Source organism: Cupriavidus sp. USMAA2-4, from assembly GCF_001854305.1.
GTDB classification, from domain to species: Bacteria; Pseudomonadota; Gammaproteobacteria; order Burkholderiales; family Burkholderiaceae; genus Cupriavidus; species Cupriavidus malaysiensis.
This window is the reverse complement of record NZ_CP017748.1, coordinates 3042014-3098124: the sequence shown is the minus strand read 5'-3', so window position 1 is coordinate 3098124 and position 56111 is coordinate 3042014. Positions and strand designations below refer to the sequence as shown.

Annotated in this window: 51 protein-coding genes and 1 tRNA gene (1 of these 52 cut by a window edge); 15 read left to right on the top strand and 37 right to left on the bottom strand. The window is 68.3% G+C overall.

Annotation, left to right across the window (positions count from 1 at the left end):
* Positions 1 to 116 precede the first annotated feature (116 nt).
* Positions 117 to 1313, top strand: a complete 1197-nt coding sequence (locus tag BKK79_RS13695; protein WP_071037879.1) for a ribonucleotide-diphosphate reductase subunit beta — start codon at positions 117 to 119, stop codon at positions 1311 to 1313.
* 99 nt (positions 1314 to 1412) lie between these two features.
* Here the strand turns inward: BKK79_RS13695 and BKK79_RS13690 are convergent, their stop codons facing one another.
* Positions 1413 to 2243 carry an AraC family transcriptional regulator gene (locus tag BKK79_RS13690; RefSeq protein ID WP_071037878.1) on the bottom strand — a complete coding sequence of 277 codons (831 nt, stop codon included), beginning with the start codon at positions 2241 to 2243 and terminating at the stop codon, positions 1413 to 1415.
* An 86-nt stretch (positions 2244 to 2329) separates the two neighbouring features.
* Here BKK79_RS13690 and BKK79_RS13685 point away from each other — a divergent pair, with 86 nt between their 5' ends.
* Complete coding sequence (locus tag BKK79_RS13685; RefSeq protein ID WP_071037877.1) at positions 2330 to 2956, top strand: glutathione S-transferase family protein; 627 nt, start codon at positions 2330 to 2332, stop codon at positions 2954 to 2956.
* Positions 2957 to 3012: 56 nt separating this feature from the next.
* Here the strand turns inward: BKK79_RS13685 and BKK79_RS13680 are convergent, their stop codons facing one another.
* The 7 genes from BKK79_RS13680 to BKK79_RS13650 form a co-directional block, all read right to left on the bottom strand.
* Positions 3013 to 3342 (bottom strand): DUF190 domain-containing protein, encoded by a 330-nt coding sequence (locus tag BKK79_RS13680; protein ID WP_071015521.1) that lies wholly within the window; start codon positions 3340 to 3342, stop codon positions 3013 to 3015.
* Positions 3343 to 3571: 229 nt separating this feature from the next.
* Positions 3572 to 6502 (bottom strand): ribonucleoside-diphosphate reductase subunit alpha, encoded by a 2931-nt coding sequence (locus BKK79_RS13675; RefSeq protein WP_071015523.1) that lies wholly within the window; start codon positions 6500 to 6502, stop codon positions 3572 to 3574.
* A 452-nt stretch (positions 6503 to 6954) separates the two neighbouring features.
* Entirely contained in the window at positions 6955 to 7578 is a 624-nt protein-coding gene (gene ampD / locus BKK79_RS13670; RefSeq protein WP_071015525.1) for a 1,6-anhydro-N-acetylmuramyl-L-alanine amidase AmpD, read from the bottom strand.
* Positions 7571 to 9244 carry a sigma-54-dependent transcriptional regulator gene (locus BKK79_RS13665; protein ID WP_071037876.1) on the bottom strand — a complete coding sequence of 558 codons (1674 nt, stop codon included), beginning with the start codon at positions 9242 to 9244 and terminating at the stop codon, positions 7571 to 7573. The genes ampD and BKK79_RS13665 overlap by 8 nt, the downstream gene beginning before the upstream one ends.
* Positions 9245 to 9309: 65 nt before the next feature.
* On the bottom strand, positions 9310 to 11373 hold the full coding sequence (locus BKK79_RS13660; protein WP_071015529.1) for a sensor histidine kinase: 2064 nt from the start codon (positions 11371 to 11373) through the stop codon (positions 9310 to 9312).
* Positions 11370 to 11630 carry a PP0621 family protein gene (locus BKK79_RS13655; protein ID WP_071015531.1) on the bottom strand — a complete coding sequence of 87 codons (261 nt, stop codon included), beginning with the start codon at positions 11628 to 11630 and terminating at the stop codon, positions 11370 to 11372. Before BKK79_RS13655 ends, BKK79_RS13660 begins: the two co-directional genes overlap by 4 nt.
* 8 nt (positions 11631 to 11638) lie before the next feature.
* Positions 11639 to 12544, bottom strand: coding sequence for a cytochrome C assembly family protein (locus BKK79_RS13650; protein ID WP_071015533.1), 906 nt, complete (start codon positions 12542 to 12544; stop codon positions 11639 to 11641).
* Between the two features lie 82 nt (positions 12545 to 12626).
* Between BKK79_RS13650 and ffh the strand changes: the two genes are divergently transcribed.
* A complete protein-coding gene (gene ffh, locus BKK79_RS13645) occupies positions 12627 to 14015 on the top strand; it encodes a signal recognition particle protein (protein ID WP_071015535.1) in 1389 nt (462 codons plus the stop codon).
* Between the two features lie 78 nt (positions 14016 to 14093).
* Positions 14094 to 14636, top strand: a complete 543-nt coding sequence (locus BKK79_RS13640) for a hypoxanthine-guanine phosphoribosyltransferase (protein ID WP_071015537.1) — start codon at positions 14094 to 14096, stop codon at positions 14634 to 14636.
* Here BKK79_RS13640 and BKK79_RS13635 read toward each other — a convergent pair.
* The 8 genes from BKK79_RS13635 to BKK79_RS13600 all read right to left on the bottom strand — a co-directional run bounded on the left by BKK79_RS13635 (position 14620) and on the right by BKK79_RS13600 (position 21744).
* Positions 14620 to 15240: a LysE family translocator gene (locus BKK79_RS13635; RefSeq protein WP_071015540.1), complete on the bottom strand. Its 621-nt coding sequence runs from the start codon at positions 15238 to 15240 to the stop codon at positions 14620 to 14622. The genes BKK79_RS13640 and BKK79_RS13635 overlap by 17 nt on opposite strands.
* A gap of 135 nt (positions 15241 to 15375) precedes the next feature.
* Positions 15376 to 16041, bottom strand: a complete 666-nt coding sequence (locus BKK79_RS13630; RefSeq protein WP_071015542.1) for a LysE family translocator — start codon at positions 16039 to 16041, stop codon at positions 15376 to 15378.
* Between the two features lie 91 nt (positions 16042 to 16132).
* Positions 16133 to 16486, bottom strand: a complete 354-nt coding sequence (locus tag BKK79_RS13625) for a VOC family protein (RefSeq protein ID WP_071015544.1) — start codon at positions 16484 to 16486, stop codon at positions 16133 to 16135.
* Between the two features lie 159 nt (positions 16487 to 16645).
* Positions 16646 to 17476: a DUF6597 domain-containing transcriptional factor gene (locus BKK79_RS13620; protein ID WP_084084711.1), complete on the bottom strand. Its 831-nt coding sequence runs from the start codon at positions 17474 to 17476 to the stop codon at positions 16646 to 16648.
* Positions 17473 to 18363 (bottom strand): helix-turn-helix transcriptional regulator, encoded by an 891-nt coding sequence (locus tag BKK79_RS13615; protein ID WP_071037875.1) that lies wholly within the window; start codon positions 18361 to 18363, stop codon positions 17473 to 17475. Before BKK79_RS13615 ends, BKK79_RS13620 begins: the two co-directional genes overlap by 4 nt.
* Entirely contained in the window at positions 18360 to 19244 is an 885-nt protein-coding gene (locus BKK79_RS13610; protein ID WP_071015548.1) for a 2OG-Fe(II) oxygenase, read from the bottom strand. Before BKK79_RS13610 ends, BKK79_RS13615 begins: the two co-directional genes overlap by 4 nt.
* Positions 19241 to 19954 (bottom strand): lytic transglycosylase domain-containing protein, encoded by a 714-nt coding sequence (locus tag BKK79_RS13605; RefSeq protein WP_071016591.1) that lies wholly within the window; start codon positions 19952 to 19954, stop codon positions 19241 to 19243. The genes BKK79_RS13610 and BKK79_RS13605 overlap by 4 nt, the downstream gene beginning before the upstream one ends.
* A 68-nt stretch (positions 19955 to 20022) precedes the next feature.
* Positions 20023 to 21744 (bottom strand): proline--tRNA ligase, encoded by a 1722-nt coding sequence (locus tag BKK79_RS13600; RefSeq protein WP_071037874.1) that lies wholly within the window; start codon positions 21742 to 21744, stop codon positions 20023 to 20025.
* A 176-nt stretch (positions 21745 to 21920) separates the two neighbouring features.
* Between BKK79_RS13600 and BKK79_RS13595 the strand changes: the two genes are divergently transcribed.
* Positions 21921 to 22547 carry an RNA pyrophosphohydrolase gene (locus BKK79_RS13595; protein ID WP_071015552.1) on the top strand — a complete coding sequence of 209 codons (627 nt, stop codon included), beginning with the start codon at positions 21921 to 21923 and terminating at the stop codon, positions 22545 to 22547.
* Complete coding sequence (locus tag BKK79_RS13590) at positions 22540 to 23169, top strand: CNP1-like family protein (protein ID WP_071015554.1); 630 nt, start codon at positions 22540 to 22542, stop codon at positions 23167 to 23169. The genes BKK79_RS13595 and BKK79_RS13590 overlap by 8 nt, the downstream gene beginning before the upstream one ends.
* Positions 23170 to 23272: 103 nt before the next feature.
* On the opposite strand, the gene proB is transcribed toward BKK79_RS13590, so the two are convergent.
* The 4 genes from proB to rplU all read right to left on the bottom strand — a co-directional run bounded on the left by proB (position 23273) and on the right by rplU (position 26387).
* Positions 23273 to 24391, bottom strand: a complete 1119-nt coding sequence (proB, locus tag BKK79_RS13585) for a glutamate 5-kinase (RefSeq protein ID WP_071015556.1) — start codon at positions 24389 to 24391, stop codon at positions 23273 to 23275.
* 120 nt (positions 24392 to 24511) lie between these two features.
* Entirely contained in the window at positions 24512 to 25612 is a 1101-nt protein-coding gene (gene obgE, locus BKK79_RS13580) for a GTPase ObgE (RefSeq protein ID WP_071015558.1), read from the bottom strand.
* A gap of 142 nt (positions 25613 to 25754) precedes the next feature.
* The gene (gene rpmA / locus BKK79_RS13575) at positions 25755 to 26015 is read right to left on the bottom strand and encodes a 50S ribosomal protein L27 (RefSeq protein ID WP_071015560.1); all 261 of its coding nucleotides are present in this window, start codon (positions 26013 to 26015) and stop codon (positions 25755 to 25757) included.
* A gap of 60 nt (positions 26016 to 26075) precedes the next feature.
* Positions 26076 to 26387: a 50S ribosomal protein L21 gene (gene rplU, locus BKK79_RS13570; protein ID WP_006576525.1), complete on the bottom strand. Its 312-nt coding sequence runs from the start codon at positions 26385 to 26387 to the stop codon at positions 26076 to 26078.
* A 644-nt stretch (positions 26388 to 27031) separates the two neighbouring features.
* On the opposite strand from rplU, the gene ispB reads away from it, so the two are divergent.
* The 8 genes from ispB (at position 27032) to BKK79_RS13530 (ending at position 34187) form a co-directional block, all read left to right on the top strand.
* Entirely contained in the window at positions 27032 to 27961 is a 930-nt protein-coding gene (gene ispB / locus BKK79_RS13565) for an octaprenyl diphosphate synthase (RefSeq protein WP_071015561.1), read from the top strand.
* An 18-nt stretch (positions 27962 to 27979) separates the two neighbouring features.
* A tRNA-Pro gene (locus tag BKK79_RS13560) sits at positions 27980 to 28056 on the top strand.
* Positions 28057 to 28330: 274 nt separating this feature from the next.
* Positions 28331 to 30067, top strand: coding sequence for a type IV-A pilus assembly ATPase PilB (gene pilB / locus BKK79_RS13555; protein ID WP_071015563.1), 1737 nt, complete (start codon positions 28331 to 28333; stop codon positions 30065 to 30067).
* Positions 30068 to 30095: 28 nt separating this feature from the next.
* Positions 30096 to 31361, top strand: a complete 1266-nt coding sequence (locus tag BKK79_RS13550; protein ID WP_071037873.1) for a type II secretion system F family protein — start codon at positions 30096 to 30098, stop codon at positions 31359 to 31361.
* A gap of 3 nt (positions 31362 to 31364) precedes the next feature.
* Positions 31365 to 32258, top strand: coding sequence for a prepilin peptidase (locus BKK79_RS13545; RefSeq protein ID WP_071037872.1), 894 nt, complete (start codon positions 31365 to 31367; stop codon positions 32256 to 32258).
* Positions 32259 to 32312: 54 nt separating this feature from the next.
* The gene (gene coaE, locus BKK79_RS13540) at positions 32313 to 32945 is read left to right on the top strand and encodes a dephospho-CoA kinase (RefSeq protein WP_071015570.1); all 633 of its coding nucleotides are present in this window, start codon (positions 32313 to 32315) and stop codon (positions 32943 to 32945) included.
* A 207-nt stretch (positions 32946 to 33152) separates the two neighbouring features.
* Complete coding sequence (gene zapD, locus BKK79_RS13535; protein ID WP_071016592.1) at positions 33153 to 33911, top strand: cell division protein ZapD; 759 nt, start codon at positions 33153 to 33155, stop codon at positions 33909 to 33911.
* A gap of 84 nt (positions 33912 to 33995) precedes the next feature.
* On the top strand, positions 33996 to 34187 hold the full coding sequence (locus BKK79_RS13530; RefSeq protein WP_071015571.1) for a DNA gyrase inhibitor YacG: 192 nt from the start codon (positions 33996 to 33998) through the stop codon (positions 34185 to 34187).
* 40 nt (positions 34188 to 34227) lie between these two features.
* On the opposite strand, the gene BKK79_RS13525 is transcribed toward BKK79_RS13530, so the two are convergent.
* From BKK79_RS13525 to secA, 4 genes are all read right to left on the bottom strand, one after another.
* Positions 34228 to 34656, bottom strand: a complete 429-nt coding sequence (locus BKK79_RS13525; protein ID WP_071015573.1) for an NUDIX domain-containing protein — start codon at positions 34654 to 34656, stop codon at positions 34228 to 34230.
* Positions 34656 to 35546 carry an ATP-binding protein gene (locus tag BKK79_RS13520; protein ID WP_071015574.1) on the bottom strand — a complete coding sequence of 297 codons (891 nt, stop codon included), beginning with the start codon at positions 35544 to 35546 and terminating at the stop codon, positions 34656 to 34658. The genes BKK79_RS13525 and BKK79_RS13520 overlap by 1 nt, the downstream gene beginning before the upstream one ends.
* A gap of 36 nt (positions 35547 to 35582) precedes the next feature.
* Positions 35583 to 36809, bottom strand: a complete 1227-nt coding sequence (gene argJ, locus BKK79_RS13515) for a bifunctional glutamate N-acetyltransferase/amino-acid acetyltransferase ArgJ (protein WP_071037871.1) — start codon at positions 36807 to 36809, stop codon at positions 35583 to 35585.
* 177 nt (positions 36810 to 36986) lie between these two features.
* Positions 36987 to 39761: a preprotein translocase subunit SecA gene (secA, locus tag BKK79_RS13510; RefSeq protein ID WP_071015578.1), complete on the bottom strand. Its 2775-nt coding sequence runs from the start codon at positions 39759 to 39761 to the stop codon at positions 36987 to 36989.
* Between the two features lie 494 nt (positions 39762 to 40255).
* On the opposite strand from secA, the gene BKK79_RS13505 reads away from it, so the two are divergent.
* A complete protein-coding gene (locus BKK79_RS13505) occupies positions 40256 to 40759 on the top strand; it encodes a DciA family protein (protein ID WP_071015580.1) in 504 nt (167 codons plus the stop codon).
* Between the two features lie 124 nt (positions 40760 to 40883).
* Here the strand turns inward: BKK79_RS13505 and lpxC are convergent, their stop codons facing one another.
* The 13 genes from lpxC to BKK79_RS13440 form a co-directional block, all read right to left on the bottom strand.
* Entirely contained in the window at positions 40884 to 41801 is a 918-nt protein-coding gene (lpxC, locus tag BKK79_RS13500; protein ID WP_071037870.1) for a UDP-3-O-acyl-N-acetylglucosamine deacetylase, read from the bottom strand.
* Between the two features lie 161 nt (positions 41802 to 41962).
* A complete protein-coding gene (locus BKK79_RS13495; protein ID WP_071015583.1) occupies positions 41963 to 42469 on the bottom strand; it encodes a peroxiredoxin in 507 nt (168 codons plus the stop codon).
* A gap of 473 nt (positions 42470 to 42942) precedes the next feature.
* A complete protein-coding gene (ftsZ, locus tag BKK79_RS13490; protein ID WP_071037869.1) occupies positions 42943 to 44130 on the bottom strand; it encodes a cell division protein FtsZ in 1188 nt (395 codons plus the stop codon).
* A gap of 136 nt (positions 44131 to 44266) precedes the next feature.
* On the bottom strand, positions 44267 to 45499 hold the full coding sequence (gene ftsA / locus BKK79_RS13485) for a cell division protein FtsA (protein ID WP_071015587.1): 1233 nt from the start codon (positions 45497 to 45499) through the stop codon (positions 44267 to 44269).
* A complete protein-coding gene (locus tag BKK79_RS13480; RefSeq protein WP_071015588.1) occupies positions 45496 to 46383 on the bottom strand; it encodes a cell division protein FtsQ/DivIB in 888 nt (295 codons plus the stop codon). Before BKK79_RS13480 ends, ftsA begins: the two co-directional genes overlap by 4 nt.
* A gap of 132 nt (positions 46384 to 46515) precedes the next feature.
* Positions 46516 to 47499 (bottom strand): D-alanine--D-alanine ligase, encoded by a 984-nt coding sequence (locus BKK79_RS13475; RefSeq protein WP_071015590.1) that lies wholly within the window; start codon positions 47497 to 47499, stop codon positions 46516 to 46518.
* Positions 47496 to 48917 carry a UDP-N-acetylmuramate--L-alanine ligase gene (murC, locus tag BKK79_RS13470; protein WP_071037868.1) on the bottom strand — a complete coding sequence of 474 codons (1422 nt, stop codon included), beginning with the start codon at positions 48915 to 48917 and terminating at the stop codon, positions 47496 to 47498. The genes BKK79_RS13475 and murC overlap by 4 nt, the downstream gene beginning before the upstream one ends.
* A gap of 12 nt (positions 48918 to 48929) precedes the next feature.
* Entirely contained in the window at positions 48930 to 50000 is a 1071-nt protein-coding gene (gene murG, locus BKK79_RS13465) for an undecaprenyldiphospho-muramoylpentapeptide beta-N-acetylglucosaminyltransferase (RefSeq protein ID WP_071037867.1), read from the bottom strand.
* 109 nt (positions 50001 to 50109) lie between these two features.
* The gene (gene ftsW / locus BKK79_RS13460) at positions 50110 to 51351 is read right to left on the bottom strand and encodes a putative lipid II flippase FtsW (RefSeq protein ID WP_071015596.1); all 1242 of its coding nucleotides are present in this window, start codon (positions 51349 to 51351) and stop codon (positions 50110 to 50112) included.
* A complete protein-coding gene (gene murD / locus BKK79_RS13455) occupies positions 51348 to 52856 on the bottom strand; it encodes a UDP-N-acetylmuramoyl-L-alanine--D-glutamate ligase (protein ID WP_071015597.1) in 1509 nt (502 codons plus the stop codon). The genes ftsW and murD overlap by 4 nt, the downstream gene beginning before the upstream one ends.
* Positions 52857 to 52913: 57 nt before the next feature.
* The gene (gene mraY / locus BKK79_RS13450) at positions 52914 to 54083 is read right to left on the bottom strand and encodes a phospho-N-acetylmuramoyl-pentapeptide-transferase (RefSeq protein ID WP_071015599.1); all 1170 of its coding nucleotides are present in this window, start codon (positions 54081 to 54083) and stop codon (positions 52914 to 52916) included.
* Between the two features lie 45 nt (positions 54084 to 54128).
* Positions 54129 to 55556 carry a UDP-N-acetylmuramoyl-tripeptide--D-alanyl-D-alanine ligase gene (locus BKK79_RS13445; protein WP_232346217.1) on the bottom strand — a complete coding sequence of 476 codons (1428 nt, stop codon included), beginning with the start codon at positions 55554 to 55556 and terminating at the stop codon, positions 54129 to 54131.
* Positions 55553 to 56111, bottom strand: partial view of a UDP-N-acetylmuramoyl-L-alanyl-D-glutamate--2,6-diaminopimelate ligase gene (locus BKK79_RS13440; RefSeq protein ID WP_071037866.1) — the 3' end only. It continues 995 nt past the right edge of the window; the window shows 559 of its 1554 coding nt (coding positions 996-1554); its start codon lies off the right edge, out of view — the gene reads right to left on this strand; the stop codon is at positions 55553 to 55555. The genes BKK79_RS13445 and BKK79_RS13440 overlap by 4 nt, the downstream gene beginning before the upstream one ends.

Here is a 56111-nt window from a genome sequence, read left to right as displayed (position 1 = left end):
CTAGCACGCCGCACGGACCGCACCGCTGGCACAGGCCGGCGGATAACCGCAGCGACGGCCGCGCCAAGGCGCGCGACACCGTCCGCAACCGAAAAGCATCCACGGAGAGAATCGCCATGCTGAGCTGGGACGATGACGTTCAAGCCACCCCGCAGGCTGCCCCGCAGCCTGCCCCGCAACCCGCGCTGGAAGCGGCGCCGTCTAGCGCCGACCAGCTCGGCACGCTGCCGCCGGCCGCCACGCAGCCGGGTGGCATCCTGGGCGACAACCCGAACGCCGCCGCCGCGCAGAGCAAGCGCCGCGTCAATGCCGCCGACAAGCGCGTCATCAACGGTTCCACCGACGTCAACCAGCTGGTGCCCTTCAAGTACAAGTGGGCCTGGGAAAAGTACCTGGCCGGCTGCGCCAACCACTGGATGCCGCAGGAAATCAACATGTCGCGCGACATCGCGCTGTGGAAGGACCCCAACGGCCTGACCGAGGACGAGCGCCGCATCATCAAGCGCAACCTGGGCTTCTTCGTCACCGCCGACTCGCTGGCCGCCAACAACATCGTGCTGGGCACCTACCGCCAGATCACCGCGCCGGAATGCCGCCAGTACCTGCTGCGCCAGGCCTTCGAGGAGGCCATCCACACCCACGCCTACCAGTACATCGTGGAGTCGCTGGGCCTGGACGAGGCCGAGGTCTTCAACGCCTATCACGAGGTGGCGTCGATCCGCGACAAGGACGAGTTCCTGATCCCCTTCATCGACACGCTGACCGACCCGTCCTTCAAGACCGGCACGCCCGAGAACGACCAGAAGCTGCTGAAGTCGCTGATCGTGTTCGCCTGCATCATGGAAGGCCTGTTCTTCTACGTGGGCTTCACGCAGATCCTGGCGATGGGCCGCCAGAACAAGATGACCGGCGCCGCCGAGCAGTACCAGTACATCCTGCGCGACGAATCGCTGCACTGCAACTTCGGCATCGACCTGATCAACCAGATCAAGCTCGAGAATCCGCACCTGTGGACCGCCGAGTTCAAGGCCGAGATCACCGAGCTGTTCAAGAAGGCCGTCGACCTGGAATACCGCTACGCCGAGGACACCATGCCGCGCGGCGTGCTGGGCCTGAACGCGCCGATGTTCAAGGGCTACCTGCGCTTCATCTGCAACCGCCGCTGCCAGCAGATCGGCCTCGAAGCGCTCTTCCCGAACGAGGAGAACCCGTTCCCCTGGATGAGCGAGATGATCGACCTGAAGAAGGAGCGCAACTTCTTCGAAACGCGCGTGATCGAGTACCAGACCGGCGGCGCGCTGTCCTGGGACTGATCGGCACGGGTCCGGCGCCGCGCCGGACCGGAAGCCCGAACGAGGCGACGCCGTTGGCGTCGCCTTTTTTCTTGTGCCCGCACCGGCCGCTGCCGCCGTTCAGGCTCCCGCCTCCTGGCGGCGATAGGCGTGCGGCGGCTGGCCCACCAGACGCTGAAAATCGCGCGTGAAGTGCGCCTGGTCGTAGTAGCCGAGACTCTGCGCCAGTTGTGCCAGGTCGACCGCTTCGCCGCCCGCCAGCCGGTCGGCGGCTTCATGCAGCCGGTAGCGCCGGACCACCCACTTCGGGCTCACGCCCAGATAGTCGGCAAAGCACTGCTGCAGGGCCCGCACGCTCATGCCGGCCCGCTCCGCCAGCGCTTCCACCCGGGTCAGCAGCCCATCCCCGGCGGCCTGCGCCAGGATGGCCTGCAGTCTCTCCACGCGCGCATCCGGCGGCGGCAGGCGGGGCTGCAGGAAGTCCGCCGCGGCAGCGACCATGGCGGCATCGTCTCCGGCTTCGAGCACCGCGCGCTCGAAGCCGGCAGCCGCCTCGTCATCGAGACCGGCGAATACCGCCGGCAACGGCAGCACGCGGTCGGTGACGGTGTGCACGGGCCGGCCCAGCACGGCGCGGAAGGCGCCGGGACGGAATCGCAGGCCCAGCGCGCGGCCCCGGCCAGCCAAGGTGTAGTCGAAGGCGCCGCGCACCACGCCGAAGAGCGCAGTGCGGCCGGCGTCGAACACGAGATTGACGCAGGGATAGGGCAAGGTTCGCTGCGTGTAGGCAGGCTGGCCGCGCAGATCCCACTCCACCAGCCAGGCATGGTCGAGAAAGGCTGCCAGGCCGGCCGGCGGCTGGTAGCGCGCCAGGCGGAATTTTCGGCTGGCCGACGTTGGCGCGACAACGCCCTTGGGCCGTTCGGTCACGGGCCGCAGCGGCGTGCTCATGCGCATTTTTCCAAGACCGGAAGGACGCGCACGCCTATAAAAACAATCCGGAGTTCTTCCCTCACCTCGTTCCTGCGGAGTCCGCGATGTCTACGAATCGTCATATTACGCTGTTCCACGCCCCTAACAGCCGCTCGGCCGGCGCGCGCATCCTGGTCGAGGAACTCCAGGCCGAGCACACGCTGCAGGTACTCGACCTGAAGGCCATGCAGCAACGCGAACCGGCCTACCTGGCGCTCAACCCGATGGGCAAGGTGCCCGCGCTGCGCCACGGCGACAGCATCGTCACCGAGCAGGCCGCGATCTTCCTGTACCTTGCCGAACTCTACGCGGAGCGGGGCCTGTCGCCCGCGCCGGGGGATCCGCTGCGCGGCGCCTACCTGCGCTGGATGGTGTTCTACGGCTCCTGTTTCGAACCGGCCATGGTCGATCGCGCGATGCAGCGCGAAGCGGGCCCGGCCAGCATGTCGCCCTACGGCAGCTATGAGGCCGTGGTCGGCGCGATCGAACAGCAATTGCAGCCAGGTCCCTGGCTGCTCGGCGAACGCTTCACTGCGGCGGACGTGTTGTGGGGCAGCGCGCTCGGCAGGATCTGCGCTTTCAAGCTGATGCCGCGCTCGCCGGCGGTTGGCGCCTACCTGGAGCGCTTCCAGGCGCGGCCGGCCGTGCAGCGGGCGCAAGCGCTGGATGCGGAGCTGGCCGCAAAAGCCTGAGCAGGGCGGCCCCGTACCAGCCCTGGGACGCGCCTGCCACCCCGGCGACGCCCGGCTCAATGCGCGCGCGCCCCGCCGCCTGCGAGGCCGAACTCCACCGGAGAACGCGTATAGAAGATCTCCACCGGCTCCTCGGCAAGCCGCGCGAACAGGGCATCGGCCTCCGCCGCGGTGGCGATCAGCGTGATCTGCTCCGGCCGGTCGGTCAGTTCGACGAAGTGCCAGCTGTGCAGCCGGTGATGGTGCCCGATGCCCTCGGCCGCCACCAGGTGCGTCGCGCCCTGCAGCTTGAGGTCGCGCATCACCTCCATCAGCCAGTGGGAAAGCTGCTTGCCGCGGTGCCGCCGGCTTTCGACCGTGTACAGGGTGATCTGATAGCCTTCCACGATATGCCCCCATGCCGCCGCGCGGCACGACGCAGGCGCGTGCCCGGCGCGGCTCCTGCTCCAGTCTAGGCGACCCCCGGCCGGCCGACGGCGGGGCCGCCGGCAACCCGAAACCCGGCGCACCAATGGAAACGGGCCGGTGCCGGGAAACCCCGGCACCGGCCCGTGCTGGCTGGGAGCACCGCCGCAGCCGTCCGGCTGCGGCGGGCCCGTGCCCTGCCCTACCGCCTTACTGGCAAGCCTCGCATTCCTCGAAGCCGGGGTCGCCCGGACGCATCGTGCATACCGCGCCCTCGGCCTCCGGCATGGCCGGGGCCGATGCCGCGGCGGCGTCCAGCGCGGAGCCGCCGTCGCTGCCCGACGACACGGCGTTCAGCGAGCCGCGCGTCACCGTGGACTTCTCCACGTGGGTGGCCGCCATGGTGCGCAGGTAGTAGGTGGTCTTCAGGCCGCGCAGCCAGGCATGCTTGTAGGTGTCGTCCAGCTTCTTGCCCGATGCGCCGGCCATGTAGATGTTCAGCGACTGGGCCTGGTCGATCCACTTCTGGCGACGGCTGGCCGCTTCCACCAGCCAGCTCGGCTCCACCTCGAAGGCCGTCGCATAGATATCGCGCAGGTCCTGCGGGATGCGGTCGATGCGGGCCAGCGAGCCGTCGAAGTACTTCAGGTCGGCGACCATCACCTCGTCCCACAGGCCGCGTGCCTTCAGGTCGCGCACCAGGTAGTCGTTGACCACGGTGAACTCGCCCGACAGGTTCGACTTGACGTACAGGTTCTGGAAGGTCGGCTCGATACAGGCCGACACGCCGATGATGTTCGAGATGGTGGCCGTCGGCGCGATCGCGATGCAGTTCGAGTTGCGCATGCCGTGCTGCTTGATGCGCGCGCGCAGGCTGTCCCAGTCCATGGTCGAGGACAGGTCCACGTCGAGGTAGCCGCCGCGCTCCTCGCCCAGCAGCTTGAGCGAGTCCTGCGGCAGGATGCCGCGATCCCACAGCGAGCCGTCGTAGCTGCTGTAGCGGCCGCGCTCTTCGGCCAGTTCGGTCGAGGCCTGGTACGCGTAGTAGCACACCGCTTCCATCGAGGTGTCGGCGAACTGCACCGCGGCGTCGCTGGCATAGGGCAAGCGCAGCACGTGCAGGCAGTCCTGGAAGCCCATGATGCCCATGCCGACCGGACGATGGCGCAGGTTGGAATTGCGCGCCTTGTCCACCGCGTAGTAGTTGATGTCGATCACGTTGTCGAGCATGCGCATCGCGGTGCGGATGGTCTTCTGCAGCTTGGCGTGGTCGAGCACGTAGCTGCCGTCGGCCTGCTGCTTCAGGTGCGCCACCAGGTTGACCGAGCCGAGGTTGCAGACCGCGATCTCGCTCTCATTGGTGTTCAGCGTGATCTCGGTGCACAGGTTGGAGCTGTGCACCACGCCCACGTGCTGCTGCGGGCTGCGGATGTTGCAGGGATCCTTGAAGGTGATCCACGGATGGCCGGTCTCGAACAGCATGCCCAGCATCTTGCGCCACAGCTGCACCGCCGGGATCTTCTTGAACAGCTTCAGCTCGCCGCTGGCGGCCTTGGCCTCGTAGCCCAGGTAGGCCTGCTCGAAGGCCTTGCCGACCTTGTCGTGCAGGTCCGGGCAGGTCGACGGCGAGAACAGCGTCCATTCCGCGTTCTCCATCACGCGCTTCATGAACAGGTCGGGAATCCAGTTCGCCGTGTTCATGTCGTGCGTGCGGCGGCGGTCGTCGCCGGTGTTCTTGCGCAGTTCGAGGAATTCCTCGATGTCGAGGTGCCACGTCTCCAGGTAGGCGCACACCGCGCCCTTGCGCTTGCCGCCCTGGTTGACCGCCACCGCGGTGTCGTTGACCACCTTCAGGAACGGCACCACGCCCTGCGACTTGCCGTTGGTGCCCTTGATGTGCGAGCCGAGCGCGCGCACATTGGTCCAGTCGTTGCCCAGGCCGCCGGCGAACTTCGACAGCAGCGCGTTCTCCTTCAGTGCCTCGTAGATGCCTTCCAGGTCGTCCGACACGGTGGTCAGGTAGCACGAGGACAGCTGCGAGCGCTGGGTGCCCGAGTTGAACAGCGTCGGCGTCGACGACATGAAGTCGAACGAGGACAGCAGCTGGTAGAACTCGATGGCACGCGCCTCGCGGTCGGCCTCGTTCAGCGCCAGGCCCATGGCCACGCGCATGAAGAAGGCCTGCGGCATCTCGATGCGCACTTCATCGATGTGCAGGAAGTAGCGGTCGTACAGCGTCTGCAGGCCGAGGTAGTTGAACTGGAAGTCGCGCGAGGCGTCGAGCGCCGCGCCCAGGCGGGCCAGGTCGAAGGTGGCCAGCTTCTCGTCGAGCAGTTCGGCCTGGATGCCGCGCGCGATGAACTTCGGGAAGTACTCGGCGTAGCGCGTCGCCATCTCGGCCTGGGTCACCTCGGCGCCGAGGATTTCCTTGCGGATGGTGTGCAGCAGGATGCGGGCGGTGACCTGGCTGTAGTCCGGGTCCTTCTCGATCAGGGTACGCGCGGCCAGGATGGCCGAGTCGTAGACCTGGCTCATCGGCACGCCGTCATACAGGTTCTTCAGCGTTTCCCGCAGGATCGGCTCGGCACTGACGCTCTGGCCGAGGCCGCTGCAGGCGTTGTCGATCAGCGCATGCAGCGCGGCCAGGTCCAGCGGCCTGCTCTGGCCGCCGTCGGTGACGTTGACCGTCACGCCGCCCTGCTGCACGCGGGCCACCGCCTGGGCGCTGGCCTGGGCGCGCTCCTGCGTGCGCTTCTCGCGGTAGAGCACGTAGGCACGGGCCACCTCGTGTTCGCCCGAGCGCATCAGCGCCAGCTCGACGTGGTCCTGCACATCCTCGATATGGAAGGTACCGCCGTTCGGACGGCTGCGCAGCAGCGCGCGCACCACGCCCTGCGTCAGCTGCTCGACCAGCTCGCGCACGCGCGCGGAAGCGGCGCCCTGCCCGCCGTTGACGGCGAGGAAGGCCTTGGTCATGGCCACCGTGATCTTGCTGGGCTCGAATGCCACCACGGCGCCGTTGCGCCGGATGATCTTGTGATCCTGGTAGCCGCTGTTAGCGGCGGCAGTCGACTGCTGGGGCGCTGCAGCGCCGGCGGGATTGGCCACGCCGGCTGTGATTTCGTTCTGGGCCGTCTGCATGAAGCACTCCTGTTTCCCGGGGTGAAAACGACAGAGTCCCCAGCAAATGCGCACTGAACAATCCCACCGCCGGCACGGGGCCGGAACGGCAAGCGGCTTGCTACATCTGCAGGGGACTCGAAAGACTGGACGCCCGGTGTCCCGGGCCGCCGGCCGCGCGATGCCTGCATCGCGACGGCTGCGTCCCCTGGGTCACATCCAGGCGAGCACGCTGCCCGACCACTAGATATAGTGGCCGGATCAGAAAACTGGACTAAGTATAGTGAAACGACACGCGTTGACCAGTCTTGACAACTTAGTTTTTGCCGAGCGGTGCCGGCCTTGCGCGCTGCCGCATGGCCGCCAGGCCGCATAGCGCAAGGCTTGGGCGCCGCATGGTGCGGGGGCGCATATTGTAGAGAAATTTTTTCGATTGGCCGACGGCAGCCGATAGCCACAAGCACCGTCAGGATTCACTTGCCAGCCGGCCTCACCGTGCGGTAAGGCAGCAGCGCCGGCGCCAGGCCAGCCTCGCCGGCCAGCCGGTCCCAGTCGAAGTGCGGGCCCGGATCGGTCTTCCGTCCGGGCGCGATGTCGCTGTGACCGGCCAGCGCGCCCACCGAGGGGTAGGCTGCCAGCAGCTCCCGCACCAGGGCGGCCACCGTGTCGTACTGGGCGGCCGTGAACGGCAGGTCGTCGCAGCCCTCGATCTCGATGCCGATGGAGAAATCGTTGCAACGCTCCCGGCCGAAGAAATCGGACAGGCCGGCATGCCAGGCGCGCGCATTGCAGGAGACGAACTGGATCAGCTCGCCATCGCGCGCAACCAGGAAGTGGGCCGACACGCGCACGTCGTGGATGGTGGCGAAGAAGGGATGGCGGGTGGCGTCGAGCCGGTTCTGGAAGAAGGCCTCGATGTCGCCGCTGCCGAACTGCCCGGGCGGCAGGCTGATGTTGTGCAGCACCACCAGCCCGACCGGCATGCCGGCGGGACGCTCGTCGAAATTCGGCGAGTCCACGCGGCGCGCCGCCGCCACCCAGCCGTCGGCGCCGGGACGCAATGCGGGCCGCAGGTACCTGGAACGCCGCTCAGCCATCGTGCCTCCCTGTGGCCAGCGGGTCGGTGCATCCCGATATCTCGGTGCCCTCGATGCCGTCCGCCGCATCTAGGGCCTCGCCCGCTTCCTCGCGCCCGTCGCCGCGGATGCCGAGTTGCTGGATGCGGTAGCGCAGCTGGCGGAAGCTCAGGCCCAGCAGCGGCGCCGCCGCCGTGCGGTTGAAGCCGGTCTGCTGCAGCGCCTGCAGGATCAGGCTGCGCTCCAGCGCCTCCAGCCGCGCCGGCAGGTCGATCGGGAAGACCACGGGCGCGCCGATCGCGCCGATCGCATCGTCGGCCAGCACGACCGACGCGGACGCGGTCGGCACCGGCACCGGCTCCGGTGCCGCCGGCAGTCCGGTGGGCAGGGCGACGGGCGCCAGCGCGGGCGCTGCCACCGGCGCCCACAGCGCGCCGCCCGGCCACGGCGCATAGTAGGCCGCGGGCGCGGCGGGCGGCGCCAGCAGGCCGGGGCGCTCCGTGCCTGCCTCCAGCGGCCCGAGATCGGCCACGTCGATGTGCTCGCCCTCGGCGAAGGCGTAGGCCCGCTCCAGCAGATTCTCCAATTCGCGCACGTTGCCGGGAAAGCGGTAGGCCGACAGCCGCTCGAGCGCCGCCGGCGACAGCCGCTTGGCGCGCGGGTCGCCGTAGCGGCCGGCCAGGTGGGCGAGAATGGCCCGCGCCAGCACCGGCACGTCTTCCGCGCGCTCGCGCAGCGTGGGCATGCGCAGTTCCAGCACGTTGAGGCGGTAGTAGAGATCCTGGCGGAACTGGCCCGCCGCCACCATGGCGGCCAGGTCCTTGTGGCTGGCGCAGACCACCCGCACGTCGACGAGATCCTCGCGGCTGGCGCCGATCTTGCGCACACGCCGCTCCTGCAGCGCACGCAGCAGCTTGACCTGCATCGCCAGCGGCAGGTCGGCCACCTCGTCGAGCATCAGCGTGCCGCCGTTGGCGGCATGGAAGAAGCCGCCGCGTTCGCTGTCGGCCCCGGTGAAGGCGCCCTTGACGTAGCCGAAGAACTCCGACTCCATCAGCGTCTCCGGAATGGCCCCGCAGTTGACTGCCACGAACGGATGCGCCGCGCGCGCGCTGATGGCGTGGATGGCGCGCGCGGCACGCTCCTTGCCGCTGCCGGATTCGCCGCTGATCACGATGGGCGCCATGCTGCGCGCCAGCCGGGCCAGCGCGCGCCGCACCTCCTGCATGGCCGCCGAATGGCCCGGCAGCAGGTCGGCGGCCCGGTTGGCGGCATCGCCCGCCGACACCTCCGCGCCGTCGCGCTGCTGCCGGCCGAGCGCGTTCAGGATCAGGTTGCGCAACTGCTCCAGCGAGACCGGCTTGGCGATGTAGTCGAAAGCACCGGCCTTCAGTGCCTCGACCGCATTGTCGGCGCTGCCGTAGGCCGTCAGCACGGCCACCGGCACGCGCTCGGGCGCGCTCGACAGCTGCCGCACGATCTCGATGCCGAGCCCGTCGCCCAGCCGCATGTCCGTCAGCACCAGGCTGTAGTGCCCGCGGGCCAGCTTTTCGCGCGCCTCGGCCAGCGAGCCGGCCAGCACCACGTCATGGCCCATGCGGCGGATCGAGATGTCGAGCAGTTCGCGCAGATCGGCTTCGTCGTCGATGACGAGGATGGGATCGGGGCCGGAAGGTCGGAACGGCATGGGCGGCGTGCGGTGGAGTGGGCGCTGGGTCGCGTGGTCGGTCTGGACGGGAGGCTCGGCCGGCCTCAGGTGCCGCCGGTCTCCGGCGTGTCGATGCGCAAGGTCAGCACGAAGGCCTTGGACGGCAGTGTATCGCGCGCGGCCGGCGCCAGCATCCCCGTGCGCTCGAGCAGCGCCTCCAGCGAAATGGTGCCGTAGCGCACCTGGGCATCGTTGGCGCCGCACAGCTCGCGCGCCATGAACAATCCCAGGCCGGTACCCTGGGCATTGCTGGTGAAGAAGGGCTCGAACAGGCTGCGCTGGTGCTCGCGCGAGACCTCGCTGCCATCGTTCCAGACGATCAGCTCGGCATGGTGCTGGTCCAGCGCATGCGCCAGCAGGCGGATCGCGCCGGGCCGGCGGCTGCAGTAGCGCCAGGCGTTGTCGAGCAGGTTGCCGACCACCTGTTGCAGCTGCGACGGCTCGAAGATGACCGGCCTGGCCACATCGACCGTCAGGCGGATGGCATTGGCATTGACTTCATGGCCGGGGCCCGCAGGCGGCGCCGCGCCGGCCACCGCCTCGGCGCGCGCCGAGCGCGAGCGCATCTCCGCGCGCCAGCGCGCCACGATTTCCGGCAGCGCCTTGTTCAGGTCCACGGCACTGCGCTCGGTACGCGGGCGGCGCGACATCTGCAGCACGTCCGAGACCACCTGGTCGAGCCGCCGCACGTTGTCGCTGATGATGCGCAGCAGGCGCGCGTCGACGTCGCCCTCGGCCCGCGCGCCGCGCCGTCCGGAGTCCGCCAGCAGCTCGCTGGCCTGGCTGATCGCCGCCAGCGGATTGCGGATCTGATGCGCCACGCTGGCCACCAGCCGTCCCATCGCGGCCAGCTTCTCCTGCTGGACCTGCTCGGCGATGCGCTCCCAGCTCTCGATATGCACCAGCACGGTGTCGCGCATCTCGCTGCGCAGCAGGGCTTCGTCCTCGGGACTCCAGGACATCGCCTCGTTCTGCGCGATGGCCAGGCGCAGGCGCGCAGCCGCCTCGGGCGACATCTCGTTCCAGGCCGCCGTGCGCATCGACGATGCCGAGCCCAGGGTGTGCGTCGACAGGGACGCGGCGAAGGTGGAGCGCAGGCCGGCCACGCCCGGCAGCAGGAAACGCAGGCGCAGGCGGGTGTGCAGGATGGGCCCGCCGCCCGAGGAAGGCCGCAGCGGCAGGGGCAGCAACTGCAGGATGCGCGGCGCGTCGTCGCGGCTGCGCAGCCAGTCGCGCAGCATTTCCGCCAGCGGCTGCAGCCGCGGGATGCGGCGCAGGTCGAACAGGATGGCTTCGCGCTGTGCGCCCGCCGCGCGCGGATCGCCGCCGCGCTCGGCGGGCTGCACGCCGAGCAGCACCACGGCGGCCGGATTGGCCGCTACCACGGCACCATTGGCGCGCAGCAGCATCACGCCGTCCTGCATGTCGTTGACCATCAGCCGGTTGACCAGCTGCTGCAGCCGCAGCTCGCGCTCGCGCGCCAGGGCCAGCTGCTCCTGTGCCAGCTGGCGGTTGGCCAGCAGGTACATCAGCAGCGCCGCGATCATGAACACCAGCCCGTAGAGGCCGGCGCCAAGCAGCGCGGGCGCGGTCTGGCGCGCCACCAGCGTCTGCATCATCGGCTCGCCCAGCACCGTCAGCGCCGACACCGCGGCGGCGAACAGCGCGAACGGCAGGCTGGTCAGCGCACCGGCCTCCAGCGCCGGCAGCAGGAAGATCATGGCCAGCCCGTCACCATGGCGCCCCAGGGCGTGGAACAGCAGCGCCAGCAGCAGCAGGTCGGCCAGCACCTGCAAGCGCACGCGGAAATGAAAGCGGCGGCGCCACAGCGCGGCGGCAGCCATCGCCAGCGCCAGCGCGAGGTAGGACAGCACCAGGCGCATCGGGCTGGCCCAGGTCCACGGCGCCTCCGGCAGGGCCTGCAGCATCTCGCCGCGCTGGGAGGGCAGCCAGATGTAGCCGAGCAGCAGCAGCCCGACGGCCAGACGCGTCCAGCAGAAGTAGTGCAGCAGGCGCCAGTGGAATTCCGGCGGCTCGGCCTGCTGCCAAGTCTGCAGCATGGCATGCAGCACGCCGGCTGGCGGCGCGGCGGGCTGCCGGGTCTTCATGCGGGCGGGCCGCTGTCGTCCGGCAGGTGGCTGCGCCGGCAATAGTGCAGGCCACGATAGGCGATCGCCTCGCTGCGCGGCAGGTGCACCCCGCAGCTCGCGCACGGCACCATCGCCTCGCTGGCACTGCCGTCATCGGGGGAGGGCCTGGCCGAGCGCGCCGCCCGGCGCTCCGCGCGCAGGCGTTCCTCGGCGCGGTTGCGCAGCCACCAGAACATGCCCAGCACCACAGCCAGGAGAAGGAAGATGCGTGCCATGCCGGGCCTCAGACGCGATGCAGGATCACTTCGATGACGAAGCGGCTGCCGACGTAGGCCAGCAGCAGGATGCCGAAGGAGGCGATCACCCAGCGCAGCGCGGCGCGCCCGCGCCAGCCGTAGAAGCGCCGGCCGATCAGGATGCCGCAGAACATGCCCCAGGACAGCAGGGCGAAGACCGTCTTGTGGTCGAGCCGGAAGGCCCGCCCGAACAGTTGCTCGGAGAACAGCAGGCCCGAGGCAATGGTCAGCGTCAGCAGCACGAAGCCGGCGCCGATCAGGCGGAACAGCAGCTTCTCCAGCGTCAGCAGCGGCGGCAGCAGGTCCAGCCAGCGGCCGAGCCAGCGCGGCTCGCCCGCGCCCCCGCCCACCGGACGGTTGAAGCCGTGCAGGCGGCGCTCGGCCAGCAGCATCAGGAAAGCATGGAAGGCGGCCAGGGTGAACAGCCCATAAGCCACGTTGGCGATGATGAAATGCAGCTTGAACAGCGGCTTGGCCGCATAGCCGAGGATCTGCGAGCCGGGAAAGACCAGCGGCATCAGGCTGGCCAGCAGGGCCACCGGGATCACGATCAGGCCGAGCCCGGCCAGCGAGAAGAAGAAACTCTCGATCCAGTAGATGCCCACGCCCAGCCAGAGCATGGCCGACAGCGCGTAGGCGAAGCCGAACATCATGTGGTCGGCGGGAAAGATGGTCTCGTGCAGCAGCAGGCCGTGGCTGGCCAGGGCCCCCACCATCAGCAGGTGCCACCAGGGCGGCTGCGCCTCTCCCGCGCCGGATGCGCCCGCCATCAGCAGGGCCGAGCCGCCACCGCCCTGGGCCAGGGCGGCCAGCTGGGCATGACGCGCCGCCCAGCCGTGATAGGCCAGGCCGCAATAGAGAAGTGCCGTCAAGGCATACAGTACAATGGCCATTTGCACAGTTTACCCTAGCGCCCTGTACTGGTGGCGCCGCGGTAACGCCGCGCCCGGGCGCCAAACCTCCCCCTTTTCTGCCATGCTGGACAATCTCACTCAACGCTTGGCGCGGGTCGTCAAGACCATGCGCGGCGAGGCTCGCCTGACCGAGGCCAATACCGCCGAAATGCTGCGCGAAGTGCGCCTCGCCATGCTCGAGGCCGACGTCGCCCTGCCAGTTGTGCGCGAGTTCATCGCGCGCGTGAAGGAAAAGGCCATGGGCGAGGAGGTGGTCTCCAGCCTCACGCCGGGCCAGGCCCTGGTCGGGGTGGTGCAGCGCGAGCTGACCGCGGTGATCGGCGGCGAGGAAAGCCTCCAGGGCAAGAGCGCCGAACTGAACCTGGCAGTGCAGCCGCCCGCCATCATCCTGATGGCCGGCCTGCAGGGCGCGGGCAAGACCACCACGGTGGGCAAGCTGGCCAAGTGGCTCAAGGAGAACAAGAAGAAGAAGGTGCTGACGGTCTCCTGCGACGTCTACCGCCCCGCCGCGATCGCCCAGTTGAAGACGGTGTCCGAGCAGGTCGGCGCGGAGTTCTTCCCCTCCCAGCCGGACCAGAAACCGGTCGACATCGCACGCGCGGCGCTGGACTGGGCGCGCAAGCACTATGCCGACGTGCTGATCGTCGACACCGCCGGCCGCCTGGGCATCGACGAGGCGATGATGCAGGAGATCGCCGCGCTGCACGCCGAGCTCAAGCCCGCCGAGACCCTGTTCGTGGTCGATGCCATGCTGGGCCAGGACGCGGTCAATACCGCCAAGGCCTTCAATGACGCGCTGCCGCTGACCGGAGTGGTGCTGACCAAGCTCGACGGCGACGCACGCGGCGGCGCTGCGCTGTCGGTGCGCCACATCACCGGCAGGCCGATCAAGTTCGTCGGCGTCGGCGAGAAGCTCGACGGCCTGGAGCCCTTCTACCCCGATCGCATGGCCCAGCGGATCCTGGGCATGGGCGACATCCTCGCCCTGGTCGAGGAGGCGCAGCGCGGCGTCGACATGGAAGCGGCCGAGAAACTGGCCAAGAAGATCAAGAAGACCGGCGACTTCGACCTGGAAGACTTCAAGGCACAGATCGGCCAGATGAAGAAGATGGGTGGACTGGGCAGCCTGGTGGACAAGCTGCCGGCCCAGTTCGCGCAGCAGGCCCAGGGCGCCAACATGGACCAGGCCGAGAAGCAGGTGCGCCGCATGGAGGGCATCATCAACAGCATGACGCCCGCCGAGCGCGCCAAGCCGGACCTGATCAAGGCCAGCCGCAAGCGCCGTATCGCCGCCGGCGCCGGTGTGCCGGTGCAGGAAGTCAACCGGTTGCTCAACCAGTTCGATCAGATGCAGGGCATGATGAAGAAGCTCAAGGGCGGCGGCATGATGAAGCTGATGCGCTCGATGGGCGCCATGAAAGGCGGCATGAAAGGGTTGTTCAACCGCTGATTCCCTGCCCGCGCGGGGCCGCTCCCCGCGCACCGCCCCCACGCCCCCACGCCAAGAAACGAGATAGGAAGAACCATCATGATGACCGCCGAACAGGCCCGCGAACTGTGGGCCAATTCCGAGGAAATCGTCAGCGCAGAAGCCGTGCAGGCCTCACTCGACCGCATGGCAGCCGAGATCACCGCCAAGATCGGCGACACCTTCCCGCTGGTGCTGTCCGTGATGGGCGGCGCCGTGGTCTTCACCGGCATGCTGCTGCCCAAGCTGGCCTTCCCGCTGGAATTCGACTACATCCACCTGTCCCGCTACAACAACAAGACGGTGGGCGGGGAAATGCAATGGCGCGTGGCGCCGCGCGAATCGGTCAAGGACCGCGTGGTACTGGTGCTCGACGACATCCTCGACGAAGGCGAGACCATGGCGGCCATCCGCCAGCGCATCATGGACATGGGCGCGCGCGAGTTCCACGCCGCCGTGCTGTGCGAAAAGACGCTGGCCAAGGCCAAGCCCATGCATCCGGACTTTTGCGGCTTCACCGTGCCGGACCGCTATGTGTTCGGCTGCGGCATGGATGCCAAGGGCTACTGGCGCAATCTCGGCGCCATCAGGGCCTTGCGCTGAGGATAGGCCACAGCGAGGCGAGCAGCAGCAGCGCCATCGCCACATTGAAGACCCGCAGCACCCGCGGGTCGGCCAGCCAGCGGCGCAGCGCCGAGCCGAACACCGCCCACATGGCCACGCTGGGCAGGTTGATCACGGCGAAGATCCCCGACAGCAGCAGGACGTTGACCCACAGGTTGCCGTGCAGCACATAGGTGCTGCACGCGCCCACCGCCATCACCCAGGCCTTGGGATTCACCCACTGGAAGGCCGCCGCGCGCAGGAAGCCCATCGGCCGCGCCACGCTGCGTTCCTGCACGCCGCCGCCCGTCGCGAGCTTCCAGGCCAGCCATGTCAGGTACAGCGCAGCCGCCACGCGCAGGACCTGCCAGGTCCACGGCAATGCCGTGAACAGCGAGCCCAGGCCCAGGCCCACCAGGGCTACCATCAGCGAGAAGCCCAGGCTGATGCCGAGCAGGTGCGGAACCGTGCGGGCGAAGCCGAAGTTGACGCCGGAGGCCAGCACCATCGTATTGTTGGGACCGGGGGTGACCGAGGACACCAGCGCGAAGCCGCAGAAGGCGGCGAAGACGCCGGAGCCGGCAGCGAGCTGAAGCAGTGCCATGAGAGGACTCCGTCTTAGGGGCGAAAAGCAGGGGATGAAAACGACCTGCTCAGTCTAGCGACGGTTACCAGCACAGTACCGGTACACTTTTCCACAAATGTACCGGCATGGATATCGGATGCGACCGGGTTCGGCCTAGCTCCGCCAAGAGCGCACCGCCACGACGGTGGCCAGGCCCCACAAGGCCAATCCCGTGCAGCGGCCGACCGCAGTGGTCGAGCGGGCGAAACGCGAGGCCACGGCCGGGTGTCCGGCTCCGTACGCCACCAGCAGGTCCCAGCCGAACACGGCGCAGAACATCCAGGCCCCGTAGGCGGCCTGGATGGCCGGCGGCGTGTGCTGTGCGGCCAGCATGGCGAACAGGCTGGCATAGAACAGGGCGTTCTTGGGATTGAGCAGCGCCGACAGCAGGCCCGTGCCGAGCTGTGCAGCCCAGGCAACCGGGACCGTCGCCCCGCCCTGCCCCGGCTGCACCCCATCGGGCAGAGCGAAGCCGCCGCGCACGCGCAGGAAGCGCCAGCCCAGCCACACCAGGTAAGCGCAACCGGCCCATTGCAGGCCGTCCAGCCAAGCCTGGCTGGCCCGGCTGGCAGCCAGTCCGGCCAGCGCCAGCAGGATGAAGACCCCGTTGCCGAGGGCGATGCCCAGGCAGACCGCGGCCGTCCGGCGCGGGCCATGCAGCAGGCCGCTGCGCACCACCAGCAGGAAATCCGGGCCCGGGCTCAGCAGGGCCAGCAGGTGGGCGCCGGCCACCATGGCGAATTGCGGCGCGAGGCCGCCGGGCGCATTCAGCAGATCCATCTCCGTCCTCCATCGGATGATGGCAGTGTCGGCCCGCCGCGCCGCGCCGTATTGAAGGAAATTGCGCGGCCGGGGACCGCGGGCGGAAGACTCAGGCGGCCGTCCAGACGGCCAGCTCGTAGCCGTCCGGGTCGGTGAAATGGAAGCGCCGGCCTCCCGGGAATTCGAATACCTCCTGGCTGATGCGCCCGCCGGCGGCCACGATGCGCTGCCGGGCATCAGCCAGGTCCTCGCTGTACAGGATGACCAGCGGCCCGCCCGGCCGGACCGCCGCGCCGGTGGTGAAGCCACCGGTCAGCCGGCCATCGCTGAACTCGCAATAGGCCGGCCCATAGTCAGTGAAGGTCCAGCCGAACACCTCGCCGTAGAAACGCTTGCTGCGTGCGATGTCGCCCACGTTGAATTCGATGTTGTCGATCTGGCTGTCCTTGCCCCGGATTCCCATGGCTGCCTCCTGTGGAATGGAATGGAATGGATTGAATCAATCGGAAGTGCAGGCTACAGCATGAGGGCAGCGCGCGCCGCCGTCTTGAACGAAACGGCCAGCGGCGGGAACGGCACGTGCAGATCGCGCCGCCTCGCGGCTCCCCCCGCAGCGTTGCCGCTAGAGCGCCTGATCCGCCCGCAACTGCTGCCGCAGGCGCGCCGGCGTGATGCCGCAAAGCGCCTGAACCTCGCGGCCGAGGTGGGCCTGGTCGGCATAGCCCGCCTCGGCGGCGAGGAGCGCCAGCGATGCCGCGCCCGGCAGCCCGCGCAGGCGGGCAAAGAAGCGCTGGAAGCGCAGGATACGTTCCAGCGTCTTGGTCCCGTAGCCGAAATGATCGTGGCATAGACGCCGCACGCTACGTTCGCTGAGATCCAGCCGCTTCCGTATCGCCAACGCGCGCGCGCCGTCCTCGACGGGCAGCCCGCACAGGCGGAACAGCTCGGCCGCGCGCACCTCGGCCGGTGCCACGCGGCGGCTTGCCGCAAGCAGTTCCTGGTGGAAGGCGCGCGCCTGGCCAAGCGGATCCCTGGCTTCCTGCACGCGCGCCGCCATGTCCGCGGCGGCCCTCCCCCATAGATCCTCCAGGGCCACGGCGCGCCCGACCAGTTCCGACAGCGGCAGGCCAAGCCAAGCGCGCGCCGCGCCCGCACGAAAGCGGGCACCCAGCACGTGCGCGCCCGGCGCCAGGTCCGGGTGTGCAGCCGTCACATCCGGACCGACCACACGCAGCGCGCCATCGCGCCAGAGGACGTCCACGCAGCCATCGGGCAGCACCGCCACCGCGCGGGCCGGCCCGGGCGGCAGCGTGCTGCTCCAGAAGCAGGAAAAATGCCCGCGCAGCGCCAGGTCCGGCGGCGCCTCGCGATAGCACCCGGTCACGCCGGCGATGCCCGGCTCGGCACCTGGCGTGGCTGGCCCGCCCCGGCGCGGCGGCAGCGCCACGGTCATGGCCGCATTTCGCGCGCGGCGGGCGCGGCGGGCGCGGCGTCTGCCGCGGCGCCACGCCCGCCGCGCTGGTAGGCCAGCGGTGTCATCGCCACGCGCTGCTTGAAGGCTCGCTGGAAGTGGCTCTGGTCGGCGAATCCCAGTTGCAGCGCGACGTCGGCCAGGACACCGCCCGCGCGCAGCAGCCGGCGTGCCTGGTTGATGCGCTGGTCGAGCTGGTAGGCGTGCGGCGTCAGGCCGGTCCCGGCGCGGAAGGCGCGGATCAGGTGATATCGGCTCATGCCGGCTTCGCGCGCCAGTTCGGCCAGCGGCAGGCGCTCGGCGTGACGCGCCTGCAGCAGCGCTTTCAGGTGCGCCAGCCGCGCGGCCGGCAGCATGGGGGCGGTCGGCGCCGGCTGGCGTGTCAAGGCGCCGCGGCCGGCAAGCAGGTCGCCGACCACGCCCACCAGGGCCGCCTCCTTGGTCTCGGCATCGGCCGGGGAGAACAGGATCCCGCCCAGGGTGCGCAGCGCCCGGTAGCTGGCCGCCTCGCGCCGCACGTCGACTTCGTCCAGAGCGTCGATCGCGCCGCCGTGGGCGGCAATCTCCGCCAGCACGCCCCGCACCCAGCACGGTTCAAGGTGCAGCATCTGGTAGCTCCAGCGGCCATCCGGCAAGGGATTGCAGGCATGCACGCGCTCGGCGGGCACGACCACCACCGTACCGGGCGCCAGGTGCTCGACACCGCCGGTCCAGCGGAAAACACTGCCGCCGCCGTCAACCGCGCCGATCGACAGGGTCGGATGCGTATGCGGCAGGTAGGCGGCGCCGCCGTCGCCGGCGCACCGGTACTCGGCGAACGGGAGCGCGGCATCGAACCAGAGGCGCGCGGCCGGCCTGGCCGGACTCAAGGCAGGTTCCGGTACGGACGCTCGCGCAGCCATTTGGTTGCGATCCATTTCTCGCCCGCTGTCACCGGCAGGCCCGCGTGCAGGGTCCGCTCGTCGAGACGTCCGTCCGGCAAGCGGTAGGCGAAGTAGACCGCATTGCCCTGCACCGGCGCCACCTCCAGGCCCAGGCGCGGAAAGGCCGTGGCGCCGCCGGCCGGCGGGCTGTTCAGGTAGATCACCAGGGTGGCGATGCGCTGGCCGCCGACGCGCAGCTGGCGCGCCTCGCCCGGCCGCTCCGGATGGAAATAGTCGTAGTGCGGCTGGTACTGGCCGCCGGGCTTGTAGTTGAGGATCTGCAGGCCTTCGCCATGCTCGGCCGGCACGCCCGTGAGCGCGGCGATACGCGCTTCGATGCGGGCGATCAGGGGGTGCTCGCCCACCTGGAACATGGCGCCCAAGCTGGTGCGCGCATCGATCAGGTTTTCGTCGCCGGTGTCGGGATTGACCACCGGCGAGCGCGCCAGCCGCCCGCGCGCCAGCGCCACCAGGGCGTCGCACTCGGCGGCATCCAGCAAACCCTGGTAGAGCGAAACGCGCGGCGCCTGCAGCGAGAACAGCAGCCGCGTGTCGTGGGCGCCATGCCGGTGCACGTTCTGCATGGCATCGCCCGCAGCCCCGGCCGCCGGCGCGGATGCGGCGGCGTCGCGCGCAGGTGCCACGGCGAGGGCCGCCAGCACGGTGGTGCGGGCGAAGCCGGCCTCGTAGCCGGACAGGCACATCGAGCGCACCAGGGCTTCGACACCGAAGCCGAGTGCAATGTGGCGCACCAGCCAGCGCTCCAGCTCCGGCGACGAGACCGTGTGGCCGGTGGCGCCGGCCGCATTGCCGGGCTGCGCGCTCATGACGGATTGGCGAGGCGCCGCGCAGAGAAGGGGTTGCCGGCGGGGCGCTCGGCCAGGCCGCCCGGCGCGGCGCGCGGCGCGGCAGGCGCCGGATCGCCGGCCACGGTGACCGAGACTTCGGAATACTGCCAGCGCTTCCACGCGGCCAGCACGGCATTCGGGTATTCAGGACGGCCGCGGCTGCCGTTGTAGCGGCCCAGGGCGAGGAACAGGTCGCCCTGCTCGCGGTCGAGGTAGTAACGCAGGATGGTGCAGCCGTAGCGCAGGTTGCTCTGCAGGTGGAACAGTTTGCGGGAATCGCTGTCGCCGATGCTGCGCGTCCAGAACGGCATCACCTGCATCAGGCCGCGCGCGCCGGCGGCACTGATGGCGTACTTGCGGAAATTGCTCTCGACCTGCATCAGGCCGAGCACCAGCGCCGGCTCCAGTCCCGCACGCTTGGCTTCGTAGTAAGCGGTCTCGATCAGCTCGACGCGCGTCTGCGATTCGGGGATGCGGCTCTCCAGCCGGCGCGACATCTCGTCCAGCCATTTCAGGTAGGCCAGCCGCTCCCCGCCGCTGGCGAAGACGGGCCGCACCGGGCGGCCGTCGGCGATGGCGGCGGCCAGCGCGCCGCGCACCGAGTCGGCGAGATCTTCTTCCTTCTGTGCGCCGGCGTGGGCGGCGGCTGCCGCCACCACCAGGAACAGGGCGCCGCCCGCGCGCGCCAGCCGCCCGGCGCCGAGCCGGGTAGCGGACAGGCTGGAAGCTGGGCGTGGCGCGCGCACCGTCAGCCGCGTCAGCCGGCGAGCAGGCCGCGTACGTGGCCGACCACGTCGGCCACCGCCACCGCGGTCGCCTGCGCGTCGCGCCGGCCCTGGTACTCGACTTTGCCCTCCTTCAGGCCGCGATCGCCCACCACCACGCGGTGCGGCACGCCGATCAGCTCCCAGTCGGCGAACATCACGCCGGGACGCTCGCCGCGGTCATCCAGGATCACGTCGACGCCGGCCGCGAGCAGCTCGGCATGGATGCGGTCGGCCTCGGCCTTGACCGCCTCGTTGCGGTCGTAGCCGACCGGGCACACCACCACCTCGAAGGGCGCGATGGCGGCCGGCCAGATGATGCCGCGCTCGTCGAAATTCTGCTCGATGGCGGCACCGAGGATACGCGTGACGCCGATGCCGTAGCAGCCCATCTGCATCGGCTGGGTCTTGCCGTTCTCGTCGAGGAAGTTGGCGTTCATGTCGACCGAGTAGCGCGTGCCGAGCATGAACACGTGGCCCACCTCGATGCCGCGGCAGATGGACAGGCGGCCCTTGCCGTCGGGCGAGGCGTCGCCCTCGACCACGTTGCGCAGGTCGGCCACCTGCGGCTCGGGCAGGTCGCGGCCCCAGTTGACGCCGGTGTAGTGGTAGTCGCGCTCGTTGGCGCCGCAGCAGAAATCGCTCATATTGGCGACGGTGCGGTCCACCACCAGCTTGACCGGCTTCCTGGTGCCCACCGGGCCCAGGTAGCCCGGCGGCGAACCGAAGGCGTCAACGATCTCGTTCTCGGTGGCGAAGCGGAAGTCGGCCAGGCCGGGCACCTTCGATGCCTTGATCTCGTTCAGCTCATGATCGCCGCGGATCAGCAGCAGCCAGACCTGCGTGCCGGCCTCGCCGTCGGTGGCCAGCACGATCGACTTGACGGTACGCTCCAGCGGGATGCCGAGGAACTCGGCCACGTGCTCGCACTTGGCCTTCTCCGGCGTCGACGCCTTCACCAGCGGCTCGGCGGCGGCAGCGCGGCTGACCAGCAGCGGCAGCGCCTCGGCCGCCTCCATGTTGGCGGCGTAGTCGGAGTCCGGGCAGTAGACGATGGCGTCCTCGCCGGTGTCGGCGATCACGTGGAACTCATGCGAGCCCGAACCGCCGATGGCGCCGTTGTCGGCCGCCACCGCGCGGAATTCCAGGCCGAAGCGCTGGAAGATGCGCACGTAGGCGTCATACATCTTCTGGTACGAAGCCTTCATGCCGTCCAGGTCGCGGTCGAAGGAATAGGCGTCCTTCATGGTGAACTCGCGGCCGCGCATGATGCCGAAGCGCGGCCGGCGCTCGTCGCGGAACTTGGTCTGGATCTGGTAGAAGTTGATCGGCAGCTGCTTGTAGCTGCGGATCTCGCTGCGCGCGATGTCGGTCACGACCTCCTCCGAGGTCGGCTGCACGGCGAAATCGCGCTCGTGGCGATCCTTCAGGCGCAGCAGCTCCGGGCCCATCTTGTCCCAGCGGCCGGTCTCCTGCCACAGCTCGGCCGGCTGGATCACGGGCATCGACAACTCGACCGCGCCGGCCCGGTTCATCTCCTCGCGCACGATGTTCTCCACCTTGCGGATCACGCGCAGGCCGATCGGCATGTAGTTGTAGATGCCCGCGCCCAGCTTCTTGATCATGCCGGCGCGCATCATCAGCTTGTGCGAGACGATTTCCGCGTCGGAAGGGGCTTCCTTGAGGGTGGAAATGAAGAATTGCGAGGCTTTCATCCGTAGCTTTCTCTTAGGGTCCGGCCCCCCCGGCCGATTCCGGAGTGCCACCGCACCAAATCCTGTACGCACGCGCCTGAAACGACGCTTCCGCTGGGGAAAACCAGCACCTGCCCACTCAGGCCGTACCGCGCGCTTTATAATCGACGTAATTCTAAAGGATTCGAGGTGCAGTCATGCTCGATCGTGAAGGCTTTCGCCCGAACGTCGGCATTATCCTCATCAACGCACGGAACGAGGTGTTCTGGGGCAAACGTATCGGCGAACATTCGTGGCAGTTTCCTCAAGGCGGCATCAAATACGGCGAGACGCCGGAACAGGCGATGTACCGCGAACTGCATGAAGAGGTCGGACTGCTGCCCGAACATGTCCGAATCGTGGGTCGTACCCGCGACTGGCTGCGTTATGAGGTGCCGGACAAGTTCATCCGCCGCGAAATCCGCGGCCACTACCGGGGCCAGAAGCAGATCTGGTTCCTGCTGCGCATGGCCGCGCGGGATTGCGATATCCGCCTGCGCGCCACCGACCACCCCGAGTTCGACGCCTGGCGCTGGAGCCAGTACTGGGTGCCGCTCGAAGCGGTGATCGAGTTCAAGCGCGAGGTCTACCAGATGGCGCTGACGGAGCTGTCGCGCTTCCTGCAGCGTGGCCGCATGGCCGGCCCCTACGGTGGACACGGCCATCACCTCGGCCACCACGGCGGCCGCCACGGACAGGCGCGCCAGGAAAACGCGGGCCGCGGCAATCCGGGCCCGATCCAGCCGGCGCTGCCGGCAAACCCTGAACGGAGTACCGATGACTGAATTCGCCGGGCGCGGCCTTCGCCCGCGCCTGCGTGCCGCCTGCCTGCTGGCGGCCGCCGCCGCCTGCCTCGGACTGGCCGCGTGCAGCAGCACGCCCAGCAAGCCGCAGACCGCCAACGCTGAAGAGGAAGAGCTCCCCAACAAGAAAGGCGACCTGATCGACGACCTGTTCGGCGGCAAGCCGTTCAAGGAGGTCGAGGTCTCCCTGCCCGCGCTGCCCAGCGACGCCGACCTGATCCCCTTCGAATTCGGCCCGACCAACACCACGCTGAAGTTCGCGGTCGACGCCAAGTCGGTATTGGTCGGAGAAGACGGCGCCGTGCGCTACACCGTGGTGATCACCAGCGCCAGCGGCGTGCGCAATACCAGCTTCGAGGCGCTGCGCTGCGATACCTTCGAGCGCAAGCTGTACGCGACGCTGCCGCCCGGCGCCAAGGGCTGGGTGCGTAACCGCAGCGACGGCCGCGAGGGATGGATCCGCCTCAGCCAGAGCAGCCGCAACAACTACGCCGACGCACTGGGCCGCGACTACCTGTGCGACGGCCGCTCGGCCTACGGCAGCGCCAAGGACATCGTCAAGCGCCTGCGCAGCGACCAGCCGGCGCAGAACGGCTTCCGCTAGCGGCCCCTCGGCAGCCCCGCAGGGGCTGCCGATGAATCTGCGATCCAGGACACCAGGCGCGTCGCCGCGCCCGCGAGGCTGAGCCGCCCAGCCGGCGGCAGCCTTACATCAGGACCAGATTGTCCCGGTGGATGAGTTCGGGCTCGTTGACGTGCCCGAGCACGGCCTCGATCTCCGCGGAGGGCTTGCGCGCGATCAGGCGCGCCTCGGCGCTGGAGTAGTTGCTCATGCCGCGCGCCACCTCGCGCCCCGCCTGGTCGACACAGGCAACCACTTCGCCGCGCACGAACTCGCCCTGCACCTCGACCACGCCGATGGGCAGCAGCGAGGTGCCGCTGGCGGTCAGCTTGGCCACCGCGCCCGCGTCGATGACCAGGCGCCCGCGCAGCTGCAGGTGATCTGTCATCCATTGCTTGCGCGCGGTCAGCCGGCCGGTCGGCGCCAGCAGCTGGGTGCCGATGGCCTCGCCGGCCGCCAGCCGCTCCAGCACGCGGGGCTCCCGCCCCGAAGCGATCACGGTATGGGCGCCCGACTTGGCCGCGCGCTTGGCCGCCAGGATCTTGGTCAGCATGCCGCCGCGACCGATGGCCGTGCCGGCGCCGCCGGCCATGGCCTCCAGCTCGAGCGTACCGGCCAGCGCCTCGTGCACGAACTCGGCCGCCGGGTCCTTGCGCGGATCGGCCGTGTAGAGGCCACGCTGGTCGGTCAGGATCACCAGCGCGTCGCCTTCGATCAGGTTGGTCACCAGCGCGCCCAGCGTGTCGTTGTCGCCGAACTTGATCTCATCGGTGACGACGGTATCGTTCTCGTTGATGATCGGCACCACGCCGAGGCCGAGCAGGGTCACCAGCGTCGAGCGCGCATTCAGGTAGCGCTCGCGATCGGCAAGGTCGGCGTGCGTCAGCAGTACCTGCGCGGTGCGGATGCCATGCAGCCCGAACTGGCTTTCGTAGACCTGCGCCAGGCCCATCTGGCCGACTGCGGCGGCCGCCTGCAACTCGTGGATCTCACTCGGACGCTTGCTCCAGCCCAGCCGCTGCATGCCTTCCGCGATGGCGCCAGAACTGACCAGCACCACTTCCTTGCCACTGGCACGCAGGCTGGCGATCTGCGCCGCCCAACGAGCGATGGCGTCGTGGTCCAGGCCCTTGCCATCATTGGTCACCAGGCTGGATCCGACCTTGGCGACGATGCGCTTTGCCTGCGCGATGACCGATTGCATGGTGAGCTTCCTGTCTCGAGGAGTGGGGGACGCTGCCGCCGGGCAGGCGCCGGGGCGCCGCCCGCATTCCCCCGGAATGGTTATGTTGGTGGTGTCGTCGCCTGCGCCGCGCGGCCCGTCTCAGACCGGCCCGCCGCCGTCCCGTTCGACGTTGTGCAGGCGATCGTCGAGGCGGACGTCCGGCTCGGCCAGCGCGGCAGCTTCCTCGGCCTTGATCGCGGCCAGGTGGTCCTTGATCGCGTAGATCAGCTCACGGCAGCCTTCGCCGGTCAGCGCGGAGATGCGGAACACCGGCCCCTTCCACTTGTAGCGCTTGATGAAGTCCTTGGCGCGGGCCTCGCGCTCGTCTTCCGGCACCATGTCGAGCTTGTTCAGCACCAGCCAGCGCGGCTTCTCGTACAGCGTCGCATCGTACTTCTTCAGCTCGTTGACGATCGCGCGCGCCTCGGCGACCGGGTCGACCGCGTCGTCGAAGGGGGCCAGGTCGACGATATGCAGCAGCAGTCCGGTGCGCTGCAGGTGGCGCAGGAACTGGTGGCCCAGGCCGGCGCCTTCGGCGGCACCCTCGATCAGGCCGGGAATGTCGGCCACCACGAAGGACTGCTCATGGTCGACGCGCACCACGCCCAGGTTGGGGTGCAGCGTGGTGAAGGGATAGTCGGCGATCTTCGGGCGCGCGTTCGAGACGTGCGAGATGAAGGTCGACTTGCCGGCATTGGGCATGCCGAGCAGGCCGACGTCGGCCAGCACCTTCAGCTCCAGCTTGAGCATGCGGCGTTCGCCCGGCTTGCCGTCCACCTGCTGGCGCGGCGCGCGGTTGGTGCTGGACTTGAAGTGCAGGTTGCCCCAGCCGCCCATGCCGCCCTCGGCCAGGCAGACCTTCTGGCCATGCTCGGTCAGGTCCGCGACCAGTTCGCCGCTGTCGAGGTCGGTGATCAGGGTGCCCACCGGCATGCGCAGCGTGACGTCCTCGCCGGCCGCGCCATAGCAGTCCGAGCCGCGGCCGTTCTCGCCGTTGCGCGCCACGTGCTTCTTGGCGTAGCGGAAGTCGATCAGGGTATTGATGTTGCGGTCCGCCACGGCGAACACGCTGCCGCCGCGCCCGCCGTCACCGCCATCCGGACCGCCGAAGGGCACAAACTTCTCGCGCCGGAACGAGGCGCTGCCATTGCCGCCGTTGCCGGCGATGGCTTCGATGCGGGCTTCGTCGATGAACTTCATGATGGGTTTCCGTGGCTGGTGCGGGCCGCCCTGCCTTTCGGCACCAGGCGGCCACGGCGGATGGCGGACATCGGCAATATTGTCGCCAGAAAAGAAAAAGCCCCGCAAGCGTTGCGGGGCCTTCCTGCTGCAAAGGCGGAGATCAGGCTGCCGGAACGACGCTGACCTGCTGCTTCTTCGCAGCGCCCTTGACGGCGAACTGCACGTGGCCGTCAACCAGGGCGAAGAGGGTGTGGTCCTTGCCCACGCCGACGTTGTCGCCGGCATGCACGCGGGTACCGCGCTGGCGCACGATGATGCCGCCTGCATTAATGGCTTGGCCGCCAAACACCTTCACGCCGAGGCGCTTCGATTCGGAATCGCGGCCGTTCCGTGTAGAACCGCCGCCTTTTTTCTGTGCCATGACTTAACTCCTGTCGCTTTACCGGGTTACGTTCGAATTCGATGCAGACTGAGCCGATGCTCAGGCAACGATGGCTTCGATACGCAGTTCGGTGTAATTCTGACGATGGCCTTGACGCTTCTGGTAGTGCTTACGACGGCGCATCTTGAAGATCTTCACCTTGTCGTGACGACCTTGGGAGATAACGGTAGCTTTGACGGAAGCCCCGCTCACCAGCGGCGTACCAAACTTGATCTGGTCGCCTGCGCCCACTGCGAGCACCTGGTCGAGCGTGATTTCAGCGCCAATGTCAGCCGGTATCTGTTCTACTTTCAGTTTTTCGCCAGCAGCAACCTTGTATTGCTTGCCGCCGGTTTTTACGACCGCGTACATTGTCGAACCTCTCGATGTGTATAAAACGCCGAATGCCAGACCGGTGCCACTGCACCATGCCACTGTCATCGACAGGTCGAGGTGCCGGCCGGCTGGCCCGGTTATCTCCCGCCGGTGCACGATCGGCGCATGACCTGCGCACGAACCAGCCGCATCCTGGCGCGAGGCCAGGCTCCGCGCCGGACAGGACACGCTGCTCCGCCGTGACGGAGGTGGCGCGGCCGGCGCAGCTCGCGAAAGCTACCGGAGAGAACTGCGCATTCTATACGAGAATGAAGAAAAGCGCAAAGAAAACAGGTACATAGCCCGGCAGCGACGATCCACGCACATGGCGTCGCCGGCGAGGCTGTGCCGCTCAGGCCAGATCGGCCAGCAGGAAGCCGGCCAGCGCGGCGAAGGCGCACCACCAGGCGGCGCGGCGGGTGCGGCGGGTCGTGTCGCGGGACTTGTCCATGCGCCGATTATAGCCACGCCCGCCGAGGCCCCTCGCACCCGCGCCGCCAGCGCCGCACAGCAACCGGGACACCCGCCTGGAGACGGACATACATACACGCCCATCGCATATAATCGTCCGGTTTTGCGCAACGGTGATCATCTTGTCCCAGTCTTCCGCCACTGCCCTGCTTGCCCCGGTCGCTGCCGACATGCGCGCCGTCGACGCAGTCATCCGCCGGCGCCTCGCCTCGGAAGTGCCCCTGATCGAACAGATCGGCGAATACATCATCGGCGCAGGCGGCAAGCGCCTGCGCCCGGTGATCCTGCTGCTGGTCGCGCGGGCCCTGGGCTACGATGGCCACCGCCACCATGACCTCGCCGCCGTGGTGGAGTTCATCCACACCGCCACCCTGCTGCACGACGACGTGGTCGACGAGTCGGAACTGCGCCGCGGCCGCGAGACCGCCAACGCGGCCTTCGGCAATGCCGCTAGCGTGCTGGTGGGAGACTTCCTCTATTCGCGCGCCTTCCAGATGATGGTGGAGGCCGGCAGCATGCGCATCATGGAGATCCTCTCCAACGCCACCAACGTGATCGCCGAAGGTGAAGTGCTGCAACTGCTGAACATGCACGACCCGGACGTCACCGTCGAGCGCTACCTGAAGGTGATCCGCTACAAGACCGCCAAGCTGTTCGAAGCTTCGGCGCAGATCGGCGCGGTCCTGTCCGGCGCCGACGCGGCGCTGGAAGAGGCCGCCGCCGAATACGGCCGGCGCATCGGCACCGCCTTCCAGCTGATCGACGACATGCTCGACTACACGGCCAGCGCCGAGCAGATGGGCAAGAATGCCGGCGACGACCTGCGCGAAGGCAAGCCGACGCTGCCGCTGCTGCACCTGATCGAGCACGGCACGCCCGAGCAGCGCGCGCTCGCGCGCGAAGCTATCGTGCAGGGCGGCACCGAACACTTCGATGCCGTGTTCTCCGCCATCCACGACAGCGGCGCGCTGGAGGTCACCTTCCAGGCCGCGCAGCGCGAGGCCGCAGCGGCGGAAAAAGCGGCAATGCAATTTCCCCCTTCCCAACTGAAGGAAACGCTGATAGACTTATGTTCTTTCTCGCTGCAACGACAGTCGTAGCGCAGAAAAACAAGAAAACGGGGTGTAGCTTAGCCTGGTAGAGCGCTACGTTCGGGACGTAGAGGCCGGAGGTTCGAATCCTCTCACCCCGACCAGTTTCTGGTCATCGAGACCGCAAAAAGGCCGCACGACAGTGCGGCCTTTTTGTTTTCTGCGTCCGGCATTGCCATCCGTGTCCTGCGCGGCAGGCACGCCCCGCTACAGTCAATGCGGCACGGGATGCCCCCCCCAAGCGGGGTTGCGCTGCTGTCGCGCAAATGCCGACGAGGACCGGCGGCTGCCTTTACAAAAAGTGACCCCGGCTGCAAACTGCCGCGGTCCAGGGCCCGCTCCCTGCCTCGCAGCCCTCGCGGGCCGTCCTGCCTCGCCATGACACTAGGTCTCGCTCTCGCGCAAAGCCGCCGCATCGCTCCGGCCCTTCTCGCCCAGCTCGAACAGGCCGCGCGGGAAAAGAAGTCGCAACTGATCGACGAGATCGTCGGCAGCGGCACCATGAGCGCGCGCGACCTCGCCACCTTCGCCGCCGACAAGTACCAGCTCCCGCTGCTGGACCTCAGCCAGTTCAACTTCGCCACGGTGCCGCCGGCCCTGGTCGGCAACCGCGAGTTCCACGCCCACCGGCTGCTGCCGCTGGGCCGGCGCGACAACCGGCTGGTCGTGGCAACCTCCGATCCGTCCAACCAGGCCGGCCTCGATGCCATCCGCCAGAAACTGAACCTGCCGGTCGACGCGGTCGTGGTCGAGCACGACAAGCTGCTGAAGCACGTGCGCTCGGCCGGCGAGGAAAGCAGTACGCTGCGCGCCGCCGGCCCGGTGGCGGCCGAGCACAAGCTGATCGAGTACGACCCGGTCGCCTCGGCGGGAGCCCAGCGCAACAAGGCGCCCAACGACATCGACGACGCACCGGTCGTGCGCTTCCTGCACAAGCTGCTGACCGAGGCCTTCCACCGGGGCGCATCCGACCTGCACTTCGAGCCGTTCGAGACCTTCTACCGCGTGCGCTTCCGCGTCGACGGCGTGCTGCTGGAGGTGGCCCGCCCCCCGCTGGACATCCGCGACAAGATCGCCACCCGCATCAAGGTGCTGTCGCGCCTGGACATCTCCGAGAAACGCGTGCCGCAGGACGGCCGCATGAAGCTGCTGATCGCGCTGCCGAAGGAAAAGGACAAGGACGGCAAGGACAGCAAGGAGACGGTCGAGAAGGCCATCGATTTCCGTGTGTCGACGCTGCCGACACTGTTCGGCGAGAAGATCGTCATGCGGATCCTCGACTCCTCGACCGACAAGCTCGACATCGACCGGCTCGGCTACGAGCCCGCGCAGAAGGCGCTGCTGCTCGAGACCATCAAGCGCCCCTACGGCATGATCCTGGTCACCGGCCCGACCGGCAGCGGCAAGACGGTCTCGCTCTACACCTTCCTCAACCTGCTCAACCAGGGCGACATCAATATCTCGACGGCCGAGGATCCCGCCGAAATCCAGCTGCCCGGCATCAACCAGGTCAACGTCAACGAGAAGGCCGGCCTGACCTTCGCCGCCGCGCTGCGCTCCTTCCTGCGCCAGGACCCGGACGTCATCATGGTGGGCGAGATCCGCGACCTGGAGACCGCGGACATCGCCATCAAGGCCGCCCAGACCGGCCATCTGGTGCTGTCCACGCTGCATACCAACGATGCGCCGACCACGCTGACGCGGCTGATGAACATGGGCGTGGCGCCGTTCAACATCGCCTCCAGCGTGCTGCTGATCACCGCCCAGCGGCTGGCGCGCCGGCTGTGCAACTGCAAGCGGCCGGGCGCCCTGGCGCGCGACGTGCTGCTTGACGCCGGCTTCCAAGAGAGCGAACTCGACGGCAGCTGGCAGCCTTACCACCCGGCCGGCTGCGAGCGCTGCAGCGGCAGCGGCTACAAGGGGCGTTGCGGCATCTACCAGGTGATGCCCATCTCCGAGGCGATGCAGCAGATCATCCTGTCTCACGGTACGGCGCTGCAGATCGCCGAGCAGGCGCGCCGCGACGGCGTGCTATCGTTGCGGGAAGCCGGCCTGCTGAAGGTGAAGCAAGGCGTCACCTCGCTGGAAGAAGTGCTGGCGACGACCAATATGTAAAACAAAAGCAATCAGTCGGGGGTCAATCATGGCAACGCGTGCACCAGCCGCGGCGGCCCGCACGGCAGCGCCGTCGCGGAGCAAGCCGGGGCGCAAGGCGGCGACGCAGTACATCTTCGAGTGGGAAGGCAAGGACCGCAAGGGCAAGACCTTCACCGGGGAACAGCGCGCGGAGGACCAGGCCGAAGTCAATGCCATGCTGCGCAAGCAGGGCCTGACGGTGGTCAAGATGAAGCGCCGCCGCGCGGCGCGCGGTCGCAAGATCACCGAGAAGGACATCGCCTACTTCACGCGCCAGCTGTCCACCATGCTCAAGGCGGGCGTGCCGCTGCTGCAGTCGATCGACATCATCGCGCGCGGCCATGCCAACCCGAACTTCACCCAGCTGCTGGCGCAGATCCGCTTCGACATCGAGGCCGGCAGCAGCATGGCGCAGGCCTTCCGGCGCCATCCGCGCTACTTCGACACGCTCTACTGCAACCTGATCGACGCCGGCGAACAGGGCGGCATCCTGGATGCGCTGCTCGAACGACTGTCGATGTACATGGAGAAGACGATCGCGCTGAAAAGCCAGATCAAGTCGGCCATGATCTACCCGATCGCGGTGCTGACCGTGGCCTTCGCCGTCACCGTGATCCTGATGCTGTTCGTGATCCCTGCCTTCAAGGGCGTGTTCGCCAGCTTCGGCGCCAACCTGCCGGCGCCGACGCTGTTCGTGATCGCCATCTCCGACTTCTTCGTGGCCTACTGGTACATCGTCATCGGCGTGCCGGTGGCGGCCATCGCACTGTACCTGCGCGCCTTGCGCAAGTCGGAGAAGGTGCAGCGCGCCACCGACCGCGCGCTGCTGAAGATGCCCATCTTCGGCAGCCTGTTCCGCAAGGCGGTGATCGCGCGCTGGACGCGCACCCTGGCCACCATGTTCGCCGCGGGCACGCCGCTGGTGGAGTCGATGGAGTCGGTGGCGGGCGCGGCCGGCAACTGGATCTACCACGACGCCACGCGCGAGGTCGAACAGGCGGTGCGCATCGGCACCAGCCTGACCAACGCCATGCAGGCCACCCACGTGTTCGACAATATGGTGCTGCAGATGACGCAGATCGGCGAGGAATCGGGCGCGCTGGACAATATGCTGCTGAAGGTGGCCGAATTCTACGAGCGCGAGGTCGACGACGCGGTCGCGGCCATCTCCAGCCTGATCGAGCCGCTGATCATCGTGATCCTCGGGGTACTGATCGGCGGCATGGTGATTGCCATGTACCTGCCGATCTTCAAGCTGGGACAGGTGGTCTGAAGCATGGTGTCCGCATTCTCGCCGCAAGGCGCCTTCACCATCGCCACGCTGGCCGCCCTGCCCGGCTGGTTCCTGATGCTGGCGGCCGGCCTGCTGGGCCTGGCGGTCGGCAGCTTCCTCAACGTGGTGATCCACCGCCTGCCGCGCATGATGGAGCACGACGAGGCGAACTACATCGCCGAGCTGCGCGGCGAGCCGCTGCCCCATCCGTCGCGCTACAACCTGGCGGTGCCGGGATCGGCATGCCCGCACTGCGGGCACACGCTGGCGCCATGGGAGAACATCCCCGTGCTCAGCTACCTGCTGCTGCGCGGGCGCTGTTCGGCCTGCCACGCACCGATCGGGGCGCGCTATCCGCTGGTGGAACTCGCCAGCGGGGTGCTGAGCGTGCTGGCCGCCTGGCACTTCGGGCCGACCTGGCAGGGCCTGGCGGCGCTGGTGCTGGTGTGGATGCTGCTGGCGCTGACCATGATCGACGCCGATACCCAGCTGCTGCCCGACCAGCTGACCCAGCCGCTGCTGTGGCTCGGCCTGCTGCTCAACCTGGCGGGCGTGTTCGCCTCGCTGGCCGACGCCGTGATCGGCGCGGCAGCCGGCTACCTGCTGCTGTGGAGCGTCTACTGGCTCTTCAAGCTGGTGCGCGGCAAGGAGGGCATGGGCTACGGCGACTTCAAGCTGATGGCGGCGCTCGGTGCCTGGTTCGGCTGGCAAGCGCTGCCCGCGCTGGTGCTGCTGTCCTCCGTGGTCGGCCTGCTGTTCGGCCTCGTCCGCATCGCACTGCGCCGGCAGCATCGCGACACGCCCTTCCCCTTCGGTCCGTTCATCGCCGGAGCGGGCCTGCTGGTACTGTTCCTGGGGGCCGGCGCGCTGCCGCTCGCGCTGGGCGTGCCGGGCTAGACTCACTGCCACGCGCCCCTTGCTCGGCATACACAGTACACACCGCACATCACCATGCTAGAAATCGGACTGACCGGAGGCATCGGCTCTGGCAAGACCCGCGTGGCCGACCTGTTCGCCGCGCGCGGCGCTGCGATCATCGATACCGACCTGCTCGCCCACGAGATCACGGCGCCGCACGGGCTGGCCATCCCCGCCCTGGTCGAGGCCTTCGGACCGCAGTGCCTGCGCCCTGACGGCGCCATGGACCGCGACGCGATGCGCGCGCTGGTCTTTGCCGACCCGGCGGCGAAAGCGCGCCTGGAAGCCATCACCCACCCGCTGATCCGCCAGCTCACCGAGAGCCGCGCCGCTGCCGTGCGCGCCGGCGGCCGCCATCCCTACCTGATCTATGTGGTGCCGCTGCTGGTCGAGTCGGGAAGCTGGCGCCAGCGGGTCGGGCGCGTCCTGGTGGTCGATTGCAGCGAAGCGACCCAGGTGGCTCGGGTGATGTCCCGCAACGGCTTCACCCGGCCCCAGGTGGAAGCCATCATGGCGCGGCAGGCCACGCGTGCGCAGCGCCTGGCGCAGGCGGACGACGTGATCGACAACGAGGGCCGGCCCGAGGCGCTTGCGCCGCAAGTCGAGCGGCTGGACCGGCTGTACCGCTCGCAAGCGGCGGCGGCACCGCTCCATACGGCCGACTGAAACAGTCGTCCCCCCTGGGGCAGCCTGCATTGTCGCGCAGCGCGGACTCGCATAGAATGCGCTGATCATGGCAGGCAAGGGCCGGCCAGCCGCCGGTACCTGTACCGGATAGACCGGCGCCGGGAATGTTCCCCGCGCCGAATGGTTTTCCACGCGGGCGCCGCGCCGCAAACGGCACGCCAGCCCGCGCGCTGCACGGACATTCCCTTGATTCTGTACGAATATCCTTTCAACGAACGCATCAGGACACTTCTGCGCCTGGAAGACCTGTTCGATCGCCTGGATTTCTTCCTCGCCCAGGATCATGCGCTGCAGCACCACGTCGCCCTGACCACGGTATTCGAGATCATCGACGTAGCCGGCAGGGCCGACCTGAAGACCGACCTGATCAAGGAACTCGAGCGCCAGCGCCAGGCGCTGTCGTCGCTGCGCAGCAATCCGCAGATCGACCAGAAGGCGCTCGACGCAGTGATCGGCGAGATCGAGCAGGCCATGGCGCTGCTGAACCAGACCGTGGGCAAGGCCGGCCAGTTGCTGGTCGACAATGAGTGGCTGACCAGTATCCGCAGCCGCGCCATCATCCCCGGCGGCACCTGCGAGTTCGACCTGCCCGCCTACTATGCCTGGCAGCAACGCCCGGCCGAAGACCGGCGCATCGATGTGGCCAAGTGGGCACGCCCGCTGATGCCGTTGCGGCAGGGCACGACCACTGTGCTGCGCCTGCTGCGCGAATCCAGCCAGAGCGGCAAGGTGATCGCCACCGGCGGGAGCTACCAGCAGATGCTGTCCGGACGCAGCTACCAGCTGATGCAGGTGCTGCTGGATGAATCGCTGCTCGCCTTCATTCCCGAAATGAGCGCCAACAAGTACATGCTGTGGGTGCGCTTCACGCAACAGGACGGGGACCTGAGGCCCAAGTCGGTCGACGCGGACATCCCCTTCCTGCTCAAGCTCTGCAATTTCTGACCACGGCGTCATGCGCCGCCCTGCCCTGCAGGGAGCGGCCGCGACGCACCATCCTGTCGTACACGACTCACAAGACACACCACCATGCCGACCATCGTCAAATGCCCCACTTGCGGCAAGGATGTGGCCTGGGTGCCGGAAAGCCGCTTCCGCCCGTTCTGCTCCGAACGCTGCAAGCAGATCGACCTGGGCGCCTGGGCTGCGGAGAAATATGTGATCGGGGGTAAGCCCGAGGAAACGCCGTCGCCGGACCTGCCGGACGACCAGGACCGCTAGGCACCGCAGTGGCCGCCTGGGGCGTGAATCGGCGCCCTGCTCAGCCGGCCTCGGCGGCCAGCCAGTCCACCACCGGGATGGTCGCCGGCAGCAGCGGGCCGACCGACACCGGCGCCTGCTGCCAGGCGAAGGCCTGGCCCTCGCGGCCGTGGGGCTCGCCGCGCCAGCCGACCACCTTGCAGAAGTGCAGCCGCACATAGGCGTGCGGATAGTCGTGCTCGAGTACCTTCCAGCGCTCGCAGCGGGTCACGTCGAGGCCGAGTTCCTCGTGCAGTTCGCGGGCCAGCGCCGCCTCGACCGATTCGCCAGGCTCCAGCTTGCCGCCCGGAAACTCCCAGTAGCCCTCGTAGGGCTTGCCGGCAGGGCGCTGCGCCAGCAGGAAGCTGCCGTCGGGGCGCATCAGCACCCCGACCGCCACTTCGGTCACCTTGCGCACGCCGTCCGGCGCGATGTCCGTCCCAGCACCCATCACTGCGCCTCGTCGACGGCACGGCGGCCGTGCTTGCCGCCCCAGTCGCGCGCGAACTGCCAGGCCACGCGGCCCGAACGCGAGCCGCGTTCCAGTGCCCACACCAGCGCATCGCCGCGCGCCGCGGCGATATCTTCGTCGCTGCAGCCGAAGTGCTTGAGCCAGTGGCCGACGATGGCCAGGTACTCGTCCTGCTTGGGCGGGTAGAACGACAGCCACAGGCCGAAACGCTCGGACAGCGAAATCTTCTCTTCGACCACCTCGCCCGGATGGATCTCGCCATCCGCGGTATGCCGGTAGCTTTCGTTGTCCTTCATGTACTCCGGCAGCAGGTGGCGCCGGTTCGAGGTGGCGTAGATCAGCACATTGTCCGACTGCGCGGCCACCGAGCCATCCAGCGCCGACTTCAGCGACTTGTAGCCCGACTCGCCTTCCTCGAAAGAGAGATCGTCGCAGAAGATGACGAAGCGCTCGGGACGCTGCGACAGCAGTTCGACGATGTCGCCGAGGTCACCGAGATCGTCCTTGTCCACCTCGACCAGGCGCAGGCCGTCGGCCACGAAGGCGTTCAGGCAAGCCTTGATCAGCGAGGACTTGCCGGTACCGCGCGCGCCGGTCAGCAGTACGTTGTTGGCCGGCAGGCGACCCACGAACTGGCGCGTATTGGCGACGATCGCGTCCTTCTGGCGCTCGATGTTCTTCAGGTCGTCCAGGTGGATCGGCGGCAGCTGGCGGATAGCCTGCAGATAGCCGATCTTGCCGAACAGGCTCTCCCTTTTGCGCCAACGGAACGCTACCGCCTCTTTCCAGTCCGCCTCGCCTAGCTGCGGCGGCAGCCATTGTTCGAGTCGGGACAGGAAGTGATCGAGGCGTGTGGCGAGGTCTGACATGGCAGCGTGGATTCCGTTGGCAGTGGAGGGCGGGGCTCAGGAACGGTAGTCGGCGTTGATCGAAACGTAGTCGTGCGACAGGTCGCAGGTCCAGACAGTCGCGCTGGCATCGCCGCGGCCGAGCGCGATGCGCACGGTGATCTCCGCCTGCTTCATCACGCGCTGGCCGTCTTCTTCGCGGTATTCCGGATGACGGCCGCCATCGCGGGCGACCCAGACGTCGTCCAGCCACAGGTTGACGCGATCGACGTCCAAGTCGTCCACGCCAGCGTAGCCGACTGCGGCCAGGATGCGGCCCAGGTTGGGATCGGAGGCATAGAAGGCCGTCTTCACCAGCGGCGAGTGCGCCACTGCATAGGCGATCTGGCGGCATTCGGCGACGTTCGCACCGCCTTCGACGCAGATCGTCATCAATTTGGTGGCGCCTTCGCCGTCGCGCACGATCATCTGCGCCAGTTCCTGCGCCAGCGAGGTGACCGCTTCGCGCAGCGCCTCGAAGGCCGCGCCGTCGGCGCGCTCCACGGCGACGCCGGCCTTGCCGGTGGCAACCAGCACGAAGGAGTCGTTGGTCGAGGTGTCGCCGTCGATGGTGATGCTGTTGAAGGAATGGTCGGCCGCATACGACACCAGGGCCTGCAGCACCGGCTGCGCGACGGCGGCGTCCATGGCGATGAAGCCCAGCATGGTGGCCATGTTCGGGCGGATCATGCCGGCGCCCTTGCTGATGCCGGACAGCGTGACCGTCTTGCCGTCGATCTGCACCGTGCGCGAAGCCGCCTTGGGCTGGGTGTCGGTGGTCATGATCGATTCGGCCGCGGCCAGCCAGTTGTCGGCGCGCGCGTTGGCGATGGCGGCCGGCAGCCCCGCGACCAGGCGGTCGACCGGCAGCGGCTCGAGGATCACCCCGGTCGAGAAGGGCAGCACCTGTTCCGGCGCGATGCCCAGTGCCTTGGCCAGCGCTTCGCAGGTGGCGCGGGCATTGGCCAGGCCGGGCTCGCCGGTACCGGCGTTGGCATTGCCGGTATTGACCACGATCGCACGGATGCCCTTGCCGGCGGCAAGGTGCTCACGGCAGACCTGCACCGGTGCCGCGCAGAAGCGGTTGCGGGTGAACACGCCGGCCACGGTGCTGCCCTCGGCCACGCGCGCGACCAGCACGTCCTTGCGGTTGGCCTTGCGGATGCCCGCCTCGGCCCAGCCCAGCTCGAAGCCGGCTACGGGTTTCAGGTCTTCCGCGCGGGGCAGCGGCAGGTTGACGGCCATGATGTTTCCTCTGTGTGCTGTGATGCTCGATGTGTCGAATGCGGCGGCACGCGCCCGCGCCCCGCCCTCCTGCTGCCGGGCCGCGGCCGCATCGGCGCGGCGGCACGGCAGCGATACGGCCCGCCTGACGAATATGCCCGCTTGCGCGGGCATATCGGTCCTGCCGTGCGCCTGGCTTCAGCTCAGCTTGCCATGGCACTGCTTGTACTTCTTGCCCGAGCCGCAGGGGCAGGGATCGTTGCGGCCCACCTTCGGCTGGCCGGCGGCCGCTGCCGCGGCCCCGGCGGCAATCGCCGAGCGCGCCGGCTGTCCGTCCTCGAGCGGCTCGCCGCCTTCGCCCAGCTCTTCGTGCTTGAACTGCAGGTTCTCCAGGTGGGACAGGCCCTCCTCGATCTGCTCCGATGCCTGTTCCAGCTCTTCGGGCGACTGGATCTGCACGTTGAAGATCACGCGCGTGACCTCGTTCTTGATCACGTCCAGCAGGCGGCCGAACAGTTCGAACGATTCGCGCTTGTATTCCTGCTTGGGATCCTTCTGTGCGTAGCCGCGCAGGTGGATGCCCTGGCGCAGATGATCCAGCGCCGCCAGGTGCTCGCGCCAGTGCGTGTCGATGCTCTGCAGCATGACCGAGCGCTCGAAGCCGGCGAAGGCCTCGCGGCCGACCTGCGCGACCTTGCCGTCGTAGCGCTCGTTGGCGGCGCCCATCACCATGGTCAGCAGCTGCTCGTCCTCGATGCTCTGCGCGGCTTCGATGGTCTTCGCCAGCGGCAGCTCCAGCCCCCAGTCATCGCGCAGCCGCGTCTCGAGGCCGCTGATGTCCCATTGTTCTTCCATGGTGTCGGCCGGCACGTGCTCGTGGAACAGCTCCTCCAGCACGCTCTCGCGCAGGTTCCGCACCATCTCGCCGACATCCTGCGCCTCGAGCACCTCGTTGCGCAGCTTGTAGATTTCCTTGCGCTGGTCGTTGGCGACGTCATCGTACTGCAGCAGCTGCTTGCGGATGTCGAAGTTGCGGCCTTCCACCTTGCGCTGCGCCGATTCGATCGAACGGGTCACGATGCCGGCCTCGATCGGTTCGCCTTCGGGCATCTTCAGTCGTTCCATGATCGCGCGCACGCGATCACCGGCGAAGATGCGCAGCAGCTGGTCATCCAGCGACAGGTAGAAGCGCGAGGAGCCCGGATCGCCCTGGCGGCCGGCACGGCCGCGCAGCTGGTTGTCGATACGGCGCGACTCGTGGCGCTCGGTGCCGACGATGTGCAGGCCGCCGGAAGCCTTGACCTGCTCGTGCAGCGACTTCCACTCGTCCTTCAGCTTGGCGATGCGCGCCGCCTTTTCGTCGTCCGACAGACCGGCGTCCGCCTCGATGAAGCCGGACTGCTTCTCCACATTGCCGCCCAGCACGATGTCGGTACCGCGGCCGGCCATGTTGGTGGCGATGGTGATCATCTTGGGCCGGCCCGCCTGTGCGACGATCTCGGCCTCGCGCGCGTGCTGCTTGGCGTTGAGCACCTGGTGCGGCAGCTTTTCCTTGTTCAGCAGGTCCGACAGGTACTCCGAGGTCTCGATCGAGGTGGTACCCACCAGCACCGGCTGGCCACGCTCGTAGCAGTCGCGGATGTCGCGCACCACCGCGTCGTAGCGCTCCTTGGAGGTCTTGTAGATCTGGTCCTGCAGATCCTTGCGCTGGGCCGGGCGGTTGGTCGGGATCACCACCACTTCCAGGCCGTAGATCTCCTGGAATTCGTAGGCTTCCGTGTCGGCCGTGCCGGTCATGCCGGCCAGCTTCTCATACATGCGGAAGTAGTTCTGGAAGGTGATGGTGGCCAGCGTCTGGTTTTCCTGCTGGATGGTCACGCCTTCCTTGGCCTCGACCGCCTGGTGCAGGCCATCGGACCAACGGCGGCCGGTCATCAGGCGGCCGGTGAATTCGTCGACGATGATGACCTCGTCGTTCTGCACCACGTAGTGCTGGTCGCGGTGGAACAGGCTGTAGGCGCGCAGCGCGGCGTACAGGTGGTGCATCAGCGTGATGTTCTGCGGCGCGTAGAGCGACTCGCCCTCGCCGATCAGGCCCATCTCGGACATGATGCGCTCGGCCTTCTCGTGCCCGGACTCGGTCAGGTAGACCTGGTGGCCCTTCTCGTCGACATAGTAGTCGCCCGGCTTCTCCACCCCGGTGCCGTCGGCCTTCTCCTCGCCGATCTGGCGTTCCAGCAGCTTGGGAATGCCGTTCATGCGCTGGTACAGGTCGGTATGGTTCTCCGCCTGGCCCGAGATGATCAGCGGCGTGCGCGCCTCGTCGATCAGGATCGAGTCCACTTCGTCGACGATGGCGTAGTGCAGCGGGCGCTGCACGCGCTGCGACGGGTCGTAGACCATGTTGTCGCGCAGGTAGTCGAAGCCGAACTCGTTGTTGGTGCCGTAAGTGATGTCGGCGTTGTAGGCCGACTGCTTCTGGTCGTGCGGCATCTGCGACAGGTTCACGCCCACCGACAGACCGAGGAAGTTATACAGGCGCCCCATCCACTCCGCGTCGCGCTGGGCCAGGTAGTCGTTGACCGTGACCACGTGCACGCCCTTGCCGGTGATGGCGTTCAGGTAGACCGCCAGCGTGGCGGTCAGGGTCTTGCCCTCGCCGGTGCGCATTTCGGCGATCTTGTTGTCGTTGAGCACCATGCCGCCGATCAGCTGCATGTCGAAGTGACGCATCTTCATCACGCGCTTGCTGGCCTCGCGGCACACCGCGAAGGCTTCGGGCAGCAACGCCTGCAGCGACTCGCCGGCGGCGTGGCGCTGGCGGAAAGTCTCCGTCATGCCCCGCAGCGCCTCGTCCGACAGCTTCTCGAACTGGGGCTCCAGCGCATTGATCTGCGCGACGGTCCGGCGATATTGTTTGATCAGCCGCTCGTTGCGGCTGCCGAAGACTTTCTTCAGGAGGCCCGTGATCATCGATTGCTTTCACCTGCGCGGAACCGGCCTGGCCGCCGGCACGACGGCTGGACCGGGGGGTTGGCCGCGCGAGGATATGGAGAGTTGGCGCAAAACGCCGAGTTTATCATGCGCGCGTGGCAATTCCTGGGCAGCCGGCGGCCCGCGCGCCGAGGCCGCCACAGGCGCGCCGCCGGGGGCCGCGGCCCTTGCCGGGACGGCCCCGCGGCGCCTGCCGCTGCGGTGTCCCGATGCACAAATCCGTTGAGCAAATCCGCCGATAAGCCGCGCGATGCGTCGTCACGAATGTTCGCAAGGCCCTAGCCGGGTTGCGCTTCGTTGCTGGCCTCGCACGTCTTCTCGGGTCTTCTCGGGTCTTCTCGTCAGACCGAGTGATGCCACGAACTGAAGAATCAGGACACTAGCTCAGATCGGGGCGCGCCGCCAGGGTTCAAGTGCACCCGCGCCCGTCCCGCCCGCGCCTGGCGAACTGCCACTCGCGCTAGAATGTACGCATGCGCCTGTTCACCCACCACGCCCTCAAGACACCCGCCGCCAAGCCGCTCCACGACTGGCTGGACAAGGCCGGCCCCGTCTCGGTGCTGATGCGGACCGCACGTGAACTGGCCGACCTGGAGGGCGAGGTGCTGGCGCTGCTCCCCCCCGGCCTGCGGGCCGGCATCGCCGTGGCCGGCGTCAAACGGGACAACCGTGGCAATCCGCAGGAGCAGGCCCTGTTGCTGCTGGCCGCCCACGGCGCGGCCGCGGCGCGGGTACGCCAGATCGTGCCGACGCTGCTGACGCGGCTGCAGGAACGCGGCTCGGCCATCACCACCATCCGCGTGCGGGTCCAGCCCGAGGTCGGGCGCCGCGATGAGTGGGACGCTCCGCCGGTCGCACGGCCGCGCACCGGCCGCATGTCGGCCGCGGGGCTGGCCAGCCTCGGCGAGCTGGCCGGTCAGTTGCCGGCATCGCCGCTGCGCGATGCGCTGCAGACCTTGCTGTCGCATCATCGCTGATCCGCTGCCGGTCCACCGCGCGGCATCGAACCGCCGGCGCCGCCCGCCAGCAAAAAAGGCCGATCGCAGGATCGGCCTTTGTCTTTTGCGAGTTCTGTGTACCGGGACCCGCCCGGCACACGCTTCAGCCGAAGGCCGGCTGCGCCTGCGGCAGGAAGGCGTGCGGCGCATCCTCCACACGATCGAAGGTGACGATCTCGTAGGCCTCCTGGTCCGCCAGCAAGGTCCGCAGCAGCTGGTTGTTCATGCCGTGGCCGGACTTGTGCGCTACATAGGCGCCGATCACCGGATGGCCCACCACGTACAGGTCACCGATCGCATCGAGGATCTTGTGGCGCACGAACTCGTCGCCGTAGCGCAACTCCTCGTTGTTGAGCATGCGATGTTCGTCCAGCACGATGGCGTTGTCCAGGCTGCCGCCGCGCGCCAGGCCCATCTCGCGCAGGGCCTCGAACTCGTGGGCGAAGCCGAAGGTGCGCGCGCGCGCGATCTCGCGCACGTAGCTGGTATCGGCGAAATCGATGGAGAAGGTCTGGCCGGTCTTGTCGACCGCCGGGTGGCGGAAGTCGATGGTGAAGCTCAGCTTGAAGCCGAAATAGGGCTCCAGCCGGGCCAGCTTGTCGCCTTCGCGCACTTCCACCGGCTTCTTGACCCGGATGAAGCGCTTGGCCGCCGGCTGCTCTTCGATGCCGGCCGACTGCAGCAGGAACACGAAGGAGGAGGCGCTGCCGTCCAGGATCGGGATCTCTTCGGCATCGACGTCGACATAGAGGTTGTCGATGCCCAGGCCGGCGCAGGCCGACATCAGGTGCTCGACCGTGGAAACGCGCGCACCATCCTTCTGCAGCACCGAGGCCAGGCGCGTGTCGCCGATCGCCATGGCCGAAGCGGGGATTTCCACCGGCTCGGGCAGATCGACGCGGGTGAACACGATGCCGACATCGGCGGCAGCGGGTCTCAGCGTCAGCGTGACCTTGCGCCCCGAGTGCAAACCGATGCCGACCGTCTTCACCAGGGATTTGATGGTGCGCTGTTTGAGCATGACGGCCTCAGTTATTATTAAAATCTATCAACCACTTGATTCAATAAGTAATCTTACCACTGCCTCGCCTCCCGCGCTGCACCATTTTGTTTCGTCGTGTTAGGCGGCTCGGACATGTAGCATATCAGGCACACTCATGTCCTGACCGCCCCGCCGGTGTCTTACCCGCGCAACGCCTCCAGCATGGCCTCAGCGCTGCTGACACGGAACTCGCCCGGTGCTTCCACCTGGAGCACCTTGACGACGCCGTCATCGATCAGCATCGCGTAGCGCTTCGAGCGCACGCCCATGCCGCGCGCATCCAGGTCCTGGTCCAGGCCCAGCGCCCGCGTCCAGTGCGCACTGCCGTCGCCCATCATGCGGACCTTGCCGCCGACCTGTTGCTCACGGCCCCAGGCACCCATCACGAAGGCGTCGTTGACAGACACGCACCAGACCTCGTCGACACCGGCCGCACGCAAGGCCTCGGCCTGCGCCACATAGCCGGGCACGTGCTTGGCCGAACAAGTCGGCGTGAACGCACCCGGGAGTCCGAATACGAGGATCTTGCGGCCGCGCACCAGATCGGACACGGCAAAGGCATTGGGACCGAGGCTGCAGCCTTCGCGCTCGGCGTCCAGGAATTCGGTCAGGGTCGCGTCGGGTACGCGGTCTCCGATGGCAATCATGCGCTCAACTCTGTTCATCAATGTGTGGATCGGAATTGCCGGCGCGACGAGACGGAAAACGGGCGCGCACGACAGCTTTGTCGTGAAGCGACAGTCTGCATCATAGTAGGTCGCTGCTGGCCGCGCTCAAAGCAGCAAGGACGGCATCCCACCTGCGGCGCGGAGCGCATACGCAGGCAATGTGCAGGTCCGGAATGCGCCGCGCGCCGCACCTCTCGGTGCGGCGCGCGGACAGCGGCCCATCCCGGCCAGGAAGGCGGGAAACCGGATCCGGGGAGGCGGCCGTGGCACGCCTGTCCCGGCGACGGGATGGCTCAGGAGGCAGGCTTCAGCACAAGCGGGTGCCGCCGCGCTGGCGAGGCGGGCCAGTACGATCCGGGCCAGGCACGGGCGAGGGAGCGCCTGCGTGCATCGCCGCATCGGATCGCTGGCCAGCCGGCCGGCTGGCGAGCATGCCGCCCTGCCGGGCCGGCTCAGTCAGCCTGCTTGCGCAGGAAGGCCGGGATGTCGTAGGTGTCGACGCCCTTTTCCTGCAGCGCCGCCACGTGAGCCGACGCCGACTCGCGCGAGCTGCGCCACACCGCCGGCGTGTCGAGGCCGCTGTAGTCGGGCGTCTGCGTCATGGTCGGGGCGATGCTGGCCATCATCTGCACCGGCATGTTGTCGGTACCGGTCTTCAGCAGCGTCATCGGCTGCTGCTTCTTCGCCGAGCGGCCCAGGCCGGTCGCCACCACGGTCACGCGCAGTGCGTCGCCCATGGAGTCGTCGTACACCGTGCCGAAGATCACCGTGGCATCTTCCGCCGCGTAGCTGCGGATGGTGTTCATGACTTCCTTGGTCTCCGACAGCTTCAGCGAATGGCTGGCGGTGATGTTGACCAGCACGCCGCGCGCGCCCGACAGGTCCACGCCTTCCAGCAGCGGGCTGGCGACGGCCTGCTCGGCGGCCAGGCGGGCGCGGTCCACGCCGGACACGGTGGCCGTGCCCATCATGGCCTTGCCCTGCTCGCCCATGACCGTCTTGACGTCCTCGAAGTCGACGTTGACCAGGCCATCGACATTGATGATCTCGGCAATGCCGGCCACGGCGTTGTGCAGCACGTCGTCGGCGCACTGGAAGCACTTGTCCATCTCGGCGTCGTCGCCCATCACTTCGAACAGCTTCTCGTTGAGCACGACGATCAGCGAGTCGACGCAGGCCTCGAGCTCGCCCGAGCCGGCTTCGGCGACCTTGGCGCGGCGGGCACCTTCGAACTCGAACGGCTTGCTGACGACACCCACGGTCAGGATGCCCATTTCCTTCGCCACCTGCGCCACGATCGGTGCGGCGCCGGTACCGGTGCCGCCGCCCATGCCGGCAGTGATGAAGACCATGTGCGCGCCGCGCAGGGCATCGGCGATCTGATCGCGCGCCTGCTCGGCGCAGTTGCGGCCGACCTCAGGCTTGGCGCCGGCGCCGAGACCGCTGTTGCCGAGCTGCAGCACGCGCTCCGCCGACGAGCGCTTGAGCGCCTGGGCATCGGTATTCATGCAGATGAACTCCACACCCTGCACGCCGCGGTTGATCATGTGCTGCACGGCGTTGCCGCCCGCGCCGCCCACGCCAACCACCTTGATGATGGTGCCGTCCTGCATTTCCGTTTCGATCATGTCAAAGTCCATCACTGCCTCCAAGAAGAATCAGTCCCCAAACGCTGCGGCCTCCCCGCCGCAGCCCTTGGTTCCTGAACAAGAAACCAAAGATTGAAAAGAAAACTTCTACCTTGCGAACCTGTTGCGTACTGCCGGCCGCGGCAACTCAGAAGTTGCCGACGAACCATTCCTTCATGCGGCCCCATACCTGCTTGACCGAGCCGCTCTGCACGGCGACCTTGCGCCCGCGCATGCGCTGCACGCGCCCTTCGAGCAACAGACCCATCACCGTCGAGTAGCGCGGGCTCTTGACCACCTCGTGCAGGTTGCCGCGATACTCGGGCACACCGACACGCACCGGCTTGAGGAAGATGTCCTCGCCCAGCTCGACCATGCCCGGCATCATCGCCGTGCCACCGGTGATCACCACGCCCGACGACAGCAGTTCTTCATAGCCGGACTCGCGCACCACCTGGTGCACCAGGGAATACAGTTCCTCGATGCGCGGCTCGATCACCGCCGCCAGCGCCTGGCGCGACAGCGTGCGCGTGCCGCGGTCGCCGACGCCCGGCACCTCGATCATGTCGTCCGGATCGGCGATCGCCTGCTTGGCGATGCCGTACTGCATCTTGATGTCCTCGGCATCCGGCGTCGGCGTACGCAGCGCCATCGCGATGTCGTTGGTGATCTGGTCGCCGGCGATGGGAATCACCGCGGTGTGGCGGATCGCCCCTTCGCTGAAGATGGCGATATCGGTGGTGCCGCCGCCGATGTCGACCAGCACCACGCCCAGTTCCTTCTCGTCCTCGGTCAGCACCGCCAGGCTGGAAGCCAGCGGCTGCAGGATCAGGTCGTGCACTTCCAGGCCGCAGCGGCGCACGCACTTGACGATGTTCTGCGCCGCACTGACCGCGCCGGTGACGATGTGCACCTTCACTTCCAGGCGGATGCCGCTCATGCCGATCGGCTCGCGCACATCCTCCTGGCCATCGATGATGAATTCCTGGGTCAGGATGTGCAGGATCTGCTGGTCGGTCGGGATGTTGACCGCCTTGGCCGTCTCGATCACCCGGGCCACGTCCGTCTGCGTGACTTCCTTGTCCTTGATCGCCACCATGCCGCTCGAGTTGAAGCTGCGGATATGGCTGCCGGCGATGCCGGTGAAGACCTCGGAGATCTTGCAGTCGGCCATCAGTTCGGCCTCTTCCAGCGCCCGCTGGATCGACTGCACGGTGGCCTCGATGTTGACCACGACCCCCTTCTTCAGCCCCTTGGACTCGGCCTGGCCCATCCCGATCACTTCGTAGCTGCCGTCGGGGCGCAGTTCCGCGACCACCGCCGCCACCTTCGAGGTGCCGATGTCGAGACCGACCAGGAGGTCCTTGTATTCCTTGCTCATCGCGATTTCTCCGCGTTCTTGCTCTTCAGTCGCGTCGTATTGTTGGGGTTGCTGCTATTGGTAGTGCCCGCCTTCGCCGGCGATGCCTTGGCCTTCGCCGCGGCCGCCACCTGGGCATCGGTCAGGAAGCGGATATTGGCGGCACGGATGGCAAAACCGTTGGGATAGCGCAGGTCGGCGTACTCGACCTGCTTGCCCCACTGCCTGGTGACCTCCGGCCACGCCGCCACGAAACGCTTGACGCGCTGCTCCATGGCGGCGCGATCCTCTTCGTTCTGCTCGCGCCCCAGCTCCACCACCATGCCGTTGGAGAGCTTGGCGCGCCAGGCATAGCGGGCGGACAGCGACACCGCGAGCGGCTCGGCCTGCAGCGGCTTGAACCACTCGCGCATGGTCTCCAGCTTCTCGACCACGTCTTCCTCGCTGTCGGTCGGGCCTTCCAGCGCCAGCAGCTGGGCATCCTCCTCTGCCTCGGCCGTGTTGGCCACGAAGACTTCGCCGTAGGTATTGATCAGCCTGCCGCTGTCGGCGCCGCCCCAGGTACCGAGCGCCTCGTGCTCCTCGACCTCGACCGCCAGGCCGTTGGGCCATTCGCGGCGCACGCTGGCGCGGCGCACCCAGGGCACCGACTCGAACACCTGGCGCGCCGCGTTCAGGTCCAGCGTGAAGAAGTTTCCGTTCAGCTTGCCCAGGGCGTTGGTGCGCACGCTGGGCGCGTTGACGTGGCGCAGCACCGCGCCGTCCAGACCGCTCACGTCGACATGGGTGATGGCGAACACCGGCCGCTGGGCCAGCCACAGCAGGCCGGCCGCGAGCGCCATCAGCGCCACCAGCACATAGAGCGTGGAAGCGATCAGGTTGAGCAGGCGTGCGTTGTGCCACATGTCAGGTGTCGGTCAGATTCGGTCAGGTGTTGGTCGGCTGTCGTTGCTCGGTCCGTTTGCGTCGCGCGGCTTCGGTTCCAGTCATATCGGCTTCGTCTGCGCGCCGCCGTCCGCCGGCCGGCGCCCCCTGCCCTACTCGGGCTTCCAGTGTTCGTTCGGTTGCAGGTCCAGCGTCGCCGCGGCCAGCACCTGCATGACGAAGTCCTCGTAGCTGATGCCCGCGGCACGCGCCGCCATCGGCACCAGCGAATGGCCGGTCATGCCCGGCGAGGTGTTCATCTCCAGCAGGAAGGGCTTGCCGTCGGCGCGCAGCATCACGTCGGCACGCGCCCAGCCGCGGCAACCCAGCACGCGGTAGGCATTGACCGCCAGGTCCTGCACTTCGCGCTCGAGCGCCTCCGGCAGGCCCGACGGGCACAGGTATTGGGTATCGTCAGTAAAGTACTTATTTTGATAGTCGTAGTTGGCGCCGGGCGCGACGATGCGGATGACCGGCAGCGCCGCGGCGTCATCGCCCTCCCCTACCAGCGGGCAGGTCAGCTCCGCGCCATCGATGAAGGTCTCGGCGATGACATCGCGGTCGAGCGCCGCCGCCTTCTCGTAGGCCTCGCGCATCTGCGCCGCGTCGGTCACCTTGGTCAGGCCGATCGACGAACCCTCGCGCGCCGGCTTGACGATCAGCGGCAGCCCCAGCTCGGCCACCACGGCGGTGAAGTCGGAGCCGGCCTGCAGCATGGCGAAGCGCGGCGTCGGCAGGCCGTGGGTCATCCACAGCCGCTTGGTGGCCTGCTTGTCCATCGACAAGGCCGAGGCCAGCACGCCGCTGCCCGTATAGGGAATGCCGAGCTGCTCGAGCAGGCCCTGCATGGTGCCGTCCTCGCCGTAACGGCCGTGCAGCGCGATGAAGACGCGGTCGAATCCCGCCGCGGCCAGCTCGGCCACGCCCTGCACGGCCGGATCGAAGGCATGGGCATCCACGCCGCGCGACTGCAACGCCGCCAGCACGCCGCGGCCGGACATCAGCGATACCTCGCGTTCGGCCGAGCGGCCGCCGAACAGCACGCCGACCTTGCCAAGGGAGCGGGGATCGATCTGGGGATGGGCGACGAAGCTCATGCCTGGCCTCCTGCCGGCTGCTGGCGCGATACCACCTGGCCCGGCACGGCGCCGATCGAACCGGCGCCCATGGTGATCACGACATCGCCGGGACGCGCCGCGCCCAGGATGGCGGCCGGCATCTCCTCGATGTGCTCGACGAAGACTGGCTCGACCTTGGCTGCCACGCGCAGCGCGCGGGTCAGGGCGCGCCCGTCGGCCGCCACCACGGGGGCCTCGCCGGCCGCGTAGACTTCGGCCAGCAGCAGCGCGTCGACGCTGCCCAGCACCTTGACGAAGTCCTCGAAGCAGTCGCGCGTGCGCGTATAGCGGTGGGGCTGGAAGGCCAGCACCAGGCGGCGGCCCGGGAAGGCACCGCGTGCCGCCGCCAGGGTCGCCGCCATCTCGACCGGATGGTGGCCGTAGTCGTCGACCAGCGTGAAGGTGCCGGTGCCGTCGGCCGTGGCCACTTCTCCGTAGCGCTGGAAGCGCCGGCCCACGCCGTGGAACTCGCGCAGCGCCTTCACGATGGCGGCGTCAGGCACCTCCAGCTCGGTGGCGATGGCGATCGCGGCCAGCGCGTTCTGCACGTTGTGCAGGCCCGGCAGGTTCAGCACCACCTCGAGCGGTGGCTCGGCATGGCCGTTGAGCTGGCGCAGCACGGTGAAGTGCATCTGCCCGTCGACCGCGCGCGCGTCGACCGCCCGCACCTGCGCATCCTCGGCGAAGCCATAGCGCACGATGGGCTTGGAGACGAAGGGCAGGATCTCGCGCACATTGGGATCGTCCACGCACAGCACGGCGATGCCATAGAAGGGCAGCCGCTGCGTGAACTCGATGAAAGCCTGCTTCAGGCGCGCGAAGTCATGGCCGTAGGTGGCCATGTGATCGGCATCGATATTGGTGATGACTTCCATCACCGGGAACAGGTTCAGGAAGGAAGCATCGGACTCGTCGGCCTCGGCGACGATGAAGTCGCCGGTGCCCAGGCGCGCGTTGGCGCCGGCCGAATTCAGACGGCCGCCGATGACGAAGGTGGGATCGAGGCCGCCCTCGGCCAGCACCGAGGCGACCAGGCTGGTGGTGGTGGTCTTGCCGTGCGTGCCGGCGATGGCCACGCCTTGCTTCAGGCGCATCAGCTCGGCCAGCATGACGGCGCGCGGCACCACCGGGATGCGGCGCGCGCGCGCGGCGATCACTTCCGGATTGTCGTCGCCCACGGCGGTGGAGATCACCACCGCATTGACGCCGTCGACATTGGCCGCATCATGGCCGTGCATCACCTTGGCACCGAGCGCGCTCAGGCGCTGCGTGGCAGCGTTGCTGCCCATGTCGGAACCGGAGACCTTGTAGCCCAGGTTCAGCAGGACCTCGGCGATGCCGCTCATGCCGGCGCCGCCGATGCCCACGAAGTGAATGTTCTTGACGATATGCTTCATGAATCCATTGCTTCAATGCCTGGCCATGCCGGCGCAGACCTCGGCCACGCGCCGGGTCGCATCCGGCTTGGCCAGGCCGCGCGCCAGGCGCGCCATGTCTTTCAGTTGCGACCGCTGCAGGCCGGCGAGCGTGCGCGCCAGCCCCTCGGGGTTCAGGTCTTGCTGCTGGACCAGCAGGGCCGCGCCCTGCCGCGAGAGGAATTCCGCGTTGGTGGTCTGGTGGTCGTCCACGGCATGCGGGAACGGTACGAACAGCGCCGCCACGCCCGCCGCCGCGACTTCCGATACGGTCATTGCGCCCGAGCGGCAGATCACCAGGTCTGCCTCGTCGTAGGCTCGTGCCATGTCGTCGATGAAGGGCACGGTCTCGGCCTCGACGCCTGCCGCCGCGTAATTCGCGCGCAGGGTGTCGATCTGCTTGACGCCGGCCTGGTGCGTCACGCGCGGCCGCTCGGCCGCCGGCAGCAGCGCCAGCGCCTTGGGCACCACCTCGTTGAGGGCGGCCGCGCCCAGGCTGCCGCCCACCACCAGCACGCGCAGCGGACCGGTGCGCTGCGCATAGCGCGCCTCGGGTGCCGGCAGGCCGGCCACCTCCGCGCGTACCGGATTGCCGGTCCACTCGGCCCCGGGCAGTGCCCCGGGGAAAGCGCACAGCACGCGGTCCGCCACCTTGGCCAGCACCTTGTTGGCCAGGCCGGCGATCGAATTCTGCTCGTGCAGCACCAGCGGCCGGCCGATCAGCGCCGCCATCATGCCCGCGGGGAAGGTGATATAGCCGCCCATGCCCAGCACCACGTCCGGGCGTACCCGGCGCAGCGCACCCAGGCTCTGCCAGAAGGCGCGCAGCAGGTTCAGCGGCAGCAGCAGCTTGGTCACCAGGCCCTTGCCGCGCAGGCCGCCGAACTGCACGAACTCCATCGGGATATCGTGCTTCGGCACCAGCGTCGCCTCCATGCCGGTACGGTTGCCCAGCCAGACCACGCGCCAGCCCTGCTCGCGCAGCGTGCGTGCGACCGCCAGCCCGGGGAAGACGTGCCCCCCGGTGCCGCCGGCCATGACCAGGAGGGTGCGCTGCGCGCTCATACCTTCCCTCCGCGCATCGCAACGAGGTTTTGGTTACGGCCGCTGCGCTTAACTTCCTGCTCACGCAGGAAGTTAGCCTCCACCGAAACCGTGTATTGCCGCGCTCCGGTCATACCTTCCCTCCGCGCATCAATACACGGTTTTCATAATCAATGCGCAGCAGGATCGCGAGCGCCACGCAGTTCATCAGGATGCCCGAGCCGCCGTAGCTGACCAGCGGCAGCGTCAAGCCCTTGGTCGGCAGCAGGCCGAGGTTCACGCCCATATTGATGAAGGTCTGCCAGCCGACCCACACGCCGATGCCCTTGGCCACCAGGCCGGCAAAGGTGCGGTCGAGCTGCAGCGCGGTGCGGCCGATGCCGAAGGCGCGCCGCACCAGCCAGTAGAACAGCACGATCACCACCAGCACGCCGATGAAACCGAATTCCTCGCCGATGACGGCGAGGATGAAGTCTGTGTGGGCTTCGGGCAGGTAGTGCAGCTTCTCGATGCTGCCGCCCAGTCCGACGCCGGCCCATTCGCCGCGCCCGAAGGCGATCAGCGAGTGGGTGAGCTGGTAGGCCTTGCCCAGCGCGTTGCTCTCTTCCCATGGGTTCAGGTAGGCGAAGATCCGCTCGCGCCGCCAGGGCGAAGCCGTGATCAGCAGCGCGAAGGCGCCGATCGCCACGCCGACCAGGCCGGCGAACAGCTTGCCGTTGATCCCGCCCAGGAAAAGGATGGCCATCGCCACCGCGGCCACCACGAGGAAGGCCCCCATGTCCGGCTCCAGCAGCAGCAGCATGCCCACCACGACCACCGCCACTCCCATCGGCAGGAAGCCCTTGGCGACGGTCTGCATCCACTCCTGTTTGCGCACGGTGTAGTTGGCCGCGTACAGCACCACCGCCAGTTTCATCAGCTCGGAGGGCTGGAAGTTCATTACGCCCAGCGGGATCCAGCGACGCGCGCCATTGACGCCCTTGCCGACGTGGGGGATCAGCACCACCACCAGCAGCAGCAGGGCGAGGATGAAGAGCTTGGGCGCGTAGCGGTCCCACACCTTGACCGGGATCTGGAAGGCGACGAGGCCGCACGACAGGCCGATGAACAGCGCGAAGGCGTGGCGGAGCAGGAAGTGGCCCTCGCCGTAGTTGGCATAGCGCGGCGCATCGGGCAGCGCGATCGAGGCCGAGTAGACCATCACCAGGCCGAAGGCGAGCAGCACGATCGACACCCACAGCAGGGGCTGATCGTATTCCATCATGCGCGAGCGCGTCGGCTTGACGCCGGATACCGCGTCACGCAGGCCACCCCAGGCATTGCCGATGGTGGCGCCGATGAAGCCGCTGCGCTTGACCTGCGAATCGCTCATGGCATGATCCCCCGGGACAGGGCGAGTTCCTCCACCGCAGCGCGGAACACCTCGGCGCGGTGCACGTAGTTGCGGAACATGTCGAGGCTGGCACAGGCGGGCGACAGCAGCACGGCGTCGCCCGGCTGGGCCAGGCGCGCGGCCAGCGTGACCGCCTCTTCCAGCGTGCCGGCGTCGACCAGCTGCGCGCCGCTCTCCTCCAGCGCCGCGCGCAATTCACCGGCGGCGCGCCCGATCAGCACCACCGCACGCGCGTACTGCGCGACCGGCGCCGCCAGCGGCGAGAAATCCTGCCCCTTGCCCTCGCCGCCCGCGATCAGCACCACGCGCTTGTCCAGCCCGGACAAGGCGGCCACGGTGGCGCCGACATTGGTGCCCTTGCTGTCGTCGAAGTACTCGACTTCGTCCAGCGTCATCATGTGCTCGACACGATGCGGTTCGCCCTGGTACTCGCGCAGCCCGTGCAGCAGGGCATTGAGCGGCAGGCCGATGGCGCGGCACAGTGCCAGCGCGGCCATCGCATTGGTGGCATTGTGCAGGCCGCGGATCTGCAGCGCGTCCACGGGCATCAGGCGCTTGTGGCGCACCGGCAGCGCCTCCTCCGGCGCGCCCGCGGCGGACTTGCGGCGACGCGGCCTGGACTCCTCGGCCTCGCTGTCGGCCTCCGCCAGCACCAGCCAGGGCATGCCGCCCTCGCGCAGGATGCCGTAGCTGCCGGCCGTCTCGGGCAGGTCGGTGCCGAAGCTGACCGGCACCGAGCCGGGCCGTGCCATCGCCATGGTCACGCGGTCATTGCGGTTCAGCACCTGCACGCAATGTCCCGAGGTGCCGAAGATGCGGGCCTTGGCGGCGGCATAGGCCTCCATGCTGCCGTGCCAGTCGAGGTGGTCCTGCGTCACGTTGAGCACGGTGGCCGCGTGCGGCGCCAGCGTGTGGGTGGTCTCGAGCTGGAAGCTGGAGAGCTCCAGCACCCAGACTTCGGGCAGCGCCCCGGCGGCGATGCAGGCGGCCAGCTTGTCGAGCGCGGAAGGACTGATATTGCCGGCCACGGCCACGCTCTTGCCGGCGCGCTCGGCCAGACGGCCGGTCAGCGCGGTGGTGGTGGTCTTGCCGTTGGTGCCGGTGATGGCGATCACGCTCGGGGTATAGCCGGTGTCGGCCTGCAACTGCACCAGGGCGCGGGCGAACAGCTCGATCTCGCCCCACACCGGGATGCCGCGCGCGCGCGCCGCCGCCAGCAGGGCAGCCGTGCCGGCCTCGTTCGGCGACAGGCCGGGGCTGATCGCCACCAGGCCGATGCCGTCGAGCAGCGTCTCGCCGAAAGCGCCACCGACGAACTCGGCGCCGGTCAGCTCGGCTTGCAGGAAGACAAGGTTGGCGGGCGCCTCGCGCGTGTCGGCCACGCGCACGGCGCAGCCGTGGCGGCCGCACCAGCGCGCCATCGCCAGGCCCGATTCGCCCAGGCCCAGTACCAGCACATGAGGTTGTTGCAACTCGCCGAACACTTTGTTTCCCTGCCTTCGTTCCTGTTGATTACCTGAATTTCCGTCCCGCTGCGCCGCTCAGCGCAGCTTCAGCGAGGACAGCCCGATCAGCACCAGCAGCATGGTGATGATCCAGAAGCGCACGACGACCTGCGTCTCCTTCCAGCCGCTCAGCTCGAAGTGGTGATGCAGCGGTGCCATGCGGAACAAGCGCCGTCCTTCGCCGTAGCGCCGCTTGGTGATCTTGAACCAGGTCACCTGCAGCATCACCGACAGCGTTTCCACCACGAAGATGCCGCCCATCACGAACAGCACGATTTCCTGGCGCACGATCACCGCCACCGTGCCGAGCGCGCCGCCCAGCGCCAGCGCGCCCACGTCGCCCATGAAGACCTGGGCCGGATGGGCGTTGAACCAGAGGAAGGCCAGCCCCGCGCCTGCCATCGCCGAACAGAAGATCAGCAATTCGCCGGCGCCGGGGATGTGCGGGAACAACAGGTACTTGCTGTACACCGCGCTGCCCATCACGTAGGCGAACACACCCAGCGCGCCGCCGACCAGCACCACCGGCATGATGACCAGCCCGTCGAGGCCGTCGGTCAGGTTGACCGCGTTGCTCGAGCCGACGATCACCAGGTAGGTCAGCACGATGAAGCCGGCCACGCCCAGCGGGTAGCTCACCTCCTTGAAGAAGGGCACGATCAGGTTGGACTTGTACGGCATGTCCAGCGACATCCCACCCTCGACCCAGCCGAGGAACAGGTGCCAGACCTTCACGTTGCTGCTTTCCGAGACCGAGAAGGCCAGGTAGACCGCCGCCACCAGGCCGATCAGGGTCTGCCAGAAGAACTTCTCGCGGCTCGACATGCCACGCGGATCGCGATAGACCACCTTGCGGTAGTCATCGACCCAGCCGATCGCGCCATAGCCCAGCGTGACCAGCATCACTACCCAGATGAAGCGGTTGCCCCAGTCGCACCACAGCAGCGTGGAGATGGCGATCGACAGCAGCACCAGCACGCCGCCCATGGTGGGCGTGCCGGCCTTGACCAGGTGGGTCTGCGGGCCGATCGTGCGCACCGCCTGGCCGATCTTCAGGTCGGTCAGCTTGCGGATCACCCACGGGCCGAGCGCGAGCCCGATCACCAGCGCGGTGAGGTTGGCCATCACCGCGCGGAAGGTCAGATAGTTGAAGACCCGCAGGAAGCCGTAGTCGTCTTGCAGCCACTGGGCCAGAGCCAATAACATCGTGTTTCCGTATTCCTTTCGCCAGCCGCCGGTGGATCCGGCGTCTCACTGTGCGATGGGGGATCCGACCAGCGCATCCACCATCCGTTCCATGCGCATGAAGCGCGATCCTTTCACCAGCACCGCGGCTGCCCGCGTCACCACCCCTTCCTCATCCGCCGCCAGCGCCTGCAGCAGGTCTTCCGCGCGGGCGAAATGGCGTCCACCCGGCCCGAAGGCCTGCACCGCATGGGTCGCCAGTTCGCCCGTCGCCCACAGCGCGCCGATGCCGCGCTCACGCGCAAAGGCGCCGACCTCCGCGTGGAACGGCGCGCCCTGGTCGCCGACCTCGCCCATGTCCCCCAGCACCAGCAGGCGCGGGGTGGCGAAGCCGGCCAGCACGTCGATCGCCGCCCGCACTGAGTCCGGATTGGCGTTGTAGCTGTCGTCGATCACCAGTTCGCCGCGCCGGCCATGCTTGACCTGCAGGCGTCCCTTGACCGCGCTGAAGCCGGCCAGGCCACGCTGGATCGCCGCCACTTCGACACCGGCGGCCAGCGCGCACGCGATCGCGCCAAGCGCGTTGCGGGCGTTGTGCGCGCCGAGCAGCGGCAGGCGCACCTCGAATGCGCCGGCCGGCGAGCGTACCTGCAGGCATTGCACGCTGTCCTCGAGCCGGATCTCCGCGCCGACGTCGGCGCCGGCCGCCAGGCCGAAGCTCAGCACGCGGCGCGCGCCGGCAGCTTCGCGCCAGATCGGCGCATGCGCGCTGCCGCCTTCCGCGTCGTGCGGGATCACGGCGACACCGTCGGCCGGCAGCGCGGCGATGGCTGCGGCATGCTCGCGCGCCACCGCCTCGACGCTGACCATGAATTCCTGGTGCTCGCGCTGGGCGTTGGTGATCACCGCCACCGTGGCCTGGGCGATGCCGGCCAGGTAGACCGTCTCGCCCGGATGGTTCATGCCCAGTTCGAGCACGGCCAGCCGGTGCTGCGCACGCAGGCGCAGCACGGTCAGCGGCAGGCCGATATCGTTGTTCAGGTTGCCGCCGGTAGCCAGGCGCTGCTCGGCGCCGACCGCGGCGGCGAAGATCGCCGCGATCATCTCCTTGACCGTGGTCTTGCCGTTGCTGCCGGTCACCGCCACGGTCGGCAGGTGGAAGCGGCGGCGCCAGCCCGCGGCGAGCGCACCCAGCGCCAGCCGCGTGTCGGGCGCCACGATGGCCGGCACGTCCAGGCCGGGCTCGCGCGCGACCAGCACCGCGGCCACGCCGCGCGCCACCACCTCGGGCAGGAAATCGTGCGCATCGAAACGCTCGCCCTTGAGCGCGACGAAGAGGTCGCCGGGCGCCGCAGTGCGGCTGTCGGTATGGACGCGGGTGAAGGCGCGCGCGGCATCGCCGCGCACGCTGGCGCCGTCGATCCAGGCAGTGGCCTGGGCCAGCGAGCACATCGCTTCGCTGTGTTCGGTACGTTCGGTGTTCATGCTGCTCATGCCGAGACTCCGCGCGCGCCCAGGGTCAGGCGCACATGCTCGCGGTCGGAGAAAGGCCGCTTGCGGCCATTCACTTCCTGGGTGGCCTCATGGCCCTTGCCCGCCACCAGCACCACGTCGGCGGCGCCGGCATGGCGGATGGCGTGGAGGATGGCGGCGGCGCGGTCCTCGATCAGGCGCGCGCGCGCGCGCTCCCGCATGCCGTCGGCAATGGCCTCCAGGATGTCCTGCGGGTCTTCGCTGCGCGGGTTGTCGCTGGTGAGGACCACTTCGTCGGCCAGCCGTTCGGCCACGGCGCCCATCAGCGGACGCTTGATCGGATCGCGGTCGCCACCGCAGCCGAACACGCACCAGAGCCGTCCACCGCGTGCCTGCGCCACCGGCCGCAGCGCGACCAGCGTCTGCTCCAGCGCGTCCGGCGTATGTGCGTAGTCGACCACGGCGAGCGGCCCGTCGTGGCCGCCGAACAGCTCCATGCGCCCCTCGACCGGGGTCAGCCCGCGCAGCGCCGCCAGCGCGGCGTCCCAGGGCACGCTGTTGGCGAGCGCGGCACCC

Excerpts from the sequence above, each read along its gene's own strand:
- murC (WP_071037868.1), bottom strand. The coding sequence starts at position 48,917 with ATGAAGCATATCGTCAAGAACATTCACTTCGTGGGCATCGGCGGCGCC.
- proB (WP_071015556.1), bottom strand. The coding sequence starts at position 24,391 with ATGCAATCGGTCATCGCGCAGGCAAAGCGCATCGTCGCCAAGGTCGGA.
- BKK79_RS13610 (WP_071015548.1), bottom strand. The coding sequence starts at position 19,244 with ATGAGCGCGCAGCCCGGCAATGCGGCCGGCGCCACCGGCCACACGGTC.
- BKK79_RS13495 (WP_071015583.1), bottom strand. The coding sequence starts at position 42,469 with ATGATTGCCATCGGAGACCGCGTACCCGACGCGACCCTGACCGAATTC.
- BKK79_RS13480 (WP_071015588.1), bottom strand. The coding sequence starts at position 46,383 with ATGTGGCACAACGCACGCCTGCTCAACCTGATCGCTTCCACGCTCTAT.
- BKK79_RS13505 (WP_071015580.1), top strand. The coding sequence starts at position 40,256 with ATGCGCCTGTTCACCCACCACGCCCTCAAGACACCCGCCGCCAAGCCG.
- argJ (WP_071037871.1), bottom strand. The coding sequence starts at position 36,809 with ATGGCCGTCAACCTGCCGCTGCCCCGCGCGGAAGACCTGAAACCCGTA.
- BKK79_RS13600 (WP_071037874.1), bottom strand. The coding sequence starts at position 21,744 with ATGAAAGCCTCGCAATTCTTCATTTCCACCCTCAAGGAAGCCCCTTCC.
- BKK79_RS13690 (WP_071037878.1), bottom strand. The coding sequence starts at position 2,243 with ATGAGCACGCCGCTGCGGCCCGTGACCGAACGGCCCAAGGGCGTTGTC.
- BKK79_RS13675 (WP_071015523.1), bottom strand. The coding sequence starts at position 6,502 with ATGCAGACGGCCCAGAACGAAATCACAGCCGGCGTGGCCAATCCCGCC.
- BKK79_RS13475 (WP_071015590.1), bottom strand. The coding sequence starts at position 47,499 with ATGAGCTTCGTCGCCCATCCCCAGATCGATCCCCGCTCCCTTGGCAAG.
- obgE (WP_071015558.1), bottom strand. The coding sequence starts at position 25,612 with ATGAAGTTCATCGACGAAGCCCGCATCGAAGCCATCGCCGGCAACGGC.
- BKK79_RS13595 (WP_071015552.1), top strand. The coding sequence starts at position 21,921 with ATGCTCGATCGTGAAGGCTTTCGCCCGAACGTCGGCATTATCCTCATC.
- BKK79_RS13630 (WP_071015542.1), bottom strand. The coding sequence starts at position 16,041 with ATGGATCTGCTGAATGCGCCCGGCGGCCTCGCGCCGCAATTCGCCATG.
- BKK79_RS13525 (WP_071015573.1), bottom strand. The coding sequence starts at position 34,656 with ATGGGTGCTGGGACGGACATCGCGCCGGACGGCGTGCGCAAGGTGACC.
- BKK79_RS13665 (WP_071037876.1), bottom strand. The coding sequence starts at position 9,244 with ATGCCGTTCCGACCTTCCGGCCCCGATCCCATCCTCGTCATCGACGAC.
- ftsA (WP_071015587.1), bottom strand. The coding sequence starts at position 45,499 with ATGAGCAAGGAATACAAGGACCTCCTGGTCGGTCTCGACATCGGCACC.
- ispB (WP_071015561.1), top strand. The coding sequence starts at position 27,032 with ATGCGCGCCGTCGACGCAGTCATCCGCCGGCGCCTCGCCTCGGAAGTG.
- BKK79_RS13445 (WP_232346217.1), bottom strand. The coding sequence starts at position 55,556 with ATGAGCAGCATGAACACCGAACGTACCGAACACAGCGAAGCGATGTGC.
- BKK79_RS13640 (WP_071015537.1), top strand. The coding sequence starts at position 14,094 with ATGATGACCGCCGAACAGGCCCGCGAACTGTGGGCCAATTCCGAGGAA.
- mraY (WP_071015599.1), bottom strand. The coding sequence starts at position 54,083 with ATGTTATTGGCTCTGGCCCAGTGGCTGCAAGACGACTACGGCTTCCTG.
- murG (WP_071037867.1), bottom strand. The coding sequence starts at position 50,000 with ATGAGCGCGCAGCGCACCCTCCTGGTCATGGCCGGCGGCACCGGGGGG.
- ampD (WP_071015525.1), bottom strand. The coding sequence starts at position 7,578 with ATGGCTGAGCGGCGTTCCAGGTACCTGCGGCCCGCATTGCGTCCCGGC.
- ftsW (WP_071015596.1), bottom strand. The coding sequence starts at position 51,351 with ATGAGCGATTCGCAGGTCAAGCGCAGCGGCTTCATCGGCGCCACCATC.
- BKK79_RS13545 (WP_071037872.1), top strand. The coding sequence starts at position 31,365 with ATGGTGTCCGCATTCTCGCCGCAAGGCGCCTTCACCATCGCCACGCTG.
- lpxC (WP_071037870.1), bottom strand. The coding sequence starts at position 41,801 with ATGCTCAAACAGCGCACCATCAAATCCCTGGTGAAGACGGTCGGCATC.
- BKK79_RS13625 (WP_071015544.1), bottom strand. The coding sequence starts at position 16,486 with ATGGGAATCCGGGGCAAGGACAGCCAGATCGACAACATCGAATTCAAC.
- ffh (WP_071015535.1), top strand. The coding sequence starts at position 12,627 with ATGCTGGACAATCTCACTCAACGCTTGGCGCGGGTCGTCAAGACCATG.
- coaE (WP_071015570.1), top strand. The coding sequence starts at position 32,313 with ATGCTAGAAATCGGACTGACCGGAGGCATCGGCTCTGGCAAGACCCGC.
- secA (WP_071015578.1), bottom strand. The coding sequence starts at position 39,761 with ATGATCACGGGCCTCCTGAAGAAAGTCTTCGGCAGCCGCAACGAGCGG.
- BKK79_RS13520 (WP_071015574.1), bottom strand. The coding sequence starts at position 35,546 with ATGTCAGACCTCGCCACACGCCTCGATCACTTCCTGTCCCGACTCGAA.
- pilB (WP_071015563.1), top strand. The coding sequence starts at position 28,331 with ATGACACTAGGTCTCGCTCTCGCGCAAAGCCGCCGCATCGCTCCGGCC.
- BKK79_RS13650 (WP_071015533.1), bottom strand. The coding sequence starts at position 12,544 with ATGGCCATTGTACTGTATGCCTTGACGGCACTTCTCTATTGCGGCCTG.
- BKK79_RS13620 (WP_084084711.1), bottom strand. The coding sequence starts at position 17,476 with ATGACCGTGGCGCTGCCGCCGCGCCGGGGCGGGCCAGCCACGCCAGGT.
- BKK79_RS13550 (WP_071037873.1), top strand. The coding sequence starts at position 30,096 with ATGGCAACGCGTGCACCAGCCGCGGCGGCCCGCACGGCAGCGCCGTCG.
- BKK79_RS13655 (WP_071015531.1), bottom strand. The coding sequence starts at position 11,630 with ATGGCACGCATCTTCCTTCTCCTGGCTGTGGTGCTGGGCATGTTCTGG.
- rplU (WP_006576525.1), bottom strand. The coding sequence starts at position 26,387 with ATGTACGCGGTCGTAAAAACCGGCGGCAAGCAATACAAGGTTGCTGCT.
- BKK79_RS13660 (WP_071015529.1), bottom strand. The coding sequence starts at position 11,373 with ATGAAGACCCGGCAGCCCGCCGCGCCGCCAGCCGGCGTGCTGCATGCC.
- BKK79_RS13590 (WP_071015554.1), top strand. The coding sequence starts at position 22,540 with ATGACTGAATTCGCCGGGCGCGGCCTTCGCCCGCGCCTGCGTGCCGCC.
- rpmA (WP_071015560.1), bottom strand. The coding sequence starts at position 26,015 with ATGGCACAGAAAAAAGGCGGCGGTTCTACACGGAACGGCCGCGATTCC.
- BKK79_RS13695 (WP_071037879.1), top strand. The coding sequence starts at position 117 with ATGCTGAGCTGGGACGATGACGTTCAAGCCACCCCGCAGGCTGCCCCG.
- BKK79_RS13685 (WP_071037877.1), top strand. The coding sequence starts at position 2,330 with ATGTCTACGAATCGTCATATTACGCTGTTCCACGCCCCTAACAGCCGC.
- BKK79_RS13635 (WP_071015540.1), bottom strand. The coding sequence starts at position 15,240 with ATGGCACTGCTTCAGCTCGCTGCCGGCTCCGGCGTCTTCGCCGCCTTC.
- ftsZ (WP_071037869.1), bottom strand. The coding sequence starts at position 44,130 with ATGGACTTTGACATGATCGAAACGGAAATGCAGGACGGCACCATCATC.
- BKK79_RS13530 (WP_071015571.1), top strand. The coding sequence starts at position 33,996 with ATGCCGACCATCGTCAAATGCCCCACTTGCGGCAAGGATGTGGCCTGG.